Consider the following 54,546-nt stretch of genomic DNA (forward strand, 5'->3'; position numbering starts at 1 on the left):
CGCTGCCGGTGCCGCGCCCGTTCATGGTGCTCGCCACACAGAATCCCATCGAGCAGGAGGGCACCTATCCCCTGCCGGAGGCAGAGCTGGATCGCTTCCTGCTGAAGGTGCTGATCGATTTTCCCTCCCTGGAAGCCGAGGTACAGCTGGCCGCCGCCGCCAGTAGCGGGCAGATCGAGCGGGACCTGCTGGACAACCAGCAGCCGTTGATGGACCTTGCCGGGCTGCAGGCGCTACAGGCCCTGGTGCCCCAGCTTGAGATGGACCAGAAAGTTGTGGACTACGCCGTCCGCCTCGTGCGCGCCACCCGGGAGAATGCACAGCTGCGCCGGGGCGCCGGCCCCCGTGCCAGCATCGGGCTGCTGCAGGCAGCCAGGGCCCGGGCGCTGCTGGCTGGACGCACTTTTGTACTGCCTGATGATGTGAAGTCCATGGCCATTCCGGTGATGCGCCACCGCGTCGGGCTTTCACCGGATATGGAGATCGACGGCCAGGACCCGGACGCGGTACTGGCCCGGATTGTTGAAACGGTGGAGGCTCCCCGCCTGTGAAGCTCCCGCCCATACGGCCGGACGGTACCCTGGTCCGGCTGGCTGCGGCCTGGTGTGCAGCGGCACTGGCAGTCACCGTCGCGCGAATCTGGTTCCCGCATGCACTGCCCGCACTGTCACTGATGTGGTGGGGCGCGGGAGCCTTGCTGCTGGCAACGATGGCGCTGGATGGCCTGGCTGTTTTCCGCCTCAATGGCCTGTCAGCAGACCGCCAGCTGGCCTCCAACCTGGCACTGGGCGTGCGCAGCGTCGTTAACCTGGAGTTACGCAACGAGGGCAGCCACCGCCTGCGGCTGGAGGTATGCGACCAGGTGCCGCCGCAGCTGGCCGTCGCCGATTTGCCCCGCACGGTCGAGCTGCAGCCGGGCCAGGTTTCCACCCTGGAATACGCAGTGACACCGGAGAATCGTGGCCTCGCCCGGTTCGGGCAGGTTGAAGCACTGGTAAGTTCTCCCCGGGGACTCTGGCAGAGAAAGGTGCGCCTGGCGGGGCCAGATGGGATCCGCGTCTACCCGAATTTCCTTGGCGTATCTTCACTGCAGGCCCTGTCCGCCGAACAGAGCCTGCGCCTGCTGGGATTGAACCAGCAGCAGCGCCGTGGCGAGGGCATGGATTTCCACCAGTTACGTGAATATCGCCGCGGAGACAGCCAGCGCCAGGTGGACTGGCGGGCCAGTGCCCGGCTGAGCAAACTGATCAGCCGCGAGTACCAGGATGAACGCGACCAGGACATCATCTACCTGCTTGATTGCGGTCGACGGATGCGCGCCCGGGACGGTCGCTACAGTCACTTCGACCACGCACTGAATGCGCTGCTGCTGTCGGCGTATGTAGCCATCCGCCAGGGGGACGCGGTGGGCCTGCAGACCTTCGCCACCGGCGCGGGCCCCACGGTGCAGCTATCCCCGATTCGCGGCGAAGACAGCATCAACGTGCTGCTAAACCATGTTTACGACCTTCACTCCAGTACGGCGCACAGCGATTACACCACCGCCGCCCGCGACCTGATGGAAAACCACCAGAAGCGCTCGCTGGTAATACTGGTCACGAACCTGCGCGATGAGGACAGCGATGAGCTGCTGGACGCCGTGGAACTGCTTGCGCGCCGGCACCTGGTGATGGTGGCGAGCCTGCGCGAGGAGGCCCTGGATGACCTCCGGGAGACCCCGGCTGCACAGTTCCCGGCCGCACTCGAATACCTGTCGGCGACAGACCTGGCCCGCCGCCGCCAGGGGCTGCTGCAACACCTGCGGGCACGCAATATTATCGTTGCCGACGCGCGCCCCGAAAATATGCACCTGTCACTGGTGGAAAATTACTGGCGACTCAAGCGTAGCGGCAAGTTGTGAGGCGCGACACCACTGCCGTCGGGGGAACGGGATCTGAGCGGGCCCGGCCGGGTCCCTGATGATTGCCGGCAGAGCGGGCGAGTGACCGGCTGCGGCGCGGGAAAACGCCGCAACTTATCCGTGCGGGCGGGCTGCTTACTGCGGCCCGAAAAACCGATAGCTGAAGTTGAGGGTCAGTGAACGCAGGTGGCCCAGGTCAAACCCCGCCACCGTGCCAACGTCGTTGTACATGTACTCCACCGAGGTATCGAAATCCCGCGTCCAGCGGTAGCGATAACCCACACCGGTGTGCCAGTAGTCGTCACTACCGTCTTCTTCCACCAGGATGGTAAGCCCGCGGCTGTCGATGGTGTCGACGTCGAATTCACCGTATGTCCAGCCGGCCATCCAGTACAGGCACTGCACATCACAGTCAAAACTGAAGTCGACCTTGAAATTCAGGCCGTAGGTATCGGCGGAGACACCGCCATCGTCAAAATTGGAATAGCGCAGCTCTGTCTGCCACACCCCCACCGTGGGGGTAATGCCGATGCTGGCATAGCCGAAACCATCCTGGTCTTTGTTCACCTGCAGCTCGCCCGCGCCAAGACCGACTGTGCCCACTACCTGGTATTCACCGGCACAGATACCGGCGATCGGATTATTCCACTCCACTGCCAGGCTGGCCGTGGAAAACAGCAACGCAATCGCGAAAACAACCTTTCTCATTACATCCTTCCTTGGTACTGACAAGCTTCCTTGCTAATCACGTGGGTAATCACATGCTCCGGTAACCGGTTCAGGGCTGTGTCTTCGGTGAGGACTGCTCGTGTGCCACATCGATGATGGCCCATATGCCGCCACTGAAAGCCGGGTTGCCGCGCAGCTTTTCCAGCTCGCTGGGCGGTGGCGGGGCGCTACCCGCGGCACCCAGTTCCTCGACTCGCTGCAGGATGGTTTCGGCCATTTTCTGCAGGATGTCGTCGAGTGTTTCCGCGTGGCAGTGGCAGTGGGGCAGGTCCGGCGCAATGGCACCGAAGCCGGCATACTCGATATTGTGGATCACTACCGGATAGCGCATCGGGCTGACTCTTTATGGCTTTAACTCACCAAGCGTAGACCCGATTGAAACTTTTGTGCTGCTTTGGCGCCACAGTCAAACCGGCCGGCAGGCCGCGGCGGGGGAACAGGAGGGGCCGTCAGCGGGGGATACGGCCGAGCAGGGCGCGGCGGGAAAAAATCATTTCCTTGTAAGTCTGCACCAGGGTGAGGTCCAGCTCCTCGCCATCCCCCCGGGCCGCCTCCATCTGGCGGTCCAGCCAGGCGATTTCCTCTTCCAACTGCTGGCGCAGGCGGCGGATCTCGGGTTCGGGGAGGTTGAAATAGTGGCTGTTTTGACTGGACATGACTCCGGACACAATTCCTGTGCGGGCAGCGGACAGCCCGCAGGTGCTTTTACGGTGCTGTACCGGCGGATGGCACAGCACCGTAAAGCTTAGTCCAGGGTCACTCAGTCAGAGAGCAGGCGGCGCCAGTCGAAACTGTCATCGCCGATTACGTAAAAAAACGGGTTGAGGAGGGAGTCCTTGCGGTTGTAGCGCAACAATTCGAACCGGTCATCCACCACCGTGCCCCCGGCAGCCTCCACCACTGCCTGGGCCGCGGCGGTATCCCACTCACAGGTGGGTGCCAGGCGCGGGTAGAGGTCGGCGGCGCCCTCGGCCACCAGGCACAGTTTCAGGGAACTGCCCATGTTCTTGAGACCGGTCTTGCCCAGCTCGCCCTCGATCCGCTCCAGCAACTTGTCCACAGCACCGGCGCCGTGACTGCGGCTGGCCACCAGCTCCACCGGCTGGCCCGCATCCAGGCGCTCGCGCACGGAACGCACACGGATCGGCTGCTCGCCGTCGGCAGTGCGCTTGAAGGCGACGCCTTTGCCTCCGGCGTCCCTGCAACCGGCGTAGGTGATGTTCAGTACCGGCACGTAAACCACCCCCAGCACCGGCTCGCCGTCCTCGATCAGGGCCACATTGACGGTGAATTCGCCGTTGCGGCGGATAAATTCCTTGGTGCCGTCCAGCGGGTCGACGATCCAGTAACGCTGCCAGCTGCGGCGCTCGTCGAAGGAGGGCATTTCCTGCTCCTCGGACAGTACCGGTACGCCTTCCACCAGTCCGGCCAGTGCCGGCTCGAGGACCTTGTGAGCGGCCAGGTCCGCGGCGGTGACGGGGGAATCATCCGCCTTGGTGTCAATCTCCAGCTCGGCGCTGCTGTTATATACCTCGAGGATGGCCTCGCCCGCGCGCTCGCAGATTCCAATCACCTGCTCGAGCAGTTGTTTCTTGTCCAGCTCTGTACCCATAGGTCCCCCTTGTTAGCGATGGCGGCATTATACGCGGTTGCCGCCAGCGCTGATAACCCGGGGATCGCTGGCGCGGCCGCCGTCAGGCGGGGAACAGGTCATCAATGGAAAGATAGCGCTCGCCGGTGTCATAACTGAACACCAGCACCCGGCTGCCGGGGGCGAACTCCGCCTGCCGCTGCTTCACTGCGGCCAGGGTTGCACCGGAGGAGATGCCGACGAAAATGCCTTCCCGTGCTGCGCACTGGCGCGCCATCTCAAAGCTGTCCTCCTCGGAAACCTGGATGGTACCGTCGAGGGTTTCCCGGTTGAGGATTTCCGGCACGAATCCCGCACCAATACCCTGCAGGCGGTGGGGGCCCTTTTCGCCGCCGCTGATTACCGGTGACTTCTCCGGCTCCACGGCGAAGGTCTGCATCTTCGGGAAATGCTCCTTGAGCACCTCGGAACAGCCGGTGATATGCCCGCCGGTGCCCACCCCGGTGATCATGTAATCGAGCCCCTCGGGGAAATCGGCGAGGATCTCCCTGGCACTGGTGTCGCGGTGCACCTGCACATTGGCGGGATTGCGGAACTGCTGCGGCATCCAGCTGTTGGCATGCTGCTCCAGCAGCTCCTCGGCCTTCGCGATGGCACCGGGCATGCCGGTCTCTTTCGGCGTCAGCACCAGTTCTGCGCCCATGGCCTTCATGATGCGACGGCGTTCCAGCGACATCGACTCCGGCATCGTGAGGATCAACCGGTAGCCGCGCACGGCCGCCACCATGGCGAGGCCGATCCCGGTATTGCCGGAGGTGGGCTCGATGATCACGCCACCGGGCTTCAGCGCACCGCTGCGCTCGGCATCCTCGATCATCGCCAGGGCGATGCGGTCCTTGATGCTGCTGCCGGGATTGAAGCGCTCCACTTTCATCCACACTTCGATATCGTCGCGGAATAACCGGTTGAGCCGCACATGCGGGGTATCGCCGATTGTCTCGAGAATATTCTCAGCCTTCATCGATTACGCTCTCCCTTCCTGGATTTGCCTGTTGATTGATGTCCCGCCGGGCGTGACCTTGCCGGATAGCGGCGGTCGGCGTCATCATACGCCCCACGGTAAACAAGAAAACACGAAAAGCCGGGACAATGCCATGACCGCCACCACCGCTACAGCTGACTCCAGTGCCAGATCCGGGCACCACCGCCCTGTCGCCGACGGCGGCATTCCCATCGCCGCGTTCCTGGTTGGCGCCGCCGCCTACATGCTAGTGGACGCCTCCGGCTGGCAGGGTGCCGGCAGCGGGCTGCTGCTGCCGCTGGTGAAGGCCGCCCCCATCCTGTTGCTGCTGTGGCTTTCGAGCCGCTGGCTGCACGGCGCCACCCGGGTCCTGGCGGCCACCGCGCTGGGCTTTTCCGCCCTGGGGGACATCCTGCTGGCGCTCGACTTCCCGCAGCAGTTTGTCTTCGGCCTGGGCGCCTTCCTGCTGGCCCAGCTGACCTATGCCTGCCTGTTCCTGCGCCACGCCGATTTCCGTTCCTGGCGCTTCCTGTTGCGCGGCCTGCCGGTGCTGGCTGCCGCCTTCCTGCTGGCCCGGCTGCTGCTCCCGGCCGCAGGGTCCCTGGCCGGTCCGGTCACTGCCTACCTGCTGGCGATCCTCGCCATGGCCCTGGCCGCCGCGGCCCATCGCGGCAACTCGGCGCTGCTGTTCTGTGGCGCGGTGACGTTCATGGCATCCGACGCCCTGATCGGCCTCAACCGCTTCGTGGTCACCATCCCCATGGCCGGCACACTGATTATGGTCACCTATTACGCTGCCCAGCTGTCCCTGCTGGTGGGTATCCGACGCGCCAGCCCGGGCGGGCGGGCGCGGCAATAATCGGGCATAATAGGGGGACCATGCCTTCGATCAGAGAGGTTTACCGACCGCATGCTGGACTGGCACGACGTCGACACGGTGATGCTGGACATGGACGGCACCCTGCTCGACTTGCACTACGACAACCACTTCTGGTTGACCCACCTGCCCCAGCGCTATGCGCAGACCCACGGATTGACCCTGCAGCAGGCCGAACAGCGGCTGGTCGGCCAGATTGACGCCCGTCGCGGCACCCTGGAGTGGTACTGCCTGAACTTCTGGTCGCGGGAACTGAATATGGATATCCCCGCGGTGCTCCGGGAAATCGAGGACCGCGTCGCCCTGCGCCCGCACACGCCTGCCTTCCTGGATGCGTTGCGACGCATGGAAAAGCATGTCCTGCTGGTCACCAACGCCCACCCGGACGGCCTGGTGCGCAAGCTGGAGATCACCGGTATCGATCGCTGGATGGACGGCATCATTACCTCGCACGAGCTGAAGCACGCCAAGGAGAGCCCCTTTTTCTGGGAGGCCCTGTCGAAGCATATCGAGTTCGATCCCGATCGCACCCTGTTCGTCGACGATAACGAGCAGGTGCTCACCGCCGCCCGGGATTTCGGTATTGGCCACCTGCTGTGCATCCGCCAGCCGGACAGCCGCGGCCCGCTCCGGGATATCACCGATTTCCCCGCCATTCACCATTTTGACGAGATTGTCCCGCTGTAATCCCCCCATGGATAAAGTACGTATCGACAAGTGGCTCTGGGCCGCGCGCTTCTACAAGACCCGCAGCCTCGCCAAGCAGATGATCGAGGGCGGCAAGGTGCAGGTGGACGGCCAGCGCATCAAGGCCAGCAAGGAGATCACCACCGGCGCCACCCTGACCCTGCGCCAGGGCTGGGACCAGCTGGAAGTGGAGGTGCTGGCGCTGTCGGACCAGCGGCGCGGCGCGGAGGTCGCCCGCGAGCTCTACCGCGAGACCGAGGCCAGCCAGGCCAGGCGGGAACGCGAGGCAGCGGAGCGCAAGGTCGCCAATACCGGTATTCGCAGCGAGCGCCCGAACAAGAAGCAGCGCCGTCAGATTCACCGCTTCCTGCGCGAGCAGGACTGACCCCGGGCAACGAACAAAACGCCATTGCCCCCACAGGTGGCGAACAATGCCGGACACCGCTGTCCAATAATTCCGGCCTGCTGGCCGACACCGGGCCGGGCCGGGCGCCCGGGCAACTACTGCTAAACTGGCCCCACAACCGGCCCCCACACCGACGGGACACAGATCCATGCTGACAAGAATCCTTTCACTCGCCGCCATCCTCCTGCTGCTCTGCCAGCCGGCGCTCGCCGATAACCGTGAGCACGAGCAACTCAAGCGGTCGATCATCAAGATCTACACCACCGCCGCGGCACCGGACTACTTCAATCCCTGGTCGCTGCTCAATCCCAAGCAATTGTCGGGTTCCGGTGCGGTGATCGACGACGAGCGCATCCTCACCAATGCCCATGTGGTTGCCAATGGCAGCTTTATCCAGGTGCAGCGCCACGGCGACGCGCAGAAGTTCCGCGCCCACGTGGAGTTCGTTTCCCACGACGCGGACCTGGCCCTGCTGCGGGTCGAGGACGAGAGCTTCTTCGACACCACGCGGCCGCTCGACCTGGGCGAGCTGCCGGACCTGCAGGAGGAAGTGTCGGTGTACGGCTACCCGATCGGTGGTAAATCCCTTTCCATAACCCGCGGCGTCCTGTCCCGGATCGAACACCAGTTTTACGCCCACGCCGGCAGCTACCTGATGGCAGGCCAGATCGATGCAGCCATCAATCCGGGTAACAGCGGCGGCCCGGTGATTTCCGGCGGGCGCATTGTCGGTGTCGCCATGCAGACCAACCACAGCAAGGGCGCTGAAAACCTGGGTTACTTCGTACCACCGAGCGTGATCGAACATGTCCTCGAGGATGCCGAAGACGGCGTGCACCAGGGCTTCCCCGAGCTGGGCGCGGTCACCCAGAGCATGGAAAGCCCGGCCATGAAACAGGCCGCGGGCCTGGCCGACGGCCAGGAGGGCGCCCTGGTGGTGAAGGTATTCAGCGACTCCCCCGCGGCGGATGTACTGCAGACCGGGGACGTACTGCTGGAGGTGGACGGCTACGAGGTGGCCGCCGATCGAACCGTGGAATGGCGCGAAAACCAGCGCACCAACTACCACTACGCCGCCGATCTCTACCACGTGGGTGACCGCCTGCCGGTCAAGTTCGCCCGCGCAGGCGAGGTCATGGAAGCCGAAATCGAGCTGGCCGCCCCGTCGCCGTCGCGTTCCCTGGTCCTGAGCGAGAAGTTTGACCAGCGCCCGCGCTACTACATCTATGGCGGCGTGGTGTTCGTGCCGCTGAACATGAACCTGATCAAGCGCTGGGGCAATAACTGGCACTCCAAGGCACCCATCGAATACCTCTATGCCCGCAACCAGTGGAGCGAACAGGGGCGACGCGAACTGGTGGTGGCGCTGAAGGTACTGCCCGCCGGGGTCAACCTGGGCTACCACGACTGGAAGAACTGGATTATCGATTCAGTGAATGGCCATCGCGTAGCCGATTTCGATGAGTTCGCCCAGTTCATGGAGGGCAACGAGCAGCAGTTCGTCGAATTGCGCGATGAATCCGGCTACCGCATGGTGCTGGATGCGGCAGCCGCCCGCGAACAGGAACCACTGATCCTGCAGACCTACCATATCCCCCATCGCCACTCCCCGGGCCTTTTCAGTACACTGGCAGACAACGAGGACAAGCCCAGGGAAACACCGTGACCACAGCACCTCCCGGCCGGCTGGCAACAGCGCTGGCCGCCCTCCTACTGGCGTCCGCTGCCAGCGCGGACAAGCTCTACCGCTGGGTGGACGAACAGGGCAATGTTCATTTTGGCGACCGCCCGCCCGGGGAGGCCCGGGCGGAGGACCTGTCGGGGAAGCTGGCACCGGTCAACAGTGCCGATGCCACCAGCGCCCGCTCCCGCAACAGTAGCGGCGACGCCAGCCTGCAGCGCGACTACCAGGAAAACCAGCGGCGCCAGCGCCTCAAGCAGCAGCAGGAAAGCCGCCGGGCCTGCGCCCTGGCCCGCAATCGCCTGCGCATCCTGCAGGGACCGGTGGCCCTGGTGGACGGCAATGGCGAGGAAATCCGCATGAGTGAACGCGAGCGCCAGCGGCGGGCGAAGGAACTGGAGCGGGAAATCACACGGCTGTGCGGTCAGTAGCAACACCACCCGGCCGGGCCTCGCGCCGTCCATGGCGCGTCCGGCAACTACCATTTATGGTAACGGGGCACTAAAATCCCGCGCCTTAAATCCCCGAGACTGCCCGAGGCCTTCGATTCATGTCCGACCAGCTGGAACGCTTCATTTTCTCCCACCACGATATCCGCGGCCAGGTCGTCACCCTGACTGACGCCTATCGCGAGGTTCTGGAAAATAACCAACTGCCGGCCCCGGTGGCGCTGGTGCTGGGGGAGTTCCTTGCCGCGGCCTGCCTGCTGTCCACAACCCTCAAATTCGAGGGCCTGCTGAGCCTGCAGGCCCGTGGCGATGGCGACGTGCCGCTGCTGCTGGCAGAGTGCACCCACCACAGCGACCTGCGCGGCATCGCCAAGCTCGCCGACGGGGCACAGATCGAAGAGGGCGCCAGCCTGCGCCAGCTGGTGGGCAAGCGCGCCGCCCTGGCCATTACCGTGGAACCCGAGCAGGGCGAGCGCTACCAGGGCATAGTCCCGCTGGAAAAAGATACCCTGGCGGAGTGCCTGGAGGATTACTTCACCCAGTCCGAGCAGCTGGCCACCCGCTTCTGGATCGAGTCCAGCCCGGACACTGTCGGCGGCATCATGCTGCAGGTACTGCCGGGCAATAACGCCGCCAGCGCGGCCGAGAACGAGGATGCCTGGGAAACCGCCCAGCACCTGGCGGAAACCGTGACCGCCGACGAGCTCCACTCCCTTCCCCACGAACAGCTGCTCACCAGGCTGTTCCACCAGCTCACGCCCGCCGCCCTGGGCACCGCCAACATCCGCTTCCGCTGCAGCTGTTCGCGCGAGCGCAGTGCCCGGGCCCTGGTGGCCATGGGCCCCGAGGAGGTTTACCAGCTGCTGGAGGAGCAGGGTGGGGAGATCATCGCCGATTGCCAGTTCTGCAACGCCCGCTACCGATTCGATGGCGACGATATCGAGAGCCTGTTCAACGCGCCCCCGCATACGCTGCACTGAGGCCGCGGGTGCTCCCGCCGGCCACGGGGAGACACAACGGAAACCGGGCCCAAAACGGTGCAAACCATCGACCTTTATTCACGTGATCGATAGGCGCATTTATCGACATCATACAGGCGGATAAAACAGCACAAAATTTTGCCAGACAACGCTGTCATTGGGTAAAAAATAGCCTTTTTTGCTATCCCGCCAAATTGAACTTTGCCATAATTCGCCACCCGAATATTACCGGCCGCGCTCCCTGTGGCGCGGTCGTACTATGTTTTACTCCATACAACTTTCACGGGTAATCGACGAATGGCACAGACCGATGATACGGCGCAGGTGATGAAGAACCTGTCTGCGGCGCAACTGGTTGAACAGGCGCTGCTGCGTGGCGAGGGCAAGCTGTCCGACACCGGCGCGCTGGTAACCGAAACCGGTGCGCGCACCGGCCGCTCCCCGGCCGACCGCTTCGTGGTGGAAGAGCCTTCCACCAGCGACAGCATCGCCTGGGGCAACGTGAACCGCGCCTTCCCGCAGGACAAGTTCGACGCGCTGTGGAGCAAGGTGGAAGAGTTTGTTTCCGGCTCCGACACCTTTGTCCAGCAGCTGCACGTGGGCCAGCACGAGGACTACTACCTCCCGGTCGTCGTCACCGCCCAGACCGCCTGGCATTCGCTGTTTGCCCGCAACATGTTCATCCGCCCGGACAAATACAATCCCAAGGGCAAGGAAGAGTGGCGCATCCTGCACGCCCCCAACTTCGTCTGTGAACCCGAGCGCGACGGCACCAATTCCGAGGGCTGCGTGATCATCAACTTTGCCCAGCGCAAGGTACTGCTGGCTGGCATGCGCTACGCCGGCGAGATGAAGAAAGCCATGTTCTCCGTGCAGAACTTCCTGCTGCCGGAAAAAGACGTCATGCCCATGCACTGCGCCGCCAACGTCGGCAAGGACGGCGATGTATGCCTGTTCTTCGGCCTGTCCGGCACCGGCAAGACCACCCTGTCCGCCGACCCGGAACGCTACCTGATCGGTGACGACGAGCACGGCTGGGCCAAGGGCGGCGTGTTCAATATCGAGGGCGGCTGCTACGCCAAGACCATCAACCTGAGCCGTGAAAACGAGCCGGTGATCTGGGATGCCATCCGCTTCGGAGCCATCGTGGAAAACGTGGTGACCGACGACGCCGGCACCCCCGACTACCACGACACCAGCCTGACCGAGAACGGCCGCTGCTCCTATCCCCTGGAGCACGTGGTGATGCGCCAGCCGGGCAACCAGGCCGGCGAGCCCAAGAATGTGATTTTCCTGACCTGCGACGTTTCCGGCGTATTGCCCCCGGTATCCATCCTGTCCAAGGAAGCGGCCGCCTATCACTTCCTGTCCGGCTACACGGCCCGCGTGGGCTCCACCGAACTGGGCGCGGAAGCGGGTATCCACCCGACCTTCTCCACCTGCTTCGGCGCGCCCTTTATGCCGCGCGCACCGCGCGAGTACGCCGACCTGCTGATGAAGCGTATCGAGGACTTCGGCTCCAATGTCTACCTGGTAAACACCGGCTGGACCGGCGGCTCCGGTGACAAAGGCAAGCGCTTCCCGATCCCGGTGACCCGCGCAGTGATCGCCGCGATCCAGAGCGGCGCGCTGGAAGGCGCCGACACCCAGCACCTGGAAGCCCTGAACCTGGATATCCCGCTGGACGTACCGGGCGTGGACAAGGCCTACCTGAACCCGCGCGAGGCCTGGACCGACCAGGGCGCCTATGACGAGCAGGCCGCCAAACTGGCCAAGCTGTTCGCCGAGAACATCGAGAAGTTCGAAGTGAGCGCAACCGTCAAGGGCGCCGGCCCCCGGGCCTGAGCCTGACCGCCGGCGCCCCACCCGGGTCGCCGCGGATTCAAAACGCCCCCGCGGAGCATTCCCCGGGGGCGTTTTTATTGGGGCCAGCACGGTCACGCCGGAGGATTGGGCAGATAGCGACTATATTGAATAAATGACGCGCCGCCCAAGGCGCCAGATCCATCGCGACGACGACCACAGGCACAGGTAAGCCCATGCCAGCAGGCCAGCCGTTTTCCAGCTATCGGACCCGACCACCGGGCCAGCGCACCAATCGCCTGGTGATCGCCGCCATCGTGCTGATGTTGCTGGGAATCGTCGGCGGCCTGTGGCTCTACCTCTATTTCAAGGCGCTGGAAAAACCCTATCGCGATGTGCAGGGCTATCGCGTGCCCGCCGACCATGCACTGAGGGCATTCCTGCGCCAGGGGGACAACCGCACGCGCATGAAGGCCCTGGAAGGCTACCTCCGGGCCGAGGGCGCCGGTGACGTGGTCGAGGCCGGCGTGCTCTTTCGCCAGGGTTCCGACTGGCTGGACATCAATGAGCCGCCCTTCGCCATCCCCCCGCGCCGGCAGTGGGAGAATATGGTGAACACCCTGGCACTGGTGCGGGACGAACTGGTCCCGGCAATCGGGCCGGTGGAAATCCTCTCCGCGTATCGCACTGACAGTTACAACCGCAAGGGTGGCGGTGCCGGTGGCAGCAAGCACCGGGAATTCTGTGGCCTGGACCTGGTGCCACTGTCCAATATCAGCCACAAGGAACTGGTGGAGGAGCTGAAGATGCTGCACGCGCGGCTGGGCGAGCCCAGCCGGATGGGGCTGGGTATCTACAGCAACGTGCGTTTCCATATCGACACCTGCGGTTACCGCAGCTGGTAGGCAGTTTTTCCAGGAGCGGTTGAGCAATGGATATCAAGGAGAGCCCCGATCACGAGTGGATCGACATACATATCGAGCGCAAGCGGGTACTGTGGATCACCGCCGCGGTGCTGGCGGGCATCCTGCTGCTGGTGATCCTCACCGTGGACAAGGTCCGCGAACTGGCGGAGCGCGCCGTTACCCCGCGGGAGTATGCCCCGGTAGAGCGTATCCCGGAAACCGCCGAGATCCCCGAGGTATATGACATCAAGGGCTACGCGGCCGCCTCGGCGCGCGCCTTCGAGCGTTTCCTCGGCGACAGCGACCGGCGAGAACTCTACACCCGCCTGCAGCATTTCCTCTTCCTCAACAAGGTCGATGGCGTGCTCCCCTCATACCAGCTGCTGCGCCAGGGCAGTGACTGGCAGAAAATCGATGAGCCACCATTCGCCATTCCACCGGAGCAGAACTGGGAGACCATGGTGGATACGCTGCGCGTCCTGCAGGACGAAATTATTCCCCGTATCGGCCCGGTAACCGTCCTGTCCGGCTGGCGCACCCCGGCCTATAACGCCAAGGCCGGCGGCTCCAAGCGCAGCAAGCATATGCATTTCTGTGGCATCGACGTGGTGCCGGAGCGCGATTACACCCGCGAGGAGCTGATTCCCATCCTGCGGGATATCCACCGCAAAGTGGGCAAGAAGTGGAATATGGGGCTGGGGATATACAGCGGTGTGCGCTTCCATGTGGACACCTGCGGTTACCGGCGCTGGTAATTGCGACGCCCGGTTGTCCTGGAGGCGAGCGGCAGTGGTAGCATAGCGCGCATCGACAACAATAATCGCGGGGGCTCCCTTGGTTCAGGAAAAGCTGGAACGGCGCTCATTCATCGCTGCGCTGCTGCTGGTGACAGTGGCATTTACCTTTCTGCTCAGGCCCTTCTTCACGCCCATTTTCTGGGCCTGTGCCATCGCCGTAATTTTCTTTCCCGTGCATCGCACCCTGTCCCGTCGCTACCCGAACTGGCCCAACCTGATGGCACTGCTGACGCTGCTGCTGTGTATGGTGCTGGTCGTGATACCGGTGCTGGTGGTGGCCAGCTCGTTCGTCAATGAGGCGGCCAGCGTCTACCAGAAAGTCCAGAGCGGCGAGATCGACGTGGCCGGCCAGGTGGATCGGGTGCGCAGCGCCTTCCCCGGCTTCGAGGCCCTGATGCAACGCATCGGTATCGACCTGGACCAGCTGCGCGAGCGCCTGCTGAGCGGCTTCATGAGCGCCGGCAGCCTGATCGCCAAGAATGCCCTGGCGCTCGGCCAGAATACGGTGAACTTCTTCGTGATGCTGGGCCTGATGCTCTACCTGACCTTCTTCCTGATTCGCGACGGCGAATCCCTGGTGGGGCTGCTGATCCGTGCCCTGCCACTGGGCGATGAGCGCGAGCACCTGCTGCTGGCCAAATTCGCCGAGGTCACCCGGGCCACCGTCAAGGGCAACCTGGTGGTGGCGGTTACCCAGGGCACCCTGGGCGGATTGATTTTCTGGGCCCTGGGGCTGCCGGCTCCACTGCTGTGGGGCGTGGTGATGACGCTGTTGTCACTGCTGCCCGCCATCGGCGCTGCACTGATCTGGCTGCCCGCCTCGATCTACCTCTACGCCATCGGCGATGTGGTCAAGGGCACGGTGTTGCTGATCTTCGGTGTGGCGGTAATCAGCCTGGTGGACAACCTGCTGCGCCCGATCCTGGTGGGGCGCGATACCAAGCTTCCAGACTATATTGTGCTGTTTTCCACCATCGGCGGGCTGATGATGTTCGGCATCAGTGGCTTTGCCATAGGTCCGTTGCTGGCTGCACTTTTTATGGCATTCTGGGAAATTTTCATGCGCGAGTTCATCAACTCCGCCGAGATGAAGTCCCTGTGAATTTCCGTACTGGAGTTGCGACGACACAAAAATAGTCAGTGCACATCGGGCACAGTGTCGTCGCGACGGGCCTTCTCCGCCCGCTTCAGGTGCTCATTCAGTTCTGCCATCGGCCGCTGCTCGATGACCAGCGTGCCCTCAGTGGCGCGGTCCAGGTCGGCGATCAGCAGGATCGCGGTGGAGAAGGTGATCGCCAGGGTCACCGCCACATGCACCGACCCCCCGCGGCTGATACCGAACTGGTAGCCGATGGCGAGCATTGCCAGTGCCGTCATGAAGTACAGTGCCAGCCAGATGGGCGTGGGAATACGGAACTCCAGCCCCACCACCACCCGCGAATAGTGTTTATTGATTACGTCACTGACCGGCTCCACGAACTGGCGCAGGTAGCCGGCATCGTATTTTTCGGCCACGTGCTCATCGACCAGTTCCCACAGCTGCTGGTGCAGGCGCTCACTCTGGAGCAGGTCATCGGCAGTGATTTTTTCCTTCAACGGATCAAAATCACGCAGGTCCGTGTAGGCCGCCAGTAGCGACCTGGCGCGGGCCGCGGCATCCGGCACAAGGAAGTCCGCGTGCAGGTATGCCGTATGGATCGCGTTCACTTCCTCCACGAGCAGGGCCTTGCGCTGGTTGAAGCGGTCGGCAGTCATGTTGAAAGTAAACGCCAGCAGGAAAGCCAGCAGCCCCAGGGTGGCCGTGATGGCATTGCGCATCGAGGATTCTTTCTGTTCCCCGTAGCGATGTACGGACCAGCGCCCCACGACCAGGCCCGCCCCCAGCGCGGCAAGTACAAACAGCACCGTTAAGACATAGACGGCGGCCAGAGGCATGGTATGGAACAGGTCTTCGGCGTACATGGGGGACCGGGGCAATTTAGGACAAGTCTGGCCCAGCCGGAATCCGCTCGCCAGTCGATGATAGCCGCGCTAATCCGGGCCGGCGCCCAGCCGCCTGCGTTCGGCCGCCTGTAACTGCTGGCTCAGTTCTGCCATTGGCCCCTGGTCCACCACCAGTAGGCCCTCGTAACTACGGTCCAGGTCCTCGATCAGCAGGATTACCAGTGAAAACGCCAGTGCCAGCGCCAGGGCCACCAGTGGCGAAGCGCCCCGGCTGGTGCCCAGCTGGAAGCCGATCCCGAACATCGACAGCGCAGTGATTGCGTAGAGTGCCATCCAGATAGGAGCGGGTATCTGGTAGCGCCCACCCACCAGGACCCGCCGGGTGTGGTAGTCGAATACCTCATTCAGGGGCTGGTAAAAGGCCCTCAGCTCGCCCGCGCCATAACCCCGGGATTCGTGCTCCGCCACCAGGGCCCACAGGGACGCCTGGATCTGCTCGCTACGGGCCAGTGCCCGCAGATATTCCCGCTCGTCAAGGGTATACGGGTCGAACGCCCGGACCTGCGCATACTCGGCCAGTAATTCCCGTGCCCGTGCCGTGCCCTTCTCATCGAGAAAATCCGCCCGCAGGTAAGCGGTGGAGATGGCGTTGATTTCTTCGAGCAACAGGGCCTTGCGCGCACCGAAGCGTTCGGCTGTCATATTGAAAGTAAACGCCAGCATAAACGCCAGCAGGCCCAGGGTGGCCGCGACGATACTGCCGATGGAGCCCTCGCTGACCTCCTTGTTGCCGCGTGCGAGTATACGCCCCAGCAACATGCCGGCGGCGAGTGACACCAGCACCACCATGATGGCAAAGGCGCAGACACCCCACAGCGGGAGACTTGAAAAAAAAGTATTGAAGGTCATGACGGCTTCCGGCAGCTTCTTACTATTCTGGACCAGCTGCGCGCCGGCTGCCGTGGGAAGCACTATGGCTGCGCAGCCGGCCGGAATCCCCCGCCCTCCCGACGGATCAATTCGATCGCGCGCTTTGCAAACCGTTCACCCAGGACCCGGTATCCGGTGGTGGAATAGTGCAGGTCATTGGCCACCTGCCTGCCATCCCGGTTCAAGCCATCGTTCAGGTCGTCGGTATCGACCCAGGCCGCCCCGGGCCGGCTTTCAGCGAACTGCACCTGGATCTCGCGGATGCGCTGCCAGTGGGCGGCACTGCGACGCGCCAGGCCGTAATCGCTCAGGCGACCGATCACCACATTGATCTGCGGCTGTCCCAGGTCCCGCTGCAGTTGTGTCACCAGTGTGCCGAGGGCAGGGCCGTAGGCGGCGCTGCGACCAAACCTGGCGTCATTCTCTCCCTGCATCCAGACAAAAGTTACCGACGCAAGGTGTTTCCCGTGCGTGGCGCGCCCAACCTTGCGCAACAACCTCTGGTACAGGTCACCCACCTGCTTGCCCGGATCCCCGATACCCTTCTGCGGGGCCACCAGCCAGCGCTGGATCGGCTGGCCTCCCTGGGCATCCTTGACCACGAGGATGCGATCCCGGCCAAACTCTGCCGCCACCAGCGGTGTGAAGAAAGCATCCGCATCGAGCCAGGCCATGTTGGATTGGCCGGAGAGAATAAACAGGTGCTGGCCCTGGACGGCCAGTGCCTGCGGCGGCGCGGCCACCGAAATCAACAGGATAGCCAGGCCAAAGAAATGCAATGCACGCATACCGTGCCTCCAGTCCCTGGAAAATAGCCGGCGGCACCAATCCGGGTGCCGGGTTTTGCGTATGAATGTAATTCAAGTCCCGGGCCTGTGCCAGCCCGGCCAATGGCAGCACCGCTCCCGGCGCGTTAGCATAGCCATCACCCGATCCAGTAAATACCTACCCGGAGAATTCGATGAGACATGCACTGACCCTGCTGCTGGCCACGCTGGTAAGCCTGCCGGCGCTTGCCCTGGAAGTGGGCCAGCCGGCCCCGGACTTCACCCTGGAGGCTTCCGACGGCAAGACCTACTCCCTGGACGACTTTCGCGGTAAGCGGGCGGTGGTCATCGCCTGGTATCCAAAGGCGTTCACCAGGGGCTGCACCATCGAGTGCAAGTCACTGGCGGAAAACGGCCACCTGATCCGTGAGTACGACGTGGCCTACTTTATGGCGAGCACTGACGAGGTGGAAACCAACAAGAAGTTCGCCGCCGCAGAGAAAGCGGACTTCCCGCTGCTCAGCGATCCCGAGGGGGAAGTGGCAAAAGCCTATGACGTGCTGGTGCCGGCGCTGAACATCGCCAAACGGGTGACTGTCTACATCGGCAAGGACGGCAAGGTCCTCAAGATCGATCGGGATATCAAGCCCGCCACCAGCGCCGAGGACATGGCGCAGACCCTGGGGGAGCTGGGTGTGGCCCGTAACGGCTGAGCCTGTCCGTGGCAGGAATCCCGGAATTCCTGCCACGGTATCCTGGCACCACCAGCGCGACAGGAGCTGGCTTACCGGCGGCGGAATGGCCGCGGTCGCACCCAGAACCAGCTGAGCACCACCAGCAGCCCAAACACCGTGTAACAGAGCGCAAAGACCCAGGCCGGGGCACGGTAGTAGAGGATGCTTTCCAGCCAGTGGGCGATAAAGGAGCCGGTATAGGTCACTTCCCCGGCCCGCGCCCGCAATGCCATTTCCCAGGTGGTGAGCGGGCAGATCACCCCCAGCCACGCCTGTAAAACCACGACCCCGATTGCCATCAGGTGCGCCAGGCGGAACCAGGGATTGTGCACCCAGGCCCAGCCTCGCAGCCTCCCGACCAGGATCAACAGCAGGCCGCTGACCACAAAGGCAACGAAGAGCACGTGCAGGAACAGCACGAGATCTGCGGCGAATCGATAGAGGAGTTGTGGTTCCATTGGCTTCCAGGCAGTTTCCCGGGCGGTCACACCATCCCGGTTTTCTCCCGGATGGCTCTGGTCAGGAACCTACTGTAGGGATCAGGCGCATAGTCGGCAAATGGTCCGCATTCGATAAAACCATATTTTCTATACAGTGCAACCGCCGGCTCAAACGCGTTATGCGTGCCGGTCTCCAGGCTGATCCGGGTATAACCACGCCGCCGCGCCTCGCGCATGATTGCCTCAAGCACCCGGGCGGCTATCCCCATTCTCAGGAAAGCTGACCCGGTTTTCATTGACTTGATCTCGCCCAGCCGCGGCGAGATTTCCCGAAGGGCCCCGCAGCCGGCCAGCTGGCCATCGACACGGGCGGCCCAGAAAGTCATACGCGGATCTTTCAGCTTGCCTGTATCGAGGGCATGAATGCTAGCCTCCGGAGAGTATTTGCGCATATCTTCCAGGTGCGCACGCAGTAATTCGATAACCGCGCCATCCGATAAATCATCCGTTTGCAGGTCGACATACATTCAAAAGATTTCTCTCGTTTTCAATTCAGTCTTTGCCACTGCAATTCGGCCATAGCCTGAAAGTAAAGAGGCCGCTCCGGAAAGCGGCCTCTCAGGGTTAATGACTGACGCCATCCACTGGCACGGCTCTACTCGGAGTCGCCGTTCATGCCCAGCTCTTTCAGCTTGCGGGTCAGCGTGTTGCGGCCCCAGCCCAGCAGTTCGGCGGCATCGCGCTTGCGCCCTGCGGTGTGCTTGAGTGCGATCTCGATCAGCGCGCGCTCGAACTGGGGCACCGCCTCACTGAGGATCTCGCGGCGGCCATTGGCCAGGGCCTGGTCGGCCCACAGGCGCAGTGCCTTCTGCCAGTCCTGCGGGGCCTGGGTGCCGGCGGTCTGCTGGTGCAGCTCCTGCGGCAGGTCCTCAATATGCACCTCGCGGCCGGAGGCCATTACGGTAATCCAGCGACAGGTATTCTCCAGCTGGCGCACGTTGCCGGGCCAGTCGAGGCCGGTGAGGTATTCCTCGGTCTCCTTCAGCAGGATCTTCGGCTCCACCCCCAGGTCCTTGGCGGCGCTGGTAAAGAAATGCTGCACCAGCCGCGGGATATCCTCGCGACGGTCAGACAGGCGCGGAATATGGATGCGGATTACATTGAGGCGGTGGAAAAGGTCCTCACGGAATTTATGCTCCTCCACCAGTCGCTCCAGGTCCTGGTGGGTGGCAGCAATGATGCGCACATCCACCTTGACCGGGGTGTGGCCACCCACGCGGTAGAACTCACCATCGGCCAGCACCCGCAGCAGGCGGGTCTGGGTTTCCGGCGGCATATCGCCGATTTCATCAAGGAACAATGTGCCGCCATTGGCCTGCTCGAAGCGGCCGGTACGTTGCGCGGCGGCACCGGTGAAGGCACCCTTTTCATGGCCAAACAGTTCGGATTCCATCAGGTCCTTCGGAATCGCGGCCATGTTCAACGCGATAAAGGGCTGGCTGCGGCGGGGGCTGTGGTTATGCAGCGCCTGGGCCACCAGTTCCTTACCGGTACCGGACTCGCCATTGATCAATACGGTGATATTGGAATGGGACAGGCGACCGATAGCGCGGAACACCTCCTGCATCGCCGGCGCCTCGCCGATAATCTCCTTGCTGGCCTGGCTGTTTTCCAGGCTGACCTGCTCACCGCCCTGCTGCTCGCTGGCATGGGCCAGGGCACGGCGGGTCACAGCCACCGCCTCGTCGACGTCGAACGGCTTGGGCAGGTATTCGAAGGCACCGCCCTGGTAGGCGGCCACGGCGCTGTCCAGGTCGGAGTGTGCCGTCATGATGATGATTGGCAGGGCCGGGCGTTCGCTCTGGAAGCGTTGCAACAACTTGAAGCCATCGGCACCGGGCATGCGAATATCGCTGATTACCACATCGGGGGAGTCGCTGTAGAAATCGTCCAGTGCCCGGTCACCACTCTCGTAGCACTTGGTCTCGATACCGGCCCGGGTCAGGGCCCGCTCCAGTACCCAGCGTATCGATCGGTCGTCGTCAATGATCCAAACGCGGTTGCTCATGGTCTTTCCCAGTGTCTAATCGTTTATTCGGTTTCCAGCGGCAGGTAAATCTGGAACACACTCTGTCCCGCCTGGCTGTCGCACTTAATCAGTCCGCGATGCTGGTTGATGATGTTTTGCGAAATAGAGAGCCCCAGCCCGGAGCCCTCCGCGCGCCCGGAAATCATCGGGAAGAAAATCCGCTCGCGGATGTCTTCCGGGATACCCGGGCCGTTGTCCTCAATTTCGATCCTGCACACCAGCGGGCAGTGGTGCTTGCCGATGGTGAACTGGCGCTGGATGCGCGTGCGCAGCACGATCTGTCCCGCCGGCAAACCGATGCTCTCGTCGACAGCCTGCATGGCGTTGCGGGCAATATTGAGCAATGCCTGGATCAGCTGTTCCCTGTCGCCCGGCAGGTCGGGGATCGACGGGTCGTAGTCACGGCGTATGCTCAGCTCCCCATCGCACTCGGCGTCGATCAGCTGCGCCACCCGCTCGAGCACCTCATGCACATTGGTGGGCTGCATATTGGCGGGCTGGCGTGGCCCCAGCAGGCGATCCACCAGGTTCCGCAGGCGGTCGGCCTCGTCGATGATGATCTGCGTATATTCCGCCAGCTCCGGGTCCGGCAGCTCCCGCTGCAACAGCTGTGCCGCGCCGCGGATTCCGCCCAGGGGGTTCTTCACCTCGTGGGCCATGCCGCGGACCAGGTTGCGGGTGGTTTCCTGGGCATCGATCAGGGCGTCTTCCCGCGCAATCCGCAGCAGCCGGTCCATGGTCTGCACTTCCACCAGCAACAGGCCCAGCTCCGCCACCGGGCTCACCGAGTAATCGACGGTACAGGTTTCCAGGTTGTGCAGGTGCCAGGTGGCACGTCGCACGGTGTACTTCTGCCCGCTCACCAGCGCCCCGCGCATGGCGCGCTGCGCGGCGTCAGATTCCCGCACGACCTCTTCCAGCGGCTGCCCGCTGACCCTGGCACTGGATGCGGCCAGCAGGTCCTCGGCAGCGGAGTTCAGGTAGCAGAGCGCCAGGCGCTCATCCAGCACCAGTACTGCGGCGGAAAGGTTGTCCAACAGTTGACGCAACTGGCGGTCATTCAACATGCAAAAGTCCCGGGGTCATTCAGCGGGCGGTTCTGGGGCACGGCGTACCCTGAGGTCGCGGTGCCCGCCAGCACTGTTTAAGACAGTGCAAGAAGCAAACCAAAATGGCGCACGATAGTGAGTGCGGTGAGTTCCGGGGGCAGGCAGGCAATAGCCAGCCCTCGAGCGCACCATTGTGGTGCATAGATCAAAAAAACGCCAGTGCAGGCGCATCATTTTGGTGTGGAAGTGCGCCCGCCCGGTCAGCCGGGCGGGAGAAAGCGGGCCGCCTTCAGTTGCGAGAGCGCCGGGACTGGCTGGTTGACTGGGGCACGCCCGGCGCCGTGGGTGCCTGGGGCGCGGGCACCGCCTGCGGGGAGGGGTTGTCCGGCAGGGTGCCGCCCGGGCGCTTGACGAAGATGGTGATGGGCTGGGAGCGCGCCAGCACCTGGCCGTCGGGATCGGTAAGCACGGCCTGGATATCGTGAGTGCCCCGCTCCAGTGCGGAGATATCCAGGCTGTTGCCACTGGAACTGCCCTGCCACGGCCGGCCGTCGACTACGGCGAAAAAGCGGTAACCGCCGGGAGGCGCCGGGTCGATGGCCACCCGCAAGACGATCAAGCGCTGTCCCGGGGGAATGGTGGCGCCACTCTGGGGACTGACGATGGCGAAGTTGATAGGGCCCAGGGGCCTGTCGCGTTCGCGCCGGTCATTGGGTGACAGCTTGCGCGTGGGCATGGGGCGCGGCCGCACGATCGGCTGCACGTTGGTGGGAGCCAGCCTGATACGTTCCGCCTTGCCGTCTTCCGGCGGTACATCGGTGAAGGTCACCTTGCCATCCGGGCCCACGGTCTTGTAGATCGCCTTGCCGCCGCTGGCGTCATCTTCCCCCGAACCGCCCGCCAGCGCCCCGGCAGTGGCGAACATGAGGGCCGCTGCGGCAAAGGTTGCGACGACAGCGCCGGTGATGGTGTGGTATCTGCGCATTGGCACTCCTGCCTCCGGCATGCCCGCAAAATGGCGGGGCTTCATTAGGTGAAGGCTAGTTTACCCCCAATAAAAAAGCCCGTACCAGACGGTACGGGCTTTCTTGACACGCGGATTGCGTGAGGGCGCTTATACGGAGTAGTACATGTCGAACTCGACCGGGTGAGTGGTCATGTTCAGGCGCTCCACTTCCTCACGCTTCAGCTCGATGTAGGCATCGATGGCGTCGTCGGAGAATACGCCGCCCTCGGTCAGGAAGGCGCGGTCCGCGTCCAGGGCATCCAGGGCCATTTCCAGGCTGGAGGCAACGGTCGGGTACTCGGCCACTTCTTCCGCCGGCAGGTCGTACAGGTCCTTGTCGGCCGGGTCGCCGGGGTGGATCTTGTTCTTGATGCCGTCCAGGCCGGCCATCAGCATGGCGGCGAACACCAGGTACGGGTTGGCGGTCGGGTCCGGGAAGCGGGCCTCGATGCGCTTGCCTTTCGGGGAGGCAACGTACGGAATGCGGATGGACGCAGAGCGGTTGCGCGCGGAGTAAGCCAGGATCACCGGCGCCTCGAAGCCCGGCACCAGGCGCTTGTAGGAGTTGGTCGAGGCGTTGGCGAACGCGTTGATGGCGCGCGCATGCTTGATGACACCACCGATGTAGTACAGGGCGGTCTCGGACAGGCCGGAATAGCCGTCACCGGCAAACTGGTTCACGCCGTCCTTGCTGAAGGACATGTGGATGTGCATGCCGGAACCGTTGTCGCCTACCAGCGGCTTGGGCATGAAGGTGGCAGTCTTGCCGTAGGCGTGCGCAACATTGTGCACCGCGTACTTGAGGATCTGCACCTCGTCCGCCTTCTTGGTCAGGGTGTTGGCGCCAACGCCGATTTCACACTGGCCAGCGGTACCCACTTCGTGGTGGTGCACTTCAACGTGCAGGCCCATCTGCTCCATGGCGGAACACATGGCGGCACGCACGTCGTGTAGTGAGTCGACCGGCGGTACCGGGAAGTAACCGCCCTTGACGCCCGGGCGGTGGCCGATATTGCCTTCCGGGTGCGGCATGCTGGAGGACCAGGCCGCTTCCTCGGAGTTGATCTTGTAGAAGGCACCGCCCATCTCGGCACCCCAGGTGATGTCGTCGAATACGAAGAACTCGGGCTCCGGGCCGAACAGCGCGGTGTCGCCCAGGCCAGTGGACTTCAGGTATTCCTCGGCGCGCAGGGCGATGGAACGCGGGTCGCGCTCGTAGCCCTGGCCGGTGGACGGCTCGACGATGTTGCAGCGCACGATCACAGTGGGCTCATCGGTGAACGGGTCCAGGAAAGAGGCCTCGTCATCCGGCATCAGGATCATGTCGGACTCGTTGATGCCTTTCCAGCCGGCGATGGAGGAGCCGTCGAACATCTTGCCCTCTTCGAAGAACTCGCCGTCGACTTCGGAAGTCGGCAGGGAGACGTGCTGCTCCTTACCCTTGGAATCGGTAAAGCGCAGGTCTACCCATTTGGCTTCACTCTCTTTAATCAAACCGAGCGTATTCGCTGACATTGCTGTCCTCCAGGTCTTGAAAGTTTGTAGGTCGCTGAACGTTAACCCTTGGTGAGGCTCGACTCTTTAGCGACGGCGTACTGTTCGTGGTCAGTACTGAAGCAAGGAGTGTGCCAAATTGGGGCAATTGGGCCGGAGCCACGGGCACCGGGGTCCAGGGCACGGATTGGGCGCCGCCCTGAGCAAAATAGACGCAAACTGGCGCGCCGGCCACCAATCTGCGCACCAAAATGGCACGAATTGGGACCCTGGCGCACAAATTCAGTGCAGCACAATATTCAACATTGCGCCAGTCACCCCCAACTGCTCCCCGGCCCGGTGAATTTACAGCCAGACTGTTTATAATTCCGTGCTCATCATCAACCTGCGGTACCCGGTCAACAACTCATCATGCACTTTGTCGTCAAGTTCTTCCCCGAGATCACCATCAAGAGCAACCCGGTGCGCAAGCGCATGTCGCGGCAGCTCAAGGACAACCTGCGCATCATGCTGCATCGGCTCGATGACCGCATCAAGGTGCTGAAGGACTGGGAAAAGATAGAGGTGATTGCACCGGATGCCGTCTCGCACCTGGCGGACCGCATCGAGGAGGTACTGGCACACACCCCCGGTATCGCCAACTTCGCCCGGGTGCGCCAGTACCCCCTGGGTGATTTCCACGACATCTATGAGAAGACCCTGTCCGTGTGGGGCGACAAGCTGGACGGCAAGACTTTCTGTGTGCGGGTCAAGCGCAGCGGCAAGCACGACTTCCAGTCCCTGGATGTAGAGCAGTACGTGGGTGGCGGCCTGAACAAGAACACCGGGGCCGCCGGGGTCAAGCTGAAGGATCCGGATATCACCGTGCGCCTGGAGATCCGCCACGATAAGCTCAACGTGGTGGAACAACAGCACGCCGGCCTGGGCGGCTTCCCCATGGGTACCCAGGACCCGGTCCTGTCGCTGGTTTCCGGTGGCTTCGACTCCACCGTGTCCAGCTACCTGACCATGAAACGCGGCATCCGCACCCACTTCCTGTTCTTCAACCTTGGGGGGCGCGACCACGAACTGGGCGTCAAGGAAGTGGCCTACTACCTGTGGAACCGCTACAGCTCATCGCACCGGGTAAAGTTCATCACCGTGCCCTTCGACGAGGTGGTAGCCGAGATACTGCAGAATGTGGACGACTCCCATATGGGCGTGATCCTCAAGCGCATGATGCTGCGCGCCGCCACGGCCATCGCCAACGAGCTGAAGGTAGACGCGGTGGTGACCGGTGAGGCCATTGCCCAGGTATCCAGCCAGACCCTCAAGAACCTGAAAGTGATCGACAGTGTCACCGACACCCTGGTGCTGCGCCCACTGATCACCAGCGACAAGGGCGACATCATCCGCACCGCGCGGGAGATCGGCACCGAGGAGTTTGCGGCCAATATGCCCGAGTATTGCGGGGTCATCTCGGTCAAGCCCACCACCCGGGCCAAGCTGTCGCGGGTGGAGGAGGAAGAGGGCCACTTCGATTTCAGTGTCCTCGACCGCGCCATCGACGAGCGTGTGCTGCAGAACATCGACAAGGTCATGGAGGATGTGACCGAAGGCGCGCCGGAGGTTGAGATCCTCGCCGAGCCCGGCGACGCGGTGGTCATCGATATCCGCCACCCGGACGAGGAGGAAGTGGACCCGCTGGAGATAGAGGGCAGCGACGTGGAGACCATTCCCTTCTACCGCCTGAACAGTGCGTTCGCCGGACTGGACCCGCAAAAGCAGTACCTGCTGTACTGCAGCCGCGGCGTGATGAGCCGCCTGCATGCCTCCCACCTGCTGGACGCCGGCTATCGCAATGTGGGCGTGCTGCGCCCGCATATCCCCCACCGGCCCGACTGAGGCAAGCCGCTTCTCCCCCTCCAAGACCCCGCCCTGGCCACAGAGCGGGGCATTCCCGGGCCAGATCGGCCAAAATTGACCACTTTTTATGCAAAAGCAGCTCGCAGTTGTCACGCTTGGCCACTATAATCGCCGCCTTTGGCCGGAGAGCCGCTGCCCGTCAGCCCCCGCCCCGATACATTTGACGCGACAGTCAGGGGACTGCGCGCTTTACCCCTCAGAGGTTCATAGTGATAGACAACCTGCGCAATATTGCGATCATCGCCCACGTAGACCACGGCAAGACCACCCTGGTGGACAAGCTGCTGCAGCAGTCCGGCACCCTGGACCGCCGCGACGAGGGCGCGGAACGCGTAATGGACTCCAACGACCAGGAGCGTGAGCGCGGCATCACCATCCTGGCCAAGAACACCGCCATCCGCTGGCACGACTACCGCATCAACATCGTCGACACCCCCGGGCACGCCGACTTCGGCGGCGAGGTGGAGCGCGTCCTGTCCATGGTGGATAGCGTGCTGTTGCTGGTGGATGCCGTGGACGGCCCCATGCCGCAGACCCGTTTCGTGACCCAGAAGGCCTTCGAGCAGGGCCTCAACCCGATCGTGGTGATCAACAAGATCGACCGCCCCGGCGCGCGCCCCGACTGGGTGATGGACCAGGTGTTCGACCTGTTCGACAGCCTCGGCGCCACCGATGAGCAGCTGGACTTCCCGGTGGTCTACGCCTCCGCCCTGAACGGCATCGCCGGCCTGGACGACACCGACATGGCCGACGACATGACGCCGCTGTTCCAGATGATCGTGGACAAGGTCGAAGCGCCGAAAGTCGACGAGAAAGGCCCGTTCCAGATGCAAGTGTCTGCACTGGACTACAACAGCTATGTGGGCGTGATCGGCGTGGGCCGTATCACCCGCGGCACCCTCAAGCCCAACCAGCAGGTAGTGGTGCTGGACCGCGAGGGCAACCAGCGCAAGGCCAAGGTACTGCAGGTGATGGGCTACCTGGGCCTGGAGCGCGTGGAAGTGGAGCAGGCCAGCGCCGGTGACATCGTCTGCATCACCGGTGTGGGCGAACTGAACATCTCCGATACCCTGTGCAACCCGGAAAACCCCGAGGCCCTGCCGGCGCTGTCCGTCGACGAGCCCACCGTGAGTATGACCTTCCAGGTCAACGACTCGCCGTTTGCCGGCCAGGACGGCAAGTTCGTCACCTCGCGCAATATCAAGGAGCGCCTGGAACAGGAGCTGATCCACAACGTGGCGCTGCGCGTGGAGCAGGGCGATTCCCCGGAAAAATTCAAGGTGTCCGGCCGCGGCGAACTGCACCTGTCGGTGCTGATCGAGACCATGCGCCGGGAAGGTTTTGAGCTGGGCGTATCCCGCCCGGAAGTGGTACAGAAAGAAGTCGACGGCGAGATCCAGGAGCCCTACGAGGAGGTGGTGGCCGACGTCGAGGAGCAGCACCAGGGTGCGGTGATGGAAGAGCTGGGCCTGCGCAAGGCGGAGCTCAAGAACATGGAGCCCGATGGCAAGGGCCGTGTGCGCCTGACCTTTATCGTGCCGTCCCGCGGCATGATCGGCTTCCGCTCACAGTTCCTGACCATGACCAGCGGCTCCGGCATCATGACCAGCATCTTCGACCACTACGGCCCGGTGAAAATGGGTGACGTGGGCAAGCGCATCAACGGTGTGATGGTCTCAATGGTCAAGGGCAAGACCCTGGCCTACGCCTTGTACACACTGCAGGACCGTGGCCGCCTGTTCCTGGGCCACGGTGAGGATATCTACGAAGGCCAGATAGTGGGTATTCACTCCCGCAACAATGACCTGGTGGTAAACCCCACCAAGGCCAAGCAGCTGACCAACGTGCGCGCCGCCGGTACCGACGAGGCCCTGACCCTGACCCCGCCGATCCGCCACACGCTGGAACAGGCACTGGAGTTTATCGAGGACGATGAGCTGGTGGAGGTGACCCCGAACCACCTGCGCCTGCGCAAGAAGATCCTGCAGGAAAACATGCGCAAGCGCGCCAAGAAGTAAGCACTCGTTAACTTCAGAGTGCAAAGAGAAAGGCGGGCCACTGGCCCGCCTTTTTCGTTTCCGCTCTCCCGCCAGGCCGCAGGCCCGCCTGTCCGCTAAATCCGGGGCCCCGCATGGACTGGCTGCCGGTAGCGGCCACCACTGCGGTCATGACGGTGTAAAGAACCTGCGCTCCACCTGCTGCCATTCAGCCAGTGCCGCAGGGGTGTGGAGGCAAACCGTAATCTGGCTAAATTCATGCGCCCGCGGGTGCAGCACTTCCAGCGCCTGGTGCGCGGCAATACTATGCGGAAAGCGATTGGTGCCCGCCCCCAGGGCGGGAAACAGCAACGTATCTATTTTTCCCTGTCGCGCCAGGTCCAGCACACTGTGATAGCACTGGCGTAACTCGACCAGCGCCCGGGCACCCCACTGGTCGCCACTACTCCACTGTGGTGTCACCGTGTGCAACAGGTATTTCACCGGCAGGTTGTATGCGCGAGTCATGCGCGCCTCGCCCACCCCGCACTCAGCGACATGCACACAGGCATCCCGCAGCGGCTCACCGCCGCGCTCGTATACCTGTGCCGACAGCCCGCGCCCGGGTATCAGGTGCTTGTGAGCCGGGCAGACCAGGGCCCCGGCACGCAAAGTCAGGATATTTCCACAAGTCAGTCTCAGGGGTTCCAAAAGTGCACAATTCCGCAGTCAAGTTGCTGATAAAACTATAGCCGGGCTTTGGCGGCGCAAAAAATCACAATATACTCGGCGGTTTATCTAAATATTTAGATTTGCGCCATGCGCACCACGCCGCCGGATCCCGGGGTATCCTGCAACGGCGGCGCAACAACGACCACTTTAAGACATCCGGGCCATGCCGGAGTCAGCGGGCCCACAGGAGTTTTGAGGCCCGTTACACAGGAATTCCCAATGGGTTCAGGGCATCAGGACAGCACCGCACACAATCCCGCCGCCAGGTCTATGGAACTCGACCTGCGCCGGCGGGTGCAGGCCTCCGGCTATATGCTGATCTTCTCGCTCGCCATCACTGCCGCCATGGCGGTACTGGCGCTCACGGACGGCGCACTGCTGCAGTCCCTGACCCTGCTTGGTGTGACGGCACTGATCCTCGCCATCTATATCGGCATCAACCTGGTGAACCCCAGCAGCAAGACGCCGGTCCTGGTCACCTGCCTGTTACTGGTCCTGTACTTCTACCTGCTGCTTTCCGGCGGCGTCAACAATACCGGCCTGATGTGGGCAGTGATGCTGGTACCGGGCTTTATCAACCTGTTCGGTTACCGCATCGGCACCCTGGTGCTTATGGCGGTGGGCGCCGCCACGGCTCTGGTGCTCTTCTATCCGGATTTCCCCGGGCTGGCAGCAGAGTATGACGTCGCCTATCGCGCCCGTTTTATTGCCGTGTTCGGTGCCCTGACCGCACTGACTGCGCTACTGGACAGCAGCCGGGACGAGGCACAGAAACTGCTCAATACCCTCACCGTAGAACTCGAGAACCATGCCGCCACCGATGCGCTTACCGGTCTCGCCAACCGGCGCGAGGCCTACCGGGTTCTACAGGAACTGGAACGGGCCGGCCAGGCGCTGGGTGAATACGCCATATTGATCGGCGACCTGGACCACTTCAAGGCACTCAATGACAGTCGCGGCCATAACTTCGGCGACCGCGTATTGAAAGACGTGGCGGCAGTGCTGAAGGGTAATACCCGTTCCGGCGACCTGGTGGCGCGCTGGGGGGGCGAGGAATTCCTGGTGCTGCTTCCCAATACAGGCACCAGCGGCGCTTCCGTGCTGGCGGAGAAGCTCCGCCAGAAGGTGGAGGCGCTGGGCCACCAGTACGAACCGCCCGCGCGCCTGTCCATGAGTTTCGGCGTCGCTGCGTCCAGTGATGGCACACAGAACCAGACTGAGCTGCTGGCCGAGGCCGATGCGCGCCTTTATCGCGCCAAGCACGCGGGTCGCAACCAGGTGGTAGTCGCCTGAAACAGCGACGCGCGGGTGTCCCGCACACCCGCGGTCGCCCTGTCAGACGTTAGTACTCAGAAGTGCCAGCGCGCGCCGATCTCGACAATCAGGCTCTCGGTATCGATATCGAAATCAGCCGGCAACAAACGCGAGCGAACCTCGGCGTCGTCCGTTTCACGCCAGCGCAAACCACCAAAATAGGTAAGCTCATCGGTGCACAGGTAATTGATGCCACCCATTAGCTGCCAGGCGAAGACACTATCGTCATCATCGACGATTCGCACGTCCGAGGGTTTGTAGTCCACGTCCACCCAGGCATTGCCCAGGCCCGCACCGAGGTAGGGCTGCCACTGCGTCCCGGTATCGAAGTCGTAATACGCGTTGAAGAACACAAAGTCGGTACTGACATCACCCTGGCCGCCATCGACAAGCTCACCCACAGTGACACCGAGTGGCTCAAGCTGTCCGGTCAGGAGCACAGCGGCATCCACTCCGTCGATATTTGCACCGCCAACACGCACATTTTTGTGGGACTCCACGTCGTGTTCCGCCCAGGCGTACTCCACTTCAAAGCGCCACTCGCGCATGCGCCAACCGGCGGCCAGCTGGACACCCCAACTGCTGTCGATATCCGTATCCCAGCGCAGCCGGGTGCCGCGCGGAATGACCACACCGGATGGAATCGCCACCCCCTCTCCGGTGACAAAGTCACCGGTAAAGCGGCCATCGGTATCGATATCATCCATGTCATTCCAGCTTACCGAACCACTGATATAGAAATCTTCGGCATGTGCGGAGACGGAAGCGAGGGCTGCCGCCAGTGCTGTCATAGCTAGCTTCTTGCTGATCATAATTACATCCTGTAATTGCATATTCGCCTGGAATATTTACGTGGACGCACGACCGGCGGACCTCTGTCCAGCGATAAGTGCCGTTTAAAAACCTGCAGACTTTCAGCGCGATTCTGGTTAACGCGCCATGCCGGTTCAAAACTGATCCACAGCACTCACGGGGGAAATACTCTCCCGCTTCTCTCACGATAGACCTGATTTTCAACGACAGGAGGAATGCAACACTCACTAATTAAAAACGGGCGCCACGAGCGGCAGTTGAATTCCTGCCAGCCGTGACGCCCGCAACATCGTACCGGTCTGTTTCCTGGTCAGAACTGCCAGCGGGTGCCAACTTCGGCGAGGAAACTGTCAGCGCCAATTTCAAACTCGGCCGGGAACAGGCTTGCATTCACGGACAGGTCATCAGTCTGGCGCCAGCGCAGGCCACCGAATACTTCCAGTTGTTCGCTCACGGCCAGGCTCGCACCGCCCATAAACTGGTAGGCAAGCACACTGTCGTCGTCCTCGATGATGCTGACGCCGGAGGGGCTGTAGTCCACATCAATCATTGCGTTACCGATACCGGCACCAATATATGGCGTCAACGCGGTGCCGAGGTCGAAATCGTAATAGGCATTTACGAACAGGTAATCCGCACTGATTTCCCCTTCACCTGCTGCCACCAGGTCAGCGACGGTGACACCCAGGTTGTCCTGCCGACCACTGATCAGCACCGCTGCATCTTCCCCGTCCAGTGGAATACCCGCAGCAGAAACACTCCCGTGGGAGTCAATATCGTTGTCGGCCATGGAGTACTCGGCCTCGAAACGCCACTGGTCGATTCCATAACCTACAGCAAAGGAGATCGCGGTACCGCTGTCGACACTGGTATCCCAGTTCACGCCGGTACCGGCCGGCAGGGGGGTGCCCACCGGAATATTGGTGCCTGCACCGGTGGTAAAGTCACTGGAAAAAGCGCCGGCAGTGTCTATATCGTCCAGGTCGTTGTAGCCGATATTACCGCTGACATAGATCCCTTCCGCCATGGCCGCGGTGGAAAACGCACAGCCCAGCATTGCACTAAACAAAATATTCTTACTCATTTGGTTGCTCCCCTGATCTGGTTTCGGTGCATCACTTGCTCTGGCATATCAAGTGGTGCGGGCTTGTCTACGGGGGAGCATCGAATGGCAGATTAACCGGATTCCTGCAATGGAGGGAATTTGTGAGCGGGTTTCCAGTTTCAACGAAACAATGCATGGCCGCTAATCCGGATTTGCATGGCCCCCGTAAACCCACAACTTGGCGCTGCCGTAAATTATGAGCCAGAGGTGAACTTATTGAGTAAATAACCAACCAGGAACGCCAGCAGTGCCGCGCTGCCCCCAAGCAGTAGCGTGCGCCCCCCGGCGCTCAGCAGCGAACTACCATTGACGAAGCCCTTGCCCACGCCCACGGCAAAAAAAGCGAGTCCTGACAGCCCGGCACTCAGGTAAAACCGCACTGGTTCTGCCAACCCGGGCAAAAGAAAGGGCACCAGCGGCACGGCACCAACCAGCAGGAATGCGGAAAAGGTGACAATGGAAGAACGCAATGGGCTGGCCCGCGTCGGGCTGATGCCATGTTCCTCGGTCAACATGGTTTCCACCCACAGCTTCCGGTCGCGACAGATCGTGGACACGATTTCCTCAAGTGTCGCATCGCGAAAACCCTTGGCGGCGAAGATCTGGCGAATTTCCTCGCGCTCCCCCTCCGGCACCAGGTCTATATGCCGCTCTTCCGTGCGGCGAATGGCAAATTCGTGGTCGAGCTGCGCCTGTATCGCCTCATAGTTGCTGACCGCCATACTGAAGCCGTCCGCCAGCAGGTTGGCAAAGCCCATGATTATCACCACGATTGAAGGGAAGCCGGCGCCATAGGCGCCGGATACAATCGCAAAGGTAGTGACGCACCCGTCGATGGCGCCCAGCACAAAATCCCCGAGTGTTGGCGGGCGCGAGGGCTCGCGCAATCGCCGGGCGATATTTTCTGGGCGATGCTGGCGCCGCAGGGCTTGTCTGCCCGGCTCATCCATTTCGGTAACCTTCCCTTCTGCCCAGCGGGCCGATGTAAGGCAGTTTAGCTTTTTACTAACGACCCGTTTGTGGCCTGTCCGGGATCAGGCAGCGAGGTTCACCGGCGCCGTGTCCCGGTTACTGAGAAAGTCCGGGCGCGGTTCCTGCCCACCAAATGGCGCGCGAGGCCGGTTATGTACGCTGTTGTAAACGCACATCATCACTTGTCGCGGATTGCTGGAAATATTGTCGGGGGAACCATGCAGGAGGTTGCATTCATGGATCACCAGCGTACCGGGCCGGCCCGTGATGGCGCGAATTTCCCGGTCGCGAAGAATTTCATTCATGGTATCAGGCTGTGGCACGCCGAGTTTCTGTTGTCGCAGGGAAGTTTTATAGTTGTCCCTGCCGGTCCGGCCCCTGCAGGAGATAAACAGGTGGTGGGAGCCCGGGATTACATAGAGTGGGCCGTTGTGGTCGTGGTTTTCACTGAGCATGATCCACGCGGTAAGTGCCCGCATACGCGGCATGCCATCCTCCACGTGCCAGGTTTCAAAATCCGAGTGCCAGGCAAACGATCTGCCGGTATAGGCCGGCTTGTTATTAACCCGCGATTGCATCAAGTAGACATCTGAGCCAAGCAGCTGCTGCACCATGGGCAGTACTTTCGGGTGCCGGAAAAATTCGTTCGCCACTGAGCTGAAGCGGCAGGGATTGAAGATTGTGCGGAGTTCCTTGCCCTGGGGTTCAAACACAAGCTCTTCACGCCCCGCCAGTGAATGCTGCATTCGCACCACTTCTTCCTGCAGCGGTTCTACCATTTCGGGCATAAAATCCGGAAAAACCAGATAACCGTTTTTTTCGTACTGGGCCAGCTGCATCTGATTGAGGGGATTACTGGTATCCGGCGCCTGATCATGGAAAACCACCGGATCCTGTCGGGGGATGATTTGTTCCCTGCCGCCAATGCGCGAAGGGTACAGATCACCAGTCATAGGCATTCTTCCTCCTGTGATTAATTCTATCAGTGCACACATTGTCCCGGATGGGCAAACACCATGCGGTATTTTGTCGGGGAAATGTGGCCTGAACGGCCTGCCGCAGTGGGCAGCAACCGCCAGGTGGTGACGGGTCCCATGGATGGACTCGCTGCACCAGTGTGAATTACCCTGTATTGCGCAGGGCAGGGAACACGGTGCCTGTTCAGCGGGCGCAAAACTTAATGGTTCCGGCGTTTTGTTGTCAAGCTGTTGCTGGCGGAAGAGGGAGGTGGGGGCTGTAACATAGTGGGGGGCCACCCGCGCACAAACTTTTTTGCACACGGGTGGGCAGTGCGGTTTATTCGCGCACGATAAAGCTCACCCGGTCCACGCCGGTATTACCGGTACGCTCGTCGAATGCATAGACCAGTAATTCGTAAACACCCCGTTCTTCGGGGGCCAGGGAAGCGGCAAAAGTATTGTCAGTATCGGTCATCGCCAACGGGATAGTCCGGTAGGCCTTGCCGTCTTTCTTGACCAGCGCCGCTACCTCCATCTTGCTGCCGTCCCAGAGTCCCCCATCGCTAATCGGGCAACCACACATCATTACCACATTGGCGCGAATCTCGAACGGGGCTTCTGCCATGGTGGTATAGCGATGGGTCTGCGGGCTGAGAATGTCCACTACCATGCCGGGAATCTCGATCACCAGCCCGTCACCGTCAATCGACTTGCCAGGCACCAGCCAGGTCTGGGTGGTGGCAAGCACCCGCGCCTGCTTCTTGATATAGGGCGCCAGTACCTCAATGGTGACGAATACCGGCTCCTCGATATCCAGTTCGGCGCGGAAGGCCGCGGCCCCTTCGCCTATCTCCTGGTAGCGGGAATGTGGCTGGCGCATGATGGTGTCGGTATTACCGGTACTGCCGCTGGTTATGCCTTCAGCCAGGATGGTGCCGCTCTCGGCATCACGGATCCTTACCGAGGCGCCACCGATCGACGAGCCAATAAACTTTGCGTCCTTGGCCCGGGCACGCACCACCACCTCGGTCGGCTCCGCCTGCACGGCGGCAATATCGCCAAGCAGGAATACCAGCCCGAGACAAAACAGCGGGAATATTTTTGCCATTTTCTTCATGGGGAGTTTCTCCAGGTTCAGCACGGGCTCAGTTCTCTACCGGCTCGAGACGAAAGAGGCCGCCGTCGGGCAGGTCGTTGAGCAGGTAAATATAGCCATCCCGGCCCTGGCGCACATCGCGGATACGGCCCAGTTCACCTTCAATCAGGGTCTCGGTGGACTGCACATCGTCACCCTGCAGCACCACACGCAGCAGTTTTTCACTGCCCAGGCCGCCGGCCAGTAGATTGCCGCGCCACCTGGGGAAACGATCACTGTCCACAGCCGCCAGGCCCGAGGGGGCAAAGCGACCGCTGTAGATATGCCGCGCCTCGCGCATGCCGGGCATGCTGGCCTTGCCAATCGGCGCCTTCGAGCTGTATTCCTTGCTGCGGGTGGCCTCCGGCCAACCGTAGTTTACGCCGGGCTCGATCAGGTTCAGCTCGTCCCCGGTGCGGGCCGCATGCTCGCTGGCCCAGATTCGGCCATCGGCACCCACTGCCAGCCCCTGGATATTGCGGTTGCCGTAGCTGAAGATTTCATCGTGGCCTTCTTCCTTCCCGGCAAAGGGATTATCGGCTGGCGCGCCACCGGTCTCGGTCAGGCGCAGCACACTGCCGGCGTGGTCATTGATATCCTGAGCGCGGGAGCGGTCCACACCACGGTCGCCAATGGTCATCAACAGGGTGCCATCCTTGCGCCAGGCCAGCCGGGAGCCGTAGTGGCGGCCCGGGGAAGAGAAGCGGTCCTGCACAAAGAGCTCTTTGACATCGACCAGGGCGCCGTCACCCAGCCGCGCACGGGCCAGCGCGGTCGCGGTGCCGTCGTCGCCGGGCTTGGAGAAAGTCATGTACACCCAGTCGTGCTCACCGTCGCCGTATCCTGGGTGCAGCACTACGTCCAGTAAGCCACCCTGGCCCATGGCCGAGACTTCCGGCACGCCATCGATGTAGCTGACCTCATCACCGTCCACCAGCGCCAGGCGACCGCCGCGCTCAGTCACCAGGAAACGTCCGTCGGGCAGTTGCGCGACACCCCAGGGATGCTTGAATCCCCCTGCCAGTTTCACGATCCGGAAATCATGCTCCTCTGATTGCACGTTTTCCTCGACAACTTCCGCAGCATTGGCGGCTGTGGCAAAGGCCCCACACAGGGCGAGCGTGCGGGCCAGTCTCCGCAACGCGTTCAGCAGGTCTGTCATGGTGTACTCCTCACCGTCATCTTTTTCTATTGGCCCGATGCTACTGCCCCCATCGCAAGAACACAAAGCGGGCCGGCAATCGCCGGGTACAAAAAAGCCGGGCAGCGCCCGGCTCCTGGATCAACTGGATCCTTTGTTACCGTCCCTGCCGATACGACAGGAAACGGCGGCAAGATCAGCTGCCCTTGGTTTCCTCGATCCAGCGATTCACACGCTCTTCCAGCATCGGCAGGGGCAGTGCGCCGCCGCCAAGCACGGTGTCGTGGAAGCCGCGGATATCAAACTTGTCGCCAAGCTCCTGCTTCGCTTTCTCGCGCAGCTCCTGGATCTTCAGCATGCCGATCTTGTAGGAAGTGGCCTGGCCCGGCAGGGTCAGGTAGCGGCGCACTTCGGAGCGCACCGCACCTTCCGGGATGGCAGAGTTTTCCAGGAAGTATTCCACCGCCTGGTCCTGGCTCCAGCCCTTGGAGTGCATACCGGTATCCACCACCAGGCGAATCGCGCGCCACATTTCCGCGGTCAGGCGGCCGAAGTCCTTATAGGGGTCCTCGAACTGGCCCATTTCCTTGGAGAGTGTCTCGGAATACAGCGCCCAACCCTCGATATACGGGGTAAAGTGGGCCTGGGTGCGGAATTGCGGGATACCTTCCAGCTCCTGGGCGATGGAGATCTGCATATGGTGACCGGGGCTGCCCTCGTGATAGGTCACGGTTTCCATGTCAGTGGTGGACAACGCGCTCATATCGGCCATGTGCACATAGTAAACACCCGGGCGCGAGCCGTCCGGGGTACCGGATTGGTAGTGCTGCGCACCGCCCGGCACTTCACGGAAGGGCTCGACGCGCTTCACCACCAGGTCCGCCTTGGGCAGGATGCCGAAGTACTCCGGCAGTTTCTCCTTGATATCGGCGAGGAAGCCACGGGTCTCTTCCAGGTAACCCTCGCGCCCCTCATCGGTGTTCGGGTAGTAGAACTGGTCGTCGGTGCGGATAAAGGTGAAGAACTCCTGCAGGTTGCCGTCGAAGTTCACCTGCTCCTTGATTTCCTCCATTTCCTTGCGGATCCGCGCCACCTCGTCCAGGCCGATCTGGTGTACCTCGTCTGCCGTCAGCGGCAGGGTGGTGTAATAGGCCAGGCGGTTGTTGTAGTAGGCATCACCGTCGGGCAGGCTGGAAACACCCTGCGGTTCCTCATCGGCATTAACGCGGTCTTTTTCCAGCCAGGCAATGTAGGCATCGTAGGATGGCTTGAACTCTTCTTTCAGGGCGCTTTCCACCTGGTCCAGCAGCGCCGACGCTTTTTCGCCATCGATCTTGCCGGCTTCTTTCAGGCCCTCGATCTTGCCTTTGGCGTCCGCAAACAGAGGCGCATCTTCCTCGCCAGCGAAGGGCTGGCCGGTGATGACATTGTTGGCGCGCTTGATCGCCAGGTCGTAGGCGAACTGCGGCGGGCGGATATCCTTGCTGGCGGAGAGCTGGGCGCGCTCCAGCAGCTGGCCCAGGGCACGGGAGACACCGCCGATACGGGCGATGTAGGCATCCATGTCCTCGACCGTGTCCACCTTGTGCTGGTTGATCAGGAAGGTGGGCAGGGAGGCCTCGGGGCCGTACAGTTCGCTGGCGAAGTAGGCGTGGTTCCAGAAGGGCTTGTTGGCCTTGGCCTGCTCGTACTGGAAAATCCACAGGTCGTAGGATTCCTTGCCGGCAGTGCTCAGGCTGTCGTAGTCGAACTTTTCCTTCAGCTCCTCGACGGTCTTGGCCTTCCATTCCAGCTCGCGCTCACTGGCGGCCAAGCTCATATCGTCAATCTGGTCGTAGAGTTCCTTGCGGCCCAAGTAGCTGAGCTGCATGGGGCTGAACTGGAGCTCCTCCTCGAAGCGCTCATCCAGCCACTCGGTCAGGCGCGCTGTTTCCGCCGCCGGGTCGGTCGCCTTGTCACCGGCGGGGGCCTCGGACACCTGGGCGCTCTGCGCCTGTTGTGCGGCATCGGCGGCCTGGTTCGGGTCTTCCCCCTGGCACCCGGAAAGGATCGCCAGCGCCAGCAGGCTGGGAATAAATGGGCTGTTCAGATTGCTTCGCATCTCTTTGCCTCGGTTAATTTTTAAACAGAAAAACGCCCAATACTTTGCCATGCTTTGGCATCGTAGTCGACGCAGGACAGGTTATTTTCAGGCAGGCTCCCGGCCCCGTGCGGCAGGCTGACGAGCCCTCCGCTCAGCCGTCGCCGGGTTCGGCCTCACCGGCGATCGTCCGCCGGCGGCGCCAGCGCCGGTAGCGGGTATGCACACCGCGGGTAAACAGGGACGAATACTCCTCCAGAATATCCACCCCGAGGAGCACGAACAGCACCAGCCCGGCCAGGACCACCGCAGTGCCCGGCGCGCCGAAACCAATCAGGGTGCCTATGGCCGCCTGGACCCAGATGGTGGCCGCGGAGGTGACTCCCACCACCACACCGTCGCGCGCCAGCATCACGCCGGCGCCGAGGAAACCGATACCGGTAATGACCTGCCCCAGTACTCGCGCCCGGTCGGGCCCGCCTCCCAGTGATACCGCCAGAGCGGTGAAGGCATAGGTGCCCAGCACAATCAGGATCGAGGTACGGATACCGACCGGTTTACCGCGCAACTGTCGCTCCAGGCCGATGGCTCCCGCGCACAGCATGGCGGTCAGGACACCGCCCCAGTCGAGCGGGGCGATGGTGAGCCAGTCACTCATGCTCGATTTTCTCCAGCGGTTGCCGGGCCACCTGGTTAACAATATGCAGCTCGCGCTGCGGGAAGGGAATCGACAGGCCTTCCGCCTCCAGGGCCGGCTTCAGCTTGGCCATCAGTGACCAGTAGACATCCCAGTACTCTTCAGTACGTGTCCAGGCGCGCATATGCAGATTCACCGAGCTGTCCGCCAGCGCGCGCACGGCAAACGCGGGCTCGGGTTCCGGTAGCAGGCGCTCTTCCTCGGCCACCAGCCGGCGCAGCACCTCGATGCCCTTATCGATGCTGTCGCCATAGGCGATGCTGGCAATGATCTCGATACGGCGGGTGGCGTTGCGGCTGAAGTTGGTCAGGGTCTGGCCCCAGACATTGCTGTTCGGGGCAGAAATACTCAGGCCGTCCACGGTATCCAGCTGGGTGGTAAACAGGCCCACTTCCTTGACCGTGCCCAGGGTGTCGCCGAACTGGATAAAGTCGCCGACGCGGAAGGGACGCAGGCCCAGCAGGATAAAGCCCGCAGCAATATTCTGCAGGGTGTCCTTGAGGGCCAGGCCGACGGCGATACCCGCCGCACCCAGCAGGGCCACGACGCTGGTGGTATTCACCCCGAAGCGCCCCAGCACCATCAGCAGGCCGATAATGTACACGGTCCATGCGGCCATATTGGCGAGCACGGGGATCAGCAGCGCATCCAGCTTACCGCTCAGGCGCTTTACGCCCCGGCGCGCGAGCCGGGCGGCGATCGCGGTGGCGACCAGGATCAGGATCGCCGCGCCGAGATTCAGTGCCAGCGCCATCAGCTGCGGCCAGTACTCTTCCAGCAGTGCGTTGAAGTCCATCAGTCTCTCCCTGGATAAGTATTCAAGAAAAGGAGCATACGTTAATCGGTGCAGTCACTGCACGCCCGCGTTATGCCCCCTGGCCTACAGCAGGCCCTTACGCCGCGCCTCGTCGAGGCAGGGCTGGCGCGCGGGGCAGCCCAGCAGGTGATCATTAACCATACCCGTGGCCTGCATATGGGCGTACATGATGGTGGAACCAACAAAACTGAAGCCGGCCTTTTTCAGGGCCCTGCTCATGGCATCGGACTCCGGCGTGGTGGCTGGCACCTCGGCCAGGGTGCGAAAATCATTGACGATCACACGCCCATCGGTGAACTGCCAGAGGAATTCCGACAGGGTGGTACCACACTCGTGCAGCTCCAGGTAAGCCCGGGCATTCTTCACCGCTGCCTCCACCTTGCGCCGGTTGCGGATAATGCCCGGGTCCTGCAGCAGTTGCTCGATTTTCCTGTCGGAATAGCGGGCAATCTTCCCCGCATCGAAACCGTCAAACGCCGCACGGTAATTCTCCCGCTTGTTCAGCACGGTGATCCAGGATAACCCCGCCTGCGCGCCCTCGAGGATCAGGAACTCGAACAGCAGCTGGTCATCGACGACCGGGCGCCCCCATTCCTCATCGTGGTACCTCTGGTACAGGGGTGTGGAAAGGCACCAGTCACAGCGTTGGTCTTGCATGGTTCTACTGTCTCAAAAAAGCGCGTTTGCCGGGACCGGGTTTTGTGAATCCAGGCCAACGCGGGTTCGCGGCCATGGCCCGCCGCTGCAATTACGCGTGATCTATGGATTTACTGCGCACCGGTGAAGAAGTAGTGCTGGATCAGCTGCAATACCAACAGCGTCATCACCAGGATAAAGACAATATTATTGCGATTCATAAATCACCCCTTGTTGGAGTTGCAGCAGCCCCTGCTCAACGAGCCAGTCGCGACTCTCGGCCAGCATCTGCCCCAGTTCGACATCAGTGGTGTAGCCCAGTTCGCGCCGCGCCCTGTCACTGCTGGCGACCACACGACGGGTCAGCATTGCCGCCTTTTCCGGTGTCACCGCCGGCTCGCGCCTGGTGATGCGCGAAACCCAGTCGTTGCAGCGGGCCAGCGCGCGGATTGCCAGGGCCGGTGTGGTGCGCCGCGGTTCCGGCTTGCCCACCAGCCGCGCAATCTGGCCAAAGAATTCCAGGAAGGTCGCATCGGTGCCGGCGAGGATATAGTTCTCACCACAGCGGCCGCGGTGCCAGGCGCTGATATGCGCTCGCGCCACCTCGCCCGCGTAGCAGAAGGAACCCGCACCCGGCGGCACCCCCGGCAACCGGTCCTGCGCGATCATGAAGAAAGTCTGTGCCCAGCTGCTGGTGTCGTACTTACCGACGATACCGCAGGGGTTCAGGAAGAGCGCATCCAGTCCACGGTCGATTTCCTCACGCACCACCTGCTCGGCCCGCTTCTTGGTATACAGGTAGTGATGGCGCGGGTCATCCGCCAGCTGCGGGCTCGCCTCGGTGATTTTCTCGCGGTGGTAGCCATAGGCGGAAATGGAGCTGGTCACCACCATACGGCCCACTCCCTTCTCCCGCGCCACCCGGGCGATGTTGGCCGACCCCACCACATTGTCCCGCCATTGCTGTGCGTTGCCACCCCGCCACATATTGGTATTGGCGGCCACATGGAATAGCGCGTCGATCCCCGCCGGTACCGCCGCGCGCAGGGAGTCGATGTCCCCCAGGGCGGCCGGCACCAGTGTGACCCCGGCCCGCTCGACCAACCGGGTGTCAGAGCCTTCCCGATGCATCGCCGTCACCTGCCAGCCATCGGCCAGTAACTGTTCGACCAGGTTGGCACCGAGGAAGCCGGTACCGCCGGTGACAAAGGCATGCAGGCCTTGCTCTTTATTATTCACTTGCACTCCAGGATTGCCGGCAACTCGCCGCTGCCGTTCAGTAGCATTCGGGTGGCCAGTGCCACCACACTCCTATTTCAAGTTTGCACATACCCTGCTTGCGGTTTTGCCCGCGCAGGCAGTCGTTTAATCTATGGTATTTCCCCAACCCGATCCACAGCACCAGGAGAAGCGAGCAATGAAGGGCCTGATCCAACGGGTAAGCCATGCGAGAGTCGAAGTCGGCGGCGAGGTGGTGGGGGCTATCGATCGCGGCCTGCTGCTGTTGCTGGGCGTGGAGGGACGGGATGACCGGGCCAGTGCCGACAAGCTGTTGCACAAGGTGTTGCATTACCGCGTATTCGGCGATGACGAGGGCCGCATGAACCTGAACGTACAGCAGGCCGGCGGAGGGCTGCTGGTGGTAAGCCAGTTCACCCTGGTGGCCGAGACGGCAAAGGGGCTGCGGCCCAGCTTCAGCCGCGGTGCCAGTCCACAGCAGGCAGAGGAGCTGTACGACTACTTCGTCGGGCGGGCCCGCGACCAGTTGGCGCCGGTGTCCAGCGGTGTGTTCGCCGCCGACATGCAGGTCTCGCTGTTGAACGATGGCCCGGTGACGTTCCTGCTGGAGACCTGAGCGGCGGCGTCCAGCGCATCCAGCTCCCGCTCCCGCTCCTCCTTGTCCCGCTCGCCCAGTCGCTCGGTGGCCTCGTAGAACGCCTCCCAGCTGCCGGAGCGCCGGTACAGCTCCTCGAACGCCGGCACCCGCGACTGGTATTCCGCCGCCAGCGCCAGGGTGGCGTTGTTGGTCTTGTCGATATAGGCCTGGTAAAGCGCGGGATTGGGCCAGTCCGCTGACATTTCCCGGTAGCAGGCACGCAGCTGCGCCAGCACGGCCTCCTTGCGGGTGCGCATGGTGCCCTTGGCCAGGCCCGACTCGTACAGATCTTCCAGCTGTTTGCGGGCGGTGGTCATCAGCTGGCGTACTGCCTGCGCCTGGGCGGTGCGGTCCGGGGCCGGGCCGGTCAGGCCCTGGCGCCGGCGCCAGTCCGGCAGTGCCAGGCGGGAGACGGCAGTGGCAAAGCTCTCGTTGAACTTCGTATCGTTGGCGATATAGACCCGCCGGTGAGCCAGCTCGTGGAACAGCAGCCCCGCCAGGCGATCCTCGGGCCATTTGACGAAGCTCGACAGCACCGGGTCGTCGAACCAGCCCAGCGTGCTGTAGGCGGGCACCGGGCCCAGGTATACGTCATACCCCTCATTGCTCAGCTGCTTCCCCTTGGCGACGGCATCTTCCTTGTCGAAATAACCGCGGTAGCTGGCGCAGCCGGCAATGGGGTAACACCAGCGCTTGGGATCCAGGGAGAACTCCGGCGCCGCCAGTACGTTCCACAGCGGGTAGTCACTGTCGAGCTTGACGTAGTCCCCGTAGGCGCCCCCCACCGGCAGCCCCAGCTCGCCGCTGGCGTACCAGCGGATCGACTGCACCAGCCGCAGCCGCTGCTGCAGTGTGGCATCGGTATCACCGGCGTCGATCACCCGCTCGAGGGGCTCGCGTGCGGCGAGGATGCCCAGCTGCCCCACGGCCGCCTGGGTGTAATAGGACGCGGTCTCGCAACCGGCCAGCGGCAGGGAAAACACAAACAACGCCAGCAACGCCGGCACAACCCGGCGGCGAAACGGTAGCCCCGGAATACGGGGCCGTTGGCGCGGCAGCCTGATGTACACTCACTAATACCCGATTTAGTTCTGGTTTCCGTCGTTCCTGACCGAGGACAGAGGCATGGAGCCCGTCGCCGCGGTACTGACAGTTTTCGGCATCGTATTCGCCGCCCTGGCCTGGCTGCGCCTGCTGGCAGTGAGCTTCCGCGCGCACCCGGCAATGGGCTTTATCGCGGTATTACTGCCGCCGCTGGCGTTGCTGTGCCTGGTCCCCCGCTGGCGCCAGGAGCGCGAGCTGTTCCTGCTGGCACTGGCGGCGCTGGTCTTCTCCAGCATAGCCACTGTTTTCTGATCACTTCCGGCTGCAGGCCCCGGCAAACCGGCCCCGCCCTTGATCCAGGTCAATAGAACCCCTCCGCCGCCGCATAAACTGGCCACCAGTCAGATGTGATAGCGAGGAACCAGAAATGGACGCACTGATCGACCTGTTCACCAGCTTTTCCGGCCTGCTGAGCCTGGGCATTATCGGCTTTATCCTGCTTATGGGCGCCTTTATCACCCGCATGGCACTGCGCAATATGAACGAGGGCAAGTGAGCCGGGAGACACCGCGGGGGCGGTAATTGCGTCGCCGGTGGAATTTTTCCGGATTCACAGGCTCAAAGTCAGCGTTGTTGAATTCGGAAGTGTCTCTTATGAACCGCGCAATCGCCGCCATGTCAGCCTGTCTCACCCTGCTTGTGGGCGCCTGTGACCGCGGATCCCATATCATGAGGGGCGAGGTCGACTCGCTCATGTACCTCTGTGACCAGGGCGCGGAGCTCGCGGTGCGCTACCTGACCCCGTCACAGGGCCCGGCCACAGCAACCCTCACTTACGACAACAAGCTGATTACCATGCACCAGGAGCCCGCGGCCTCCGGAGTGCTGTTCGTGGCCGACAAGGGCTATCCGGACTACCGCTGGCACACCAGGGGACAGGAGGGCATGCTGGTGCTCTACTCCTCCAACGACAAGGACGGCAATGTCCTGCTGGGTGGCTGCACCACCCCCGACTGAACGCCGCGCACCGTCAGTGGCCACAGGCGTAGTCACGCGCCGACTCACCGACAAAATAACCCCGCCACAGGAATCTCAGTGACTGTTCTATCACCTCGGCATCACGCATGATCGCGCCGTGGGTCAGCGGCACCACGTAAAACGCGCACATCCCCTCCACCTTCGCACTCTCCACACGGATACGGCCATCATCCGGGCCCTCGAGGATCGCCGAGGCGAACGGGTTGAGGCTGCGATCGCCGGTGATCACCCCCAACTCGAAGCGTACCGGGCCCATCTGCAGCGGCAGGCTGTTGTCGCCGGTGCCCATCTGCCGGCCCGCGGGACCGTTCACATCCTTGATCCAGGGAATATGGTCCAGCCAGTCACCCACGCGGCTGCCCTGGTTGGGTGGCGCCAGCATCACCACACGGTCGATACCGGAGACGGGCCGGTCCTGGAAGTAATAGCGGACCAGCAGTCCGCCCATGGAGTGGGTGACGAAGTTCACCGGCGCCGCCCCCGCCTGCCGGCACTGCGCCAGCCCCTCATCCACGGCGGTGGCGGCCAGTTCCTGGATCGGCTTCTGTCGCGACGGGTAGCCGATATTGACCACGTGAAAACCGGCCTCGCCGAGGCGCTGCGCCAGCGGCACCATACTGCTGGCGTCCTTGGTCAGGCCGTGCAGCAGGATCACGCATTCCTGCCCCGCCAGTGCCGGGCGCCAGGACAGCACGAGGGCCAGCGCAAGCAGGAGAACAATAAGTGGGGAGCGGGGGGCAGCGCGGGCTGCCCCGGCGGGAACACGGGTGTTGGCGTGGCCCGCCTCAGGCATGCTCTTCCCGGTCACGGGCCTTGATCCAGCGGCCGAAGAAGATGCCTACCTCGAACAGCAGCCACATGGGCACCGCCAGCAGTGACTGGGAGATGACATCCGGCGGGGTCAACAGCATCCCGACCAGGAAGCAGCCGACAATCACATAGGGCCGCTTACTGGCCAGGGTTTTGGCGTCCACCGCGCCGCTCCAGATCAGCAGCAGGGTGGCGATGGGAATCTCGAATGCGAAGCCGAAAGCGAAAAACAGTTTCAGCACCAGGTCCAGGTATGCGCGTATATCCGGCATTACCTTGATGTCGGCGTGCGCGGAGCTGACAAAGAAATCGAACAGGATCGGGAACACCACGTAATAGGCGAAAGCCATGCCGGCGTAGAACAGCACGATACTGCTCACCAGCAGCGGCACGGCCAGGCGCTTCTCGTTTTTGTACAGGCCCGGCGCGATGAAGGCCCAGGCCTGGTACAGCACAAACGGCACCGAGATAAAAAACGCCAGCACAAACGTGGTCTTGAAAGGTGTCAGGAAGGTGGACGTGACCTCGGTGGCAATCATGCCAGCACCGCCCTCGGTAAGGCGCGCCTGCAGCGGCTCGGCCACGTAATCGTAGATCTCCGCGGCGAAGGGCACCATACAGGCGAATAACACCACCACCACCATGAAGACTTTCAGCAGGCGGTCGCGCAGCTCGATCAGGTGGTCGATAAAAGGCTGGTTCTGTTGCTCGCTCATGAATGGTTATCTTTACCCTTGCCCTTGGCGGCTTCCGCTTCTGCAGCGGCTTCCTCCGCCGCTTCCTGCTCCAGCCTGGCCAGGTTGTCCGGGTGGTCCTCGACCAGGTCCGGATCGCCATAATCGTGCCAGTGCTCGGGGTACTCCGGGTCCTGCAGGTCCTCGGCGTCCTCGTCCTGCTCGGGCAGGTAGTCTTCCGCGTCCGCGCTGGGATGGGCCGGATCGTGCGCTGCCGGCTCCCCGTGCCGGGTGCCTTCCGCCGCGGGTTCTGCCGCAATATCGCCGGCAATGGATTCGGCCGGCTCGGCGATGGCCTGCTCTACCTCGCGACGGCTCTCCTCCAGCTCGCGCATGATGCGCTCGTTGTGCAGCTCGCGGCGGATTTCATCGGCGCCCACCTCGCGCTCCAGCTCGTCCTTGGCGCTCTGCAGCGTGCGCTTGAAGCCCGACCACCAGCGCGCGGTGGTGCGCACCGCATCCGGCAGGCGCTCGGGTCCCACTACCAGCAAGCCCACAACGCCCACCAGCAGGAGTTCAAAGAAGCCGATATCAAACACGCGCCGGCGCTCCCGTTACTTGTGCTGGGATTGGTTGTCTTTGTCCTTGACGGATTCACCGGTGGTGGAGGACTTCTTCTCGTCCTCACCCAGGCGACCGGGCTCCCCGGTCTCGTCCTCGAACTCCTCGTCCTTCTTGTCCTCGTCCTTGATCGCCTTCTTGAAGCCCTTGATGGCCCCGCCCAGGTCACCGCCGAGGTTTTTCAGGCGCTTGGTGCCGAACAGCAGCAACACGATTACCAGAACAATCAGCAACTGCCAGATACTAATACCGCCAAAACCCATAACTTTCTCCTGATAATCACTTTGCAACCGGGCCAGGTGTTCCGGTGCGGGTTTTTGTGGTGGGCGGCGCCATCGCCGCCCCTTTGCTTATTCTATTCCCTGCGCATCCAGATGGGTTGTCCCGGTTATGGCTGCGCGCCCCGTGCGGCCTTCTCCTCCAGCCCCGAGAGGCCGAACCGCCGCGCGAGCTCGCGCAGCACATCCCGGGAATCCGCGCCCAGGTGCGACAGCATCACCAGGGAATGGAACCACAGGTCGGCAGTCTCGGCGATCATTGCCTCACGATCGCCGCCATGCTCCGCATCCTTGGCGGCCAGGATCACCTCGGTGGCTTCCTCACCCACCTTTTCCAGGATCTTGTTCAGGCCCTTCGCGTGCAGGCTGGCCACGTAGGAACTGCCGGCATCGGCGTCCTGTTTGCGGCTTTCCAGTACGGCGTCCAGTTCTTGCAGCAGGTCACTCATGGTCGCTCACTTGTAAATACTTTCCGGTTGCTTGATCACCGGTTCACGCGTTTGCCACTCGCCATTATCGAGCACGCGGTAAAAACAGCTGGTGCGGCCGGTGTGACAGGCGATGCCACCCTGCTGCTCCACCACCAGCAACACCGTGTCGCCATCGCAGTCGAGCCGGATTTCGCGCACGGCCTGCACATGGCCGGAGGACTCGCCCTTGCGCCACAGTTTACCGCGCGAGCGTGACCAGTAGACGGCACGCCCCTCGTCGATGGTGAGCTGCAGGGATTCACGATTCATCCACGCCATCATCAGTACGCGGCCACTCTTGAAATCCTGGGCAATGGCCGGCACCAGGCCGTCGCCGTTCCAGCTGACCTGGTCGAGTATCCCGCTGTCGCCGATTTCGCTCAAGGTACCTTCCTGTCTTTACCGTTCTATTGTAGGTCTGCGCACTGGTCCCCTCAGGGCCACAAAAGTAGCACTGCGGCACCCAGGGCCAGCGCCCAGCCCGCCGGCGGCAACTGGGCCGCCAGTTGCGGCGCCGCCAGGGCGGCGGCACCGGCCGCCAGCACCACGCCGGCCACCCGGCGCAGGTAGCTGCGGCGCCCGCGGCGGCGGGTCTGCGCCAGTTCATCGCCGATCGACTCGAGCCGTGGCGCCACCTCGCGGGACTGCTCCAGCGCGGAGTAGAACAGCTGCGGCAGCTGCGGGAATTTCTCCAGCCACTCGGGCCCGTAGCGCTGCACCTCGCGCCAGATGGTGCGCGGGTGGACCCGGTCGCGCATCCAGCCCTCGAGGAATGGATGGGCAGTCTTCCACAGATCCAGTTCCGGATAAAGCTGCCGGCCCAGGCCCTCGATATTGAGCAGGGTCTTCTGCAGCAGCACCAGTTGCGGCTGCACTGTCATGTCAAAACGACGCGCGGTCTGGAACAGGCTGATCAGCACCCGGGCGAAGGAAATCTCCCCCAGGGGTTTTTCGAAAATCGGCTCGCACACGGCGCGGATCGCCGCCTCGAAGGTATTGATGGGGGTATCGGCGCGCACCCAGCCGCTCTGCACATGCAGCTCCGCCACCATGCGATAGTCGCGCCTGAACATGGCCAGCAGGTTGCGGGCCAGGTAGTACTGGTCCTCGCGGCTGAGGCTGCCCACGATCGCGGTGTCGATGGCGATGTACTGGGGCTTTTCCGGCTTCTGCCGCGAGACGAAGATATTGCCCGGGTGCATGTCGGCGTGGAAGAAGTTGTGCTCGAACACCTGCTTGAAGAAGATCTCCACGCCGCGCTCGGCCAGCAGCGGCATATTGGTGCCCTGGGCGCGCAGCTGCTGCAGGTCGGTCACCGGGATACCGTCGATGCGCTCCAGTACCAGCACCTTCTCGCGGGTATAGTCCCAGTGAACCTCGGGTACGTAGAGCAGCGGCGAGTGGGCGAAGTTACGCTTGAGCTGGGTGGCATTGGCGCCCTCGCGCACCAGGTCCAGCTCGCCCTCGATGGTGTGGCGGTAGTCGTCCACCACCTCCACCGGGCGCAGGCGGCGCCCCTCCGGGCCGAGCCTGCGCACCCAGCCGGCGATTACGCGCAGCAGGCGCAGGTCCTGCTCGATCACGTTCTCGATCCCGGGGCGCAACACTTTCACTACCACCGCGGCGCCGGGCTTGCCGTCGCGATCGAACAGGCGCGCGCCGTGCACCTGGGCCACCGAGGCGGAGGCCAGCGGCTGCCGCTCGAACTCGGCGAACAGGTCGTCGACCTTCGCCTCCAGCTGCTCCTCGATCAGGGCGACGCACTGGTCCACCGGGTAGGGCGCGACGTTGTCCTGCAGGTGGTCGAGCTCCTCCACCATATCCGGCGGCAACAGGTCGGGCCGCGTGGATAGCAGCTGGCCGAACTTGACGAAAATCGGCCCCAGCTGCTCCAGCGCCCGGCGCAGGCGCTCGCCGCGGGCGGCCTTCGGTGCCGGCAGCAGCGCCAGTGGCGACCACAGCACCCGCAGCCACAGGGGCCGGCGCTCGGCCGGCAGCAGGGTATCCAGGCGGTAGCGGACGAAAACCCGCGCGATGGTAAAACTGCGCTTCAACGGCACGGTCAGTCGTCCCCCCGCGGAGCCAGTTTTTCCTTCAGCAGCGCCACCCGTGCCTCCAGCCGGTCGGTTGCCAGCGCCAGCTCGGCCACATCCTCGACGAACGCCTCGAACTGCGCCCGCGGCGGGGTCAGGCGCCATTCCTCGCTCACCGCCTCGGCGGCGGCCTGGGGAGCCTGCTCGATGCTGTCGCGCAGCCACTGGCCGGCAGTGCGCAGGGCCTCGCCGATGGTGTGGGCCGGGACGTCCCCCAGCAGCCGCGCCAGCGGCGCCTCCCAGTCGATATCCAGGTCCTGCAGGATGGATTGCAGTTCCGCCAGCAGCGCACTGGAGCCGGTCACCGTCACGCCCAGGCCCGCCGGGGTGGCGTCTTCGTCGCGCAGCAGGCGCAACATGGCGATGGCGGAGCCGCGCAGGCGGGTGGAGATTTCGCCGTCCCAGTAGTGGCGCACGCTGACCTGGTCGCCCTCGATACACAGCACCAGCGGCAGCGGCGGCACGGTGATATCCAGGGCCAGGGCGCGACCGTCGAGCTGCGCAAGGCGCGCGCGGGTGCCCGGGTCGTAGCGCAGGGCGGCGTTGATGGCAGTTTCCAGCGCGGCATCAAAGCCAGCGCGCAATGTGGGGTCAGTCATAGTCCGTATCGGGCAGCGAAAACCCATGCGAGGGTGCCGATGCCCGCAGCTGTTGTCCTTACTGTCGCCGGGAGGGGCCGCTGGCGCCGCGAGTGCGCGCAGCGGCAGGGTCCTCGCCGGCAAGCCTACAGGGATGTATCCACGGAATGCCTCAGGGCTTGATGCCCTTGTGCAGGGCGACGATACCCCCGGTCATGTTGTGGTACTCGCAGTCGACGAAGCCGGCGTCGGCCATCATCTGCTTGAGGGTTTCCTGGTCCGGGTGCATGCGGATGCTCTCCGCCAGGTAGCGGTAGCTGTCGGCGTCGTTGGCCACCAGCTTGCCCATGAACGGTAGCAGGCGGAAGGAGTACTGGTCGTAGACCTTCTCCAGCAGCTTCGACTCCGGCTTGGAGAACTCCAGCACCAGCAGGCGCCCGCCGGGCTTCAGCACGCGCAGCATGGAGCGCAGCGCCAGGTCCTTGTCGGTTACGTTGCGCAGGCCGAAAGCGATGGTGATGCAGTCGAAGGTGTTGTCGGGGAACGGCAGGTACTGGGCGTCGGCCTGCACCGCCTCCACATTGCCGGCAATGCCCCGGTCCAGCAGGCGGTCGCGGCCCACGCGGAGCATGGACTCGTTGATATCCGCCAGCACCACGGTGCCCTCGGGACCGACGATACGGGAAAAACGCGCCGTCAGGTCGCCGGTGCCGCCGGCGATATCCAGGATCGTCTGGCCCGCGCGGGCGGCGGACATCTCGATGGTGAGGCGCTTCCACAGCCGGTGCACGCCGCCGGACATCAGGTCGTTCATGACGTCGTAGCGCGCCGCCACCGAGTGGAACACGTCGGCCACACGGCCGGCCTTCTCGTCCACCGGGACTTCCTGGTAACCGAAGTGGGTGGTCTTGCGATCCTTCATCTTCTGCCTGCTAAGCCAAACTATGGCGGCATTGTACATTGGCGCGGCCGCGACGGCACCGCCGCTGGCTAAACTTGTGCCTGGGGAATCGGCGACGGGACACAGCCATGGGCTACAAGCTGGACCAAAAAAAGCCGTTGCCGGAGGCCCTGCGCAAGGTGGCCCATGCCGAGGTGGCCGCCGCGCAGGCGGCCCTGCAGGAACTCCCGGCCGAGGAGGCCGTGCACGAGGTGCGCAAGCACTGCAAGAAACTGCGCGCGCTGCTGCGGTTAGTGCGCAACGATACCGACAGCCTCTACCGCTACGAGAACGCCCACTACCGCACCCTGGCCAATGCGCTGTCGGGCAGCCGCGATGCCATATCCATGCGCGACATATTCCTGAAAATTGCACCCGCCGGGGAATTCGACGAAGTGCGCGATTTCCTCGACCGGCGCGCCTACCAGCATGCCGACCCGGACGCTATCGCCGAAGCCGGAGAAATGCTGCAACAGGGCGGCGCGCGGATTGATGACTGGCCTGTGGACAAACTGGCCTGGAAGCACGCCAGGCGCGGCTACCGCGATTACTACCAGCGCGCCCGCAAGGCCATGGACCAGGCCTTCGCCGAGGAGAGCGCCGCAACCTTCCACGATTTCCGCAAGCGGGTGAAGGACCACTGGTACCACACCCGCCTGCTGGAAAAGAAATACAAACAGCTGGCCCCGCGGCGCAAGCCACTTACGGCTCTTTCCCGGGCGCTGGGGGACTGGCGCGACCTGCACCTGCTGTGCAGCCTGCTGGCGCCACGCAGCGGCGAGTTCTCCGGCGAGCTGATCCCGCTGCTTGACCTGGCCAATCACCGCATGGGGGTATTGCGCCGGGAGATAGACGCGCTCGCCGGCGAGTTGTTCACGGGGAAGAAGCCGACCCTGTAATCCTGGCCTGCCCCTCACCAGGCCCTGATCCGCCCCCATCAACTGGCCCCGGCGCCCTGTCGGGCATCCGGACCTGCCGTTCCTGTCGCCCCGGCGAAACTCCATCCCAAGAGAGGCACTTTTTGGCATACTCTGTGGCACAAATCACGCCAAAGAGAAGAACAACGTCATGCTGGAGTGGCTGAACACGCATATCGCTTATTGGCACTGGCTGGTACTGGGCCTGCTGCTGGTGACCGCGGAGACCTTTGTCTCCGGGTTTGTCCTGTTCTGGTTCGGACTGGCCGCCCTGCTGATGGGGGTACTCACCCTGGCAGTGGATATGCCCTTTACCCTGCAACTGATCCTGTGGGCATTCGCCTCGATCGCGCTGGTGGTGATCTGGGTCAAGAGCATCAAGCCCCGCTGGAAAGACCGCACCACCGCCGGCATGGCCTATGAGGCCCTGGTGGGGCAGGTGGGCCTGGTGCTGGAACCCAACACTGGCACGGGACGCGGCCGGCTGAAATTCCCCGCGCCGATCCTGGGGGAGGACGAATGGATCTTTATCTGTACCGAGGAAGTTGCCATTGGCGACCGCGTGCGGGTGACCGATATTTCCGGTAATGCGCTGATGGTCACCCGCCACTGAGCGCGCTGCCCTGTCGAGAACAACCAATACCAACAACAAACATCGATTAATTTTTTATACCCCGGGGAGGGAAACAGGAAGTGGAAGGTTTATATGTAGTACTGGCGCTGGTGGCACTGGTGGTCATCACCATCGCCAAGGGCGTGCGAATCGTGCCGCAGGGTTCCAAGCACATCGTGCAGCGGCTGGGTAAATACCACCGCACGCTCACACCCGGTATGAACGTGGTCATCCCCTATGTCGACCAGGTGCCCTACAAGGTCACCACCAAGGACATCGTGCTGGATATTCCCTCGCAGGAAGTAATCACCCAGGACAACGCCACCATCATTGCCAACGCCGTGGCCTATATCAATATCGTCTCGCCGGAGAAGGCGGTGTACGGGGTGGAGGACTACGAGATTGCCATCCAGAACCTGGTGCAGACCGCACTGCGCTCCATTATCGGTGAGATGTCCCTGGACTCGGCGCTTTCCTCCCGCGACCTGATCAAGGCCAAGCTCAAGGAAGGTATCTCTGACGATATCGCCGACTGGGGCATTAACCTCAAGACCGTCGAGATCCAGGACATCAACCCGTCCCAGACCATGCAGACCGCCATGGAAGAGCAGGCCGCCGCCGAACGCCAGCGCCGCGCCACCGTCACCCGCGCCGAAGGCGAGAAGCAGGCCGCCATTCTGGAAGCCGACGGCCGCCTGGAAGCCTCCAAGCGCGACGCCAAGGCCCAGGTAGTCCTGGCCGACGCCAGCCGCGAGGCCATCGAGCGCGTCTCCTCCGCCATCGGCGAACAGGAAATGCCGGTGATGTACCTGCTGGGTGAACGGTATATCAGCGCGCTATCGGAGCTTTCCCAGTCCGACAATGCGAAGAATGTGATTTTGCCGGCGGATTTGCCGCAGGCGGTTAAAGGGTTGTTGAACCGATAACAGTGGAGGCGCCCGGCGCCAATAATGCGCCGGGCGAGCAATGTCCCGCAGCCGGGATCAAGTGATGCCGCTTCTATAACCGACGATATATAGACGCGTCTTGATATTTCTGGTCGAGTAACTTTGATCTTTATATAAGCTATTGATTTAAAAGGGTTCTATTCGATTCAATCGACCAGACGCTGTTGCCGGATGCAGAGATATAGAGACGCGTCCTTTGAATAAACTGTTATGCATCTCAAGCCATTGTGGTAAGAAATGAAAAAGGAATTTATTAAAAAATCTGGGAGCTATGCGCTAATTCCACTTGGAGTTGGCGCCGGGCAATATATTGGTGATCTCGTTGGTGGAGAGCAAAGCAGTACCGTTACCTACATTGCCATACTTTCGGTACTTGCGAGTATTGTTACTTTCCTGATTCTGATGGTACTTCTCCCTTGGTGGGAGTCAAAGAAAGGAAATCTTGGGAAATCGAAGCCAGTGCCAGTTTACTGGTCTCCTGTCCTGTGGGTACCTCTGGCCTTTGTGGCAATATTTGTAGTACATCGTGTCGTCAATGCATAACAATCAGCGGCAGAGCGACAGCCAACGCTACGCACCTTTTGTGTTACTCGCTCGCGCTAAAACATTAACACAAAATGCGCTCCGCGCTGGCTGCGCCTGCGCTGGGCGTTAAGTTTAAGGATTACCATGCTAGAAATCCGTCCAAATTGTGAATGCTGTGATAAGGATTTGCCACCGGATTCAGTCGAGGCAATGATCTGCACTTACGAATGTACATTTTGCAGGCAATGTGTAGATGAGGTTTTGGAAAATGTCTGCCCTAATTGCGGGGGAGGTTTTTCGCCGCGACCTGTTAGGCCTAAAGTTGCAAGACGGGCAGGGTTAAGCATTGAGCACCAACCCCCATCGAAAAAAAGGGTCAATACCAAGTACAGCACAAATGAGTTGAAAGAATTTTCAGCTACAGCAAAGCATATTGCACCAGAAGACAGATGATAAAAATAACCTCACATAACAAGGCGATCCAGTTAGGACCTACCAGCGTACGACACTTCGCTGGACATTAACTTTAGGGGGAAGGGTGACCTCAGGGCTTTATACTGG

The 54,546-nt window shown here is 62.5% G+C and carries 62 protein-coding genes (2 of these 62 running past the window's edge); 26 read left to right on the forward strand and 36 right to left on the reverse strand.

Annotated features, from left to right (window positions below):
* Both LVD10_RS04490 and LVD10_RS18030 read left to right on the forward strand, forming a co-directional pair.
* Positions 1-551 carry the 3' portion of an AAA family ATPase gene (locus LVD10_RS04490; protein WP_237062041.1) on the forward strand. It extends 466 nt beyond the left edge of the window, so only the last 551 of its 1,017 coding nucleotides appear in the window; its start codon lies off the left edge, out of view; the stop codon is at positions 549-551.
* Positions 548-1,900 (forward strand): DUF58 domain-containing protein, encoded by a 1,353-nt coding sequence (locus tag LVD10_RS18030; protein WP_232940053.1) that lies wholly within the window; start codon positions 548-550, stop codon positions 1,898-1,900. The genes LVD10_RS04490 and LVD10_RS18030 overlap by 4 nt, the downstream gene beginning before the upstream one ends.
* A 135-nt stretch (positions 1,901-2,035) precedes the next feature.
* Here LVD10_RS18030 and LVD10_RS04500 read toward each other — a convergent pair whose 3' ends face one another.
* The 5 genes from LVD10_RS04500 to cysK all read right to left on the reverse strand — a co-directional run bounded on the left by LVD10_RS04500 (position 2,036) and on the right by cysK (position 5,241).
* On the reverse strand, positions 2,036-2,608 hold the full coding sequence (locus tag LVD10_RS04500) for an outer membrane beta-barrel protein (protein ID WP_232940054.1): 573 nt from the start codon (positions 2,606-2,608) through the stop codon (positions 2,036-2,038).
* A gap of 70 nt (positions 2,609-2,678) precedes the next feature.
* The gene (locus LVD10_RS04505) at positions 2,679-2,960 is read right to left on the reverse strand and encodes a type II toxin-antitoxin system HicB family antitoxin (protein ID WP_232940055.1); all 282 of its coding nucleotides are present in this window, start codon (positions 2,958-2,960) and stop codon (positions 2,679-2,681) included.
* 118 nt (positions 2,961-3,078) lie between these two features.
* The gene (locus tag LVD10_RS04510) at positions 3,079-3,285 is read right to left on the reverse strand and encodes a hypothetical protein (protein ID WP_232940056.1); all 207 of its coding nucleotides are present in this window, start codon (positions 3,283-3,285) and stop codon (positions 3,079-3,081) included.
* 104 nt (positions 3,286-3,389) lie between these two features.
* Entirely contained in the window at positions 3,390-4,241 is an 852-nt protein-coding gene (gene cysQ, locus LVD10_RS04515) for a 3'(2'),5'-bisphosphate nucleotidase CysQ (protein ID WP_369413272.1), read from the reverse strand.
* 82 nt (positions 4,242-4,323) lie between these two features.
* Positions 4,324-5,241 (reverse strand): cysteine synthase A, encoded by a 918-nt coding sequence (gene cysK / locus LVD10_RS04520; protein ID WP_232940058.1) that lies wholly within the window; start codon positions 5,239-5,241, stop codon positions 4,324-4,326.
* A gap of 133 nt (positions 5,242-5,374) precedes the next feature.
* Here cysK and LVD10_RS04525 point away from each other — a divergent pair, with 133 nt between their 5' ends.
* From LVD10_RS04525 to LVD10_RS04570, 10 genes are all read left to right on the forward strand, one after another.
* The gene (locus LVD10_RS04525; RefSeq protein ID WP_237062043.1) at positions 5,375-6,100 is read left to right on the forward strand and encodes a lysoplasmalogenase; all 726 of its coding nucleotides are present in this window, start codon (positions 5,375-5,377) and stop codon (positions 6,098-6,100) included.
* A 51-nt stretch (positions 6,101-6,151) separates the two neighbouring features.
* On the forward strand, positions 6,152-6,805 hold the full coding sequence (gene yrfG / locus LVD10_RS04530) for a GMP/IMP nucleotidase (protein WP_232940062.1): 654 nt from the start codon (positions 6,152-6,154) through the stop codon (positions 6,803-6,805).
* Between the two features lie 7 nt (positions 6,806-6,812).
* Positions 6,813-7,190 (forward strand): RNA-binding S4 domain-containing protein, encoded by a 378-nt coding sequence (locus tag LVD10_RS04535; RefSeq protein ID WP_232940064.1) that lies wholly within the window; start codon positions 6,813-6,815, stop codon positions 7,188-7,190.
* Between the two features lie 169 nt (positions 7,191-7,359).
* Positions 7,360-8,877, forward strand: coding sequence for a S1C family serine protease (locus LVD10_RS04540; protein ID WP_232940065.1), 1,518 nt, complete (start codon positions 7,360-7,362; stop codon positions 8,875-8,877).
* A complete protein-coding gene (locus LVD10_RS04545; RefSeq protein WP_232940067.1) occupies positions 8,874-9,323 on the forward strand; it encodes a DUF4124 domain-containing protein in 450 nt (149 codons plus the stop codon). Before LVD10_RS04540 ends, LVD10_RS04545 begins: the two co-directional genes overlap by 4 nt.
* Positions 9,324-9,442: 119 nt before the next feature.
* Entirely contained in the window at positions 9,443-10,321 is an 879-nt protein-coding gene (hslO, locus tag LVD10_RS04550; protein WP_237062044.1) for an Hsp33 family molecular chaperone HslO, read from the forward strand.
* A 297-nt stretch (positions 10,322-10,618) separates the two neighbouring features.
* Positions 10,619-12,166 carry a phosphoenolpyruvate carboxykinase gene (locus LVD10_RS04555; protein WP_232940069.1) on the forward strand — a complete coding sequence of 516 codons (1,548 nt, stop codon included), beginning with the start codon at positions 10,619-10,621 and terminating at the stop codon, positions 12,164-12,166.
* 194 nt (positions 12,167-12,360) lie between these two features.
* Positions 12,361-13,029: a D-Ala-D-Ala carboxypeptidase family metallohydrolase gene (locus LVD10_RS04560; protein WP_237062046.1), complete on the forward strand. Its 669-nt coding sequence runs from the start codon at positions 12,361-12,363 to the stop codon at positions 13,027-13,029.
* Positions 13,030-13,055: 26 nt separating this feature from the next.
* On the forward strand, positions 13,056-13,784 hold the full coding sequence (locus LVD10_RS04565; RefSeq protein ID WP_232940071.1) for a D-Ala-D-Ala carboxypeptidase family metallohydrolase: 729 nt from the start codon (positions 13,056-13,058) through the stop codon (positions 13,782-13,784).
* Positions 13,785-13,863: 79 nt separating this feature from the next.
* Complete coding sequence (locus tag LVD10_RS04570) at positions 13,864-14,928, forward strand: AI-2E family transporter (protein ID WP_232940072.1); 1,065 nt, start codon at positions 13,864-13,866, stop codon at positions 14,926-14,928.
* A gap of 35 nt (positions 14,929-14,963) precedes the next feature.
* Here the strand turns inward: LVD10_RS04570 and LVD10_RS04575 are convergent, their stop codons facing one another.
* From LVD10_RS04575 to LVD10_RS04585, 3 genes are all read right to left on the reverse strand, one after another.
* Positions 14,964-15,788, reverse strand: coding sequence for a bestrophin-like domain (locus LVD10_RS04575; protein WP_232940073.1), 825 nt, complete (start codon positions 15,786-15,788; stop codon positions 14,964-14,966).
* 69 nt (positions 15,789-15,857) lie between these two features.
* Positions 15,858-16,679, reverse strand: coding sequence for a bestrophin-like domain (locus tag LVD10_RS04580; protein WP_232940074.1), 822 nt, complete (start codon positions 16,677-16,679; stop codon positions 15,858-15,860).
* 62 nt (positions 16,680-16,741) lie between these two features.
* Complete coding sequence (locus tag LVD10_RS04585; protein ID WP_237062048.1) at positions 16,742-17,488, reverse strand: sialate O-acetylesterase; 747 nt, start codon at positions 17,486-17,488, stop codon at positions 16,742-16,744.
* A 173-nt stretch (positions 17,489-17,661) separates the two neighbouring features.
* On the opposite strand from LVD10_RS04585, the gene LVD10_RS04590 reads away from it, so the two are divergent.
* Entirely contained in the window at positions 17,662-18,180 is a 519-nt protein-coding gene (locus tag LVD10_RS04590) for a peroxiredoxin (RefSeq protein WP_237062055.1), read from the forward strand.
* A 71-nt stretch (positions 18,181-18,251) separates the two neighbouring features.
* On the opposite strand, the gene LVD10_RS04595 is transcribed toward LVD10_RS04590, so the two are convergent.
* The 6 genes from LVD10_RS04595 to glnA all read right to left on the reverse strand — a co-directional run bounded on the left by LVD10_RS04595 (position 18,252) and on the right by glnA (position 24,300).
* A complete protein-coding gene (locus tag LVD10_RS04595) occupies positions 18,252-18,659 on the reverse strand; it encodes a DUF2784 domain-containing protein (protein ID WP_232940079.1) in 408 nt (135 codons plus the stop codon).
* A gap of 26 nt (positions 18,660-18,685) precedes the next feature.
* A complete protein-coding gene (locus LVD10_RS04600) occupies positions 18,686-19,168 on the reverse strand; it encodes a GNAT family N-acetyltransferase (RefSeq protein ID WP_232940081.1) in 483 nt (160 codons plus the stop codon).
* 128 nt (positions 19,169-19,296) lie between these two features.
* Positions 19,297-20,709 (reverse strand): nitrogen regulation protein NR(I), encoded by a 1,413-nt coding sequence (gene glnG, locus LVD10_RS04605; RefSeq protein WP_232940083.1) that lies wholly within the window; start codon positions 20,707-20,709, stop codon positions 19,297-19,299.
* A gap of 23 nt (positions 20,710-20,732) precedes the next feature.
* Positions 20,733-21,797: a nitrogen regulation protein NR(II) gene (glnL, locus tag LVD10_RS04610; protein WP_232940085.1), complete on the reverse strand. Its 1,065-nt coding sequence runs from the start codon at positions 21,795-21,797 to the stop codon at positions 20,733-20,735.
* A gap of 271 nt (positions 21,798-22,068) precedes the next feature.
* On the reverse strand, positions 22,069-22,764 hold the full coding sequence (locus LVD10_RS04615) for a DUF4124 domain-containing protein (protein ID WP_237062057.1): 696 nt from the start codon (positions 22,762-22,764) through the stop codon (positions 22,069-22,071).
* Positions 22,765-22,893: 129 nt separating this feature from the next.
* Complete coding sequence (gene glnA, locus LVD10_RS04620) at positions 22,894-24,300, reverse strand: glutamate--ammonia ligase (RefSeq protein WP_232940087.1); 1,407 nt, start codon at positions 24,298-24,300, stop codon at positions 22,894-22,896.
* A gap of 390 nt (positions 24,301-24,690) precedes the next feature.
* Between glnA and thiI the strand changes: the two genes are divergently transcribed.
* A complete protein-coding gene (gene thiI / locus LVD10_RS04625) occupies positions 24,691-26,163 on the forward strand; it encodes a tRNA uracil 4-sulfurtransferase ThiI (RefSeq protein WP_232940088.1) in 1,473 nt (490 codons plus the stop codon).
* Positions 26,164-26,393: 230 nt separating this feature from the next.
* Complete coding sequence (gene typA, locus LVD10_RS04630; protein ID WP_232940089.1) at positions 26,394-28,202, forward strand: translational GTPase TypA; 1,809 nt, start codon at positions 26,394-26,396, stop codon at positions 28,200-28,202.
* A 147-nt stretch (positions 28,203-28,349) separates the two neighbouring features.
* Here typA and LVD10_RS04635 read toward each other — a convergent pair whose 3' ends face one another.
* Positions 28,350-28,871: a macro domain-containing protein gene (locus LVD10_RS04635; protein ID WP_237062064.1), complete on the reverse strand. Its 522-nt coding sequence runs from the start codon at positions 28,869-28,871 to the stop codon at positions 28,350-28,352.
* 240 nt (positions 28,872-29,111) lie between these two features.
* On the opposite strand from LVD10_RS04635, the gene LVD10_RS04640 reads away from it, so the two are divergent.
* Positions 29,112-30,185: a GGDEF domain-containing protein gene (locus LVD10_RS04640; protein WP_237062066.1), complete on the forward strand. Its 1,074-nt coding sequence runs from the start codon at positions 29,112-29,114 to the stop codon at positions 30,183-30,185.
* A 56-nt stretch (positions 30,186-30,241) separates the two neighbouring features.
* Here the strand turns inward: LVD10_RS04640 and LVD10_RS04645 are convergent, their stop codons facing one another.
* From LVD10_RS04645 to LVD10_RS04695, 11 genes are all read right to left on the reverse strand, one after another.
* Positions 30,242-31,018: an outer membrane protein gene (locus LVD10_RS04645; protein WP_232940092.1), complete on the reverse strand. Its 777-nt coding sequence runs from the start codon at positions 31,016-31,018 to the stop codon at positions 30,242-30,244.
* A gap of 311 nt (positions 31,019-31,329) precedes the next feature.
* Positions 31,330-32,103 carry an outer membrane protein gene (locus LVD10_RS04650; RefSeq protein WP_237062068.1) on the reverse strand — a complete coding sequence of 258 codons (774 nt, stop codon included), beginning with the start codon at positions 32,101-32,103 and terminating at the stop codon, positions 31,330-31,332.
* Positions 32,104-32,318: 215 nt separating this feature from the next.
* Positions 32,319-33,074, reverse strand: coding sequence for a VIT1/CCC1 transporter family protein (locus LVD10_RS04655; protein ID WP_237062069.1), 756 nt, complete (start codon positions 33,072-33,074; stop codon positions 32,319-32,321).
* An 84-nt stretch (positions 33,075-33,158) separates the two neighbouring features.
* On the reverse strand, positions 33,159-34,049 hold the full coding sequence (locus LVD10_RS04660; RefSeq protein ID WP_237062070.1) for a phytanoyl-CoA dioxygenase family protein: 891 nt from the start codon (positions 34,047-34,049) through the stop codon (positions 33,159-33,161).
* A gap of 343 nt (positions 34,050-34,392) precedes the next feature.
* Positions 34,393-35,172, reverse strand: coding sequence for a hypothetical protein (locus LVD10_RS04665; RefSeq protein WP_237062071.1), 780 nt, complete (start codon positions 35,170-35,172; stop codon positions 34,393-34,395).
* 28 nt (positions 35,173-35,200) lie between these two features.
* Positions 35,201-36,352, reverse strand: a complete 1,152-nt coding sequence (locus LVD10_RS04670; protein ID WP_237062073.1) for a PQQ-dependent sugar dehydrogenase — start codon at positions 36,350-36,352, stop codon at positions 35,201-35,203.
* Positions 36,353-36,527: 175 nt separating this feature from the next.
* Complete coding sequence (locus tag LVD10_RS04675) at positions 36,528-38,432, reverse strand: DUF885 domain-containing protein (protein ID WP_237062075.1); 1,905 nt, start codon at positions 38,430-38,432, stop codon at positions 36,528-36,530.
* 133 nt (positions 38,433-38,565) lie between these two features.
* Complete coding sequence (locus LVD10_RS04680) at positions 38,566-39,069, reverse strand: MgtC/SapB family protein (protein WP_232940103.1); 504 nt, start codon at positions 39,067-39,069, stop codon at positions 38,566-38,568.
* Complete coding sequence (locus LVD10_RS04685; protein ID WP_237062078.1) at positions 39,062-39,904, reverse strand: mechanosensitive ion channel family protein; 843 nt, start codon at positions 39,902-39,904, stop codon at positions 39,062-39,064. Before LVD10_RS04685 ends, LVD10_RS04680 begins: the two co-directional genes overlap by 8 nt.
* Positions 39,905-39,988: 84 nt before the next feature.
* Positions 39,989-40,582 (reverse strand): DNA-3-methyladenine glycosylase I, encoded by a 594-nt coding sequence (locus LVD10_RS04690; protein WP_232940105.1) that lies wholly within the window; start codon positions 40,580-40,582, stop codon positions 39,989-39,991.
* Positions 40,583-40,768: 186 nt separating this feature from the next.
* Positions 40,769-41,800: an SDR family oxidoreductase gene (locus tag LVD10_RS04695; protein WP_237062079.1), complete on the reverse strand. Its 1,032-nt coding sequence runs from the start codon at positions 41,798-41,800 to the stop codon at positions 40,769-40,771.
* Between the two features lie 178 nt (positions 41,801-41,978).
* On the opposite strand from LVD10_RS04695, the gene dtd reads away from it, so the two are divergent.
* Positions 41,979-42,416, forward strand: coding sequence for a D-aminoacyl-tRNA deacylase (gene dtd / locus LVD10_RS04700; RefSeq protein ID WP_232940107.1), 438 nt, complete (start codon positions 41,979-41,981; stop codon positions 42,414-42,416).
* On the opposite strand, the gene LVD10_RS04705 is transcribed toward dtd, so the two are convergent.
* Positions 42,299-43,507 (reverse strand): aminopeptidase, encoded by a 1,209-nt coding sequence (locus tag LVD10_RS04705; protein WP_232940108.1) that lies wholly within the window; start codon positions 43,505-43,507, stop codon positions 42,299-42,301. The two genes, dtd and LVD10_RS04705, sit on opposite strands and share 118 nt — an antisense overlap.
* A 55-nt stretch (positions 43,508-43,562) precedes the next feature.
* Here LVD10_RS04705 and LVD10_RS04710 point away from each other — a divergent pair, with 55 nt between their 5' ends.
* The 3 genes from LVD10_RS04710 (at position 43,563) to LVD10_RS04720 (ending at position 44,498) form a co-directional block, all read left to right on the forward strand.
* The gene (locus tag LVD10_RS04710) at positions 43,563-43,793 is read left to right on the forward strand and encodes a hypothetical protein (protein WP_232940109.1); all 231 of its coding nucleotides are present in this window, start codon (positions 43,563-43,565) and stop codon (positions 43,791-43,793) included.
* A gap of 115 nt (positions 43,794-43,908) precedes the next feature.
* Positions 43,909-44,037, forward strand: a complete 129-nt coding sequence (locus tag LVD10_RS04715; RefSeq protein ID WP_232940110.1) for a DUF3149 domain-containing protein — start codon at positions 43,909-43,911, stop codon at positions 44,035-44,037.
* Positions 44,038-44,135: 98 nt separating this feature from the next.
* Entirely contained in the window at positions 44,136-44,498 is a 363-nt protein-coding gene (locus tag LVD10_RS04720) for an MliC family protein (protein ID WP_237062080.1), read from the forward strand.
* Between the two features lie 13 nt (positions 44,499-44,511).
* Here LVD10_RS04720 and LVD10_RS04725 read toward each other — a convergent pair whose 3' ends face one another.
* The 9 genes from LVD10_RS04725 to ubiE form a co-directional block, all read right to left on the reverse strand.
* Entirely contained in the window at positions 44,512-45,312 is an 801-nt protein-coding gene (locus tag LVD10_RS04725) for an esterase/lipase family protein (RefSeq protein WP_237062082.1), read from the reverse strand.
* Positions 45,305-46,045, reverse strand: a complete 741-nt coding sequence (gene tatC / locus LVD10_RS04730) for a twin-arginine translocase subunit TatC (protein WP_232940113.1) — start codon at positions 46,043-46,045, stop codon at positions 45,305-45,307. The genes LVD10_RS04725 and tatC overlap by 8 nt, the downstream gene beginning before the upstream one ends.
* A complete protein-coding gene (gene tatB / locus LVD10_RS04735; RefSeq protein ID WP_232940114.1) occupies positions 46,042-46,602 on the reverse strand; it encodes a Sec-independent protein translocase protein TatB in 561 nt (186 codons plus the stop codon). The genes tatC and tatB overlap by 4 nt, the downstream gene beginning before the upstream one ends.
* A gap of 15 nt (positions 46,603-46,617) precedes the next feature.
* Positions 46,618-46,887: a twin-arginine translocase TatA/TatE family subunit gene (tatA, locus tag LVD10_RS04740; protein WP_232940115.1), complete on the reverse strand. Its 270-nt coding sequence runs from the start codon at positions 46,885-46,887 to the stop codon at positions 46,618-46,620.
* Between the two features lie 125 nt (positions 46,888-47,012).
* Entirely contained in the window at positions 47,013-47,351 is a 339-nt protein-coding gene (locus LVD10_RS04745; protein ID WP_232940117.1) for a phosphoribosyl-ATP diphosphatase, read from the reverse strand.
* 6 nt (positions 47,352-47,357) lie between these two features.
* Positions 47,358-47,747, reverse strand: a complete 390-nt coding sequence (gene hisI / locus LVD10_RS04750) for a phosphoribosyl-AMP cyclohydrolase (RefSeq protein WP_237062498.1) — start codon at positions 47,745-47,747, stop codon at positions 47,358-47,360.
* Positions 47,748-47,806: 59 nt separating this feature from the next.
* Positions 47,807-49,432: a ubiquinone biosynthesis regulatory protein kinase UbiB gene (gene ubiB, locus LVD10_RS04755; RefSeq protein ID WP_232940119.1), complete on the reverse strand. Its 1,626-nt coding sequence runs from the start codon at positions 49,430-49,432 to the stop codon at positions 47,807-47,809.
* Positions 49,433-49,434: 2 nt separating this feature from the next.
* Positions 49,435-50,064 carry a ubiquinone biosynthesis accessory factor UbiJ gene (locus tag LVD10_RS04760; RefSeq protein ID WP_237062091.1) on the reverse strand — a complete coding sequence of 210 codons (630 nt, stop codon included), beginning with the start codon at positions 50,062-50,064 and terminating at the stop codon, positions 49,435-49,437.
* A gap of 151 nt (positions 50,065-50,215) precedes the next feature.
* Positions 50,216-50,965, reverse strand: a complete 750-nt coding sequence (gene ubiE / locus LVD10_RS04765) for a bifunctional demethylmenaquinone methyltransferase/2-methoxy-6-polyprenyl-1,4-benzoquinol methylase UbiE (protein WP_232940121.1) — start codon at positions 50,963-50,965, stop codon at positions 50,216-50,218.
* Between the two features lie 107 nt (positions 50,966-51,072).
* Between ubiE and LVD10_RS04770 the strand changes: the two genes are divergently transcribed.
* From LVD10_RS04770 to LVD10_RS04795, 6 genes are all read left to right on the forward strand, one after another.
* Positions 51,073-51,882: a CHAD domain-containing protein gene (locus LVD10_RS04770; RefSeq protein ID WP_237062093.1), complete on the forward strand. Its 810-nt coding sequence runs from the start codon at positions 51,073-51,075 to the stop codon at positions 51,880-51,882.
* A 169-nt stretch (positions 51,883-52,051) separates the two neighbouring features.
* On the forward strand, positions 52,052-52,513 hold the full coding sequence (locus LVD10_RS04775) for an NfeD family protein (protein ID WP_237062095.1): 462 nt from the start codon (positions 52,052-52,054) through the stop codon (positions 52,511-52,513).
* Positions 52,514-52,593: 80 nt separating this feature from the next.
* Positions 52,594-53,439, forward strand: a complete 846-nt coding sequence (locus LVD10_RS04780) for an SPFH domain-containing protein (RefSeq protein ID WP_232940124.1) — start codon at positions 52,594-52,596, stop codon at positions 53,437-53,439.
* Positions 53,440-53,697: 258 nt separating this feature from the next.
* Positions 53,698-54,003: a hypothetical protein gene (locus tag LVD10_RS04785; RefSeq protein ID WP_237062097.1), complete on the forward strand. Its 306-nt coding sequence runs from the start codon at positions 53,698-53,700 to the stop codon at positions 54,001-54,003.
* Positions 54,004-54,129: 126 nt separating this feature from the next.
* Positions 54,130-54,438 (forward strand): DUF1272 domain-containing protein, encoded by a 309-nt coding sequence (locus LVD10_RS04790; RefSeq protein ID WP_232940128.1) that lies wholly within the window; start codon positions 54,130-54,132, stop codon positions 54,436-54,438.
* 85 nt (positions 54,439-54,523) lie between these two features.
* A protein-coding gene (locus tag LVD10_RS04795; protein WP_237062099.1) for a hypothetical protein crosses the window boundary here: on the forward strand, positions 54,524-54,546 show its 5' portion. Its footprint extends 442 nt past the window's final position; the window shows 23 of its 465 coding nt (coding positions 1-23); it begins with the start codon at positions 54,524-54,526; the stop codon falls past the right edge of the window.

Source organism: Microbulbifer zhoushanensis, assembly GCF_021729055.1.
GTDB classification, from domain to species: Bacteria; Pseudomonadota; Gammaproteobacteria; order Pseudomonadales; family Cellvibrionaceae; genus Microbulbifer; species Microbulbifer zhoushanensis.

What these genes read in the sequence shown, in the direction of transcription:
- LVD10_RS04500 (WP_232940054.1), bottom strand. Translation starts at nt 2,608, where the DNA reads ATGAGAAAGGTTGTTTTCGCGATTGCGTTGCTGTTTTCCACGGCCAGC.
- LVD10_RS04505 (WP_232940055.1), bottom strand. Translation starts at nt 2,960, where the DNA reads ATGCGCTATCCGGTAGTGATCCACAATATCGAGTATGCCGGCTTCGGT.
- LVD10_RS04510 (WP_232940056.1), bottom strand. Translation starts at nt 3,285, where the DNA reads ATGTCCAGTCAAAACAGCCACTATTTCAACCTCCCCGAACCCGAGATC.
- cysQ (WP_369413272.1), bottom strand. Translation starts at nt 4,241, where the DNA reads ATGGGTACAGAGCTGGACAAGAAACAACTGCTCGAGCAGGTGATTGGA.
- cysK (WP_232940058.1), bottom strand. Translation starts at nt 5,241, where the DNA reads ATGAAGGCTGAGAATATTCTCGAGACAATCGGCGATACCCCGCATGTG.
- LVD10_RS04525 (WP_237062043.1), top strand. Translation starts at nt 5,375, where the DNA reads ATGACCGCCACCACCGCTACAGCTGACTCCAGTGCCAGATCCGGGCAC.
- yrfG (WP_232940062.1), top strand. Translation starts at nt 6,152, where the DNA reads ATGCTGGACTGGCACGACGTCGACACGGTGATGCTGGACATGGACGGC.
- LVD10_RS04535 (WP_232940064.1), top strand. Translation starts at nt 6,813, where the DNA reads ATGGATAAAGTACGTATCGACAAGTGGCTCTGGGCCGCGCGCTTCTAC.
- LVD10_RS04540 (WP_232940065.1), top strand. Translation starts at nt 7,360, where the DNA reads ATGCTGACAAGAATCCTTTCACTCGCCGCCATCCTCCTGCTGCTCTGC.
- hslO (WP_237062044.1), top strand. Translation starts at nt 9,443, where the DNA reads ATGTCCGACCAGCTGGAACGCTTCATTTTCTCCCACCACGATATCCGC.
- LVD10_RS04555 (WP_232940069.1), top strand. Translation starts at nt 10,619, where the DNA reads ATGGCACAGACCGATGATACGGCGCAGGTGATGAAGAACCTGTCTGCG.
- LVD10_RS04560 (WP_237062046.1), top strand. Translation starts at nt 12,361, where the DNA reads ATGCCAGCAGGCCAGCCGTTTTCCAGCTATCGGACCCGACCACCGGGC.
- LVD10_RS04565 (WP_232940071.1), top strand. Translation starts at nt 13,056, where the DNA reads ATGGATATCAAGGAGAGCCCCGATCACGAGTGGATCGACATACATATC.
- LVD10_RS04575 (WP_232940073.1), bottom strand. Translation starts at nt 15,788, where the DNA reads ATGTACGCCGAAGACCTGTTCCATACCATGCCTCTGGCCGCCGTCTAT.
- LVD10_RS04580 (WP_232940074.1), bottom strand. Translation starts at nt 16,679, where the DNA reads ATGACCTTCAATACTTTTTTTTCAAGTCTCCCGCTGTGGGGTGTCTGC.
- LVD10_RS04585 (WP_237062048.1), bottom strand. Translation starts at nt 17,488, where the DNA reads ATGCGTGCATTGCATTTCTTTGGCCTGGCTATCCTGTTGATTTCGGTG.
- LVD10_RS04590 (WP_237062055.1), top strand. Translation starts at nt 17,662, where the DNA reads ATGAGACATGCACTGACCCTGCTGCTGGCCACGCTGGTAAGCCTGCCG.
- LVD10_RS04595 (WP_232940079.1), bottom strand. Translation starts at nt 18,659, where the DNA reads ATGGAACCACAACTCCTCTATCGATTCGCCGCAGATCTCGTGCTGTTC.
- LVD10_RS04600 (WP_232940081.1), bottom strand. Translation starts at nt 19,168, where the DNA reads ATGTATGTCGACCTGCAAACGGATGATTTATCGGATGGCGCGGTTATC.
- glnG (WP_232940083.1), bottom strand. Translation starts at nt 20,709, where the DNA reads ATGAGCAACCGCGTTTGGATCATTGACGACGACCGATCGATACGCTGG.
- glnL (WP_232940085.1), bottom strand. Translation starts at nt 21,797, where the DNA reads ATGTTGAATGACCGCCAGTTGCGTCAACTGTTGGACAACCTTTCCGCC.
- LVD10_RS04615 (WP_237062057.1), bottom strand. Translation starts at nt 22,764, where the DNA reads ATGCGCAGATACCACACCATCACCGGCGCTGTCGTCGCAACCTTTGCC.
- glnA (WP_232940087.1), bottom strand. Translation starts at nt 24,300, where the DNA reads ATGTCAGCGAATACGCTCGGTTTGATTAAAGAGAGTGAAGCCAAATGG.
- thiI (WP_232940088.1), top strand. Translation starts at nt 24,691, where the DNA reads ATGCACTTTGTCGTCAAGTTCTTCCCCGAGATCACCATCAAGAGCAAC.
- LVD10_RS04640 (WP_237062066.1), top strand. Translation starts at nt 29,112, where the DNA reads ATGGGTTCAGGGCATCAGGACAGCACCGCACACAATCCCGCCGCCAGG.
- LVD10_RS04645 (WP_232940092.1), bottom strand. Translation starts at nt 31,018, where the DNA reads ATGATCAGCAAGAAGCTAGCTATGACAGCACTGGCGGCAGCCCTCGCT.
- LVD10_RS04650 (WP_237062068.1), bottom strand. Translation starts at nt 32,103, where the DNA reads ATGAGTAAGAATATTTTGTTTAGTGCAATGCTGGGCTGTGCGTTTTCC.
- LVD10_RS04655 (WP_237062069.1), bottom strand. Translation starts at nt 33,074, where the DNA reads ATGGATGAGCCGGGCAGACAAGCCCTGCGGCGCCAGCATCGCCCAGAA.
- LVD10_RS04660 (WP_237062070.1), bottom strand. Translation starts at nt 34,049, where the DNA reads ATGACTGGTGATCTGTACCCTTCGCGCATTGGCGGCAGGGAACAAATC.
- LVD10_RS04665 (WP_237062071.1), bottom strand. Translation starts at nt 35,172, where the DNA reads ATGAAGAAAATGGCAAAAATATTCCCGCTGTTTTGTCTCGGGCTGGTA.
- LVD10_RS04670 (WP_237062073.1), bottom strand. Translation starts at nt 36,352, where the DNA reads ATGACAGACCTGCTGAACGCGTTGCGGAGACTGGCCCGCACGCTCGCC.
- LVD10_RS04675 (WP_237062075.1), bottom strand. Translation starts at nt 38,432, where the DNA reads ATGCGAAGCAATCTGAACAGCCCATTTATTCCCAGCCTGCTGGCGCTG.
- LVD10_RS04680 (WP_232940103.1), bottom strand. Translation starts at nt 39,069, where the DNA reads ATGAGTGACTGGCTCACCATCGCCCCGCTCGACTGGGGCGGTGTCCTG.
- LVD10_RS04685 (WP_237062078.1), bottom strand. Translation starts at nt 39,904, where the DNA reads ATGGACTTCAACGCACTGCTGGAAGAGTACTGGCCGCAGCTGATGGCG.
- LVD10_RS04690 (WP_232940105.1), bottom strand. Translation starts at nt 40,582, where the DNA reads ATGCAAGACCAACGCTGTGACTGGTGCCTTTCCACACCCCTGTACCAG.
- dtd (WP_232940107.1), top strand. Translation starts at nt 41,979, where the DNA reads ATGAAGGGCCTGATCCAACGGGTAAGCCATGCGAGAGTCGAAGTCGGC.
- LVD10_RS04710 (WP_232940109.1), top strand. Translation starts at nt 43,563, where the DNA reads ATGGAGCCCGTCGCCGCGGTACTGACAGTTTTCGGCATCGTATTCGCC.
- LVD10_RS04715 (WP_232940110.1), top strand. Translation starts at nt 43,909, where the DNA reads ATGGACGCACTGATCGACCTGTTCACCAGCTTTTCCGGCCTGCTGAGC.
- LVD10_RS04720 (WP_237062080.1), top strand. Translation starts at nt 44,136, where the DNA reads ATGAACCGCGCAATCGCCGCCATGTCAGCCTGTCTCACCCTGCTTGTG.
- LVD10_RS04725 (WP_237062082.1), bottom strand. Translation starts at nt 45,312, where the DNA reads ATGCCTGAGGCGGGCCACGCCAACACCCGTGTTCCCGCCGGGGCAGCC.
- tatC (WP_232940113.1), bottom strand. Translation starts at nt 46,045, where the DNA reads ATGAGCGAGCAACAGAACCAGCCTTTTATCGACCACCTGATCGAGCTG.
- tatA (WP_232940115.1), bottom strand. Translation starts at nt 46,887, where the DNA reads ATGGGTTTTGGCGGTATTAGTATCTGGCAGTTGCTGATTGTTCTGGTA.
- LVD10_RS04745 (WP_232940117.1), bottom strand. Translation starts at nt 47,351, where the DNA reads ATGAGTGACCTGCTGCAAGAACTGGACGCCGTACTGGAAAGCCGCAAA.
- LVD10_RS04760 (WP_237062091.1), bottom strand. Translation starts at nt 50,064, where the DNA reads ATGACTGACCCCACATTGCGCGCTGGCTTTGATGCCGCGCTGGAAACT.
- ubiE (WP_232940121.1), bottom strand. Translation starts at nt 50,965, where the DNA reads ATGAAGGATCGCAAGACCACCCACTTCGGTTACCAGGAAGTCCCGGTG.
- LVD10_RS04770 (WP_237062093.1), top strand. Translation starts at nt 51,073, where the DNA reads ATGGGCTACAAGCTGGACCAAAAAAAGCCGTTGCCGGAGGCCCTGCGC.
- LVD10_RS04775 (WP_237062095.1), top strand. Translation starts at nt 52,052, where the DNA reads ATGCTGGAGTGGCTGAACACGCATATCGCTTATTGGCACTGGCTGGTA.
- LVD10_RS04785 (WP_237062097.1), top strand. Translation starts at nt 53,698, where the DNA reads ATGAAAAAGGAATTTATTAAAAAATCTGGGAGCTATGCGCTAATTCCA.
- LVD10_RS04790 (WP_232940128.1), top strand. Translation starts at nt 54,130, where the DNA reads ATGCTAGAAATCCGTCCAAATTGTGAATGCTGTGATAAGGATTTGCCA.